Annotated in this window: 42 protein-coding genes and 1 pseudogene (2 of these 43 cut by a window edge); 10 read left to right on the forward strand and 33 right to left on the reverse strand. The window is 54.5% G+C overall.

The window, feature by feature from the left end; genetic code table 11:
• The 6 genes from BMI79_RS24030 to BMI79_RS10700 form a co-directional block, all read right to left on the reverse strand.
• Window positions 1–5, reverse strand: the beginning of a protein-coding gene (locus tag BMI79_RS24030) for a hypothetical protein (protein WP_167370520.1). It extends 166 nt beyond the left edge of the window; 5 of the gene's 171 nt are visible here — the first part of the coding sequence; the start codon lies at window positions 3–5; its stop codon lies beyond the left edge, outside the window.
• A 137-nt stretch (window positions 6–142) separates the two neighbouring features.
• On the reverse strand, window positions 143–1,276 hold the full coding sequence (locus tag BMI79_RS10680) for an alginate lyase family protein (protein ID WP_076942131.1): 1,134 nt from the start codon (window positions 1,274–1,276) through the stop codon (window positions 143–145).
• A gap of 13 nt (window positions 1,277–1,289) precedes the next feature.
• Window positions 1,290–2,384 carry an ABC transporter ATP-binding protein gene (locus tag BMI79_RS10685; protein ID WP_076942132.1) on the reverse strand — a complete coding sequence of 365 codons (1,095 nt, stop codon included), beginning with the start codon at window positions 2,382–2,384 and terminating at the stop codon, window positions 1,290–1,292.
• 10 nt (window positions 2,385–2,394) lie between these two features.
• Window positions 2,395–3,234 (reverse strand): carbohydrate ABC transporter permease, encoded by an 840-nt coding sequence (locus tag BMI79_RS10690; protein ID WP_076942133.1) that lies wholly within the window; start codon window positions 3,232–3,234, stop codon window positions 2,395–2,397.
• Window positions 3,235–3,244: 10 nt separating this feature from the next.
• The gene (locus BMI79_RS10695; protein ID WP_076942365.1) at window positions 3,245–4,129 is read right to left on the reverse strand and encodes a carbohydrate ABC transporter permease; all 885 of its coding nucleotides are present in this window, start codon (window positions 4,127–4,129) and stop codon (window positions 3,245–3,247) included.
• A 238-nt stretch (window positions 4,130–4,367) separates the two neighbouring features.
• Window positions 4,368–5,660 (reverse strand): ABC transporter substrate-binding protein, encoded by a 1,293-nt coding sequence (locus BMI79_RS10700; RefSeq protein WP_076942134.1) that lies wholly within the window; start codon window positions 5,658–5,660, stop codon window positions 4,368–4,370.
• A gap of 529 nt (window positions 5,661–6,189) precedes the next feature.
• On the opposite strand from BMI79_RS10700, the gene BMI79_RS10705 reads away from it, so the two are divergent.
• The 6 genes from BMI79_RS10705 (at window position 6,190) to xdhC (ending at window position 14,074) form a co-directional block, all read left to right on the forward strand.
• On the forward strand, window positions 6,190–7,425 hold the full coding sequence (locus BMI79_RS10705; protein WP_425272349.1) for an alginate lyase family protein: 1,236 nt from the start codon (window positions 6,190–6,192) through the stop codon (window positions 7,423–7,425).
• A gap of 25 nt (window positions 7,426–7,450) precedes the next feature.
• Complete coding sequence (locus tag BMI79_RS10710; protein ID WP_076942136.1) at window positions 7,451–9,457, forward strand: heparinase II/III domain-containing protein; 2,007 nt, start codon at window positions 7,451–7,453, stop codon at window positions 9,455–9,457.
• Window positions 9,458–9,528: 71 nt separating this feature from the next.
• Window positions 9,529–10,098 carry a nucleotidyltransferase family protein gene (locus BMI79_RS10715; protein WP_076942137.1) on the forward strand — a complete coding sequence of 190 codons (570 nt, stop codon included), beginning with the start codon at window positions 9,529–9,531 and terminating at the stop codon, window positions 10,096–10,098.
• Window positions 10,099–10,406: 308 nt separating this feature from the next.
• The gene (gene xdhA / locus BMI79_RS10720; protein ID WP_425272353.1) at window positions 10,407–12,710 is read left to right on the forward strand and encodes a xanthine dehydrogenase molybdenum-binding subunit XdhA; all 2,304 of its coding nucleotides are present in this window, start codon (window positions 10,407–10,409) and stop codon (window positions 12,708–12,710) included.
• 12 nt (window positions 12,711–12,722) lie between these two features.
• Window positions 12,723–13,601, forward strand: coding sequence for a xanthine dehydrogenase FAD-binding subunit XdhB (gene xdhB / locus BMI79_RS10725; RefSeq protein WP_076942139.1), 879 nt, complete (start codon window positions 12,723–12,725; stop codon window positions 13,599–13,601).
• Window positions 13,598–14,074: a xanthine dehydrogenase iron sulfur-binding subunit XdhC gene (gene xdhC / locus BMI79_RS10730; RefSeq protein WP_076942140.1), complete on the forward strand. Its 477-nt coding sequence runs from the start codon at window positions 13,598–13,600 to the stop codon at window positions 14,072–14,074. The genes xdhB and xdhC overlap by 4 nt, the downstream gene beginning before the upstream one ends.
• 63 nt (window positions 14,075–14,137) lie before the next feature.
• On the opposite strand, the pseudogene BMI79_RS10735 reads toward xdhC, so the two are convergent.
• The 8 genes and pseudogenes from BMI79_RS10735 to ygfK form a co-directional block, all read right to left on the reverse strand.
• Window positions 14,138–14,404: pseudogene (locus BMI79_RS10735) on the reverse strand (Rpn family recombination-promoting nuclease/putative transposase); the annotation flags it as partial.
• 354 nt (window positions 14,405–14,758) lie between these two features.
• Window positions 14,759–16,123, reverse strand: a complete 1,365-nt coding sequence (locus tag BMI79_RS10740; protein ID WP_076942142.1) for an NCS2 family permease — start codon at window positions 16,121–16,123, stop codon at window positions 14,759–14,761.
• A gap of 45 nt (window positions 16,124–16,168) precedes the next feature.
• Complete coding sequence (guaD, locus tag BMI79_RS10745; protein WP_076942143.1) at window positions 16,169–17,485, reverse strand: guanine deaminase; 1,317 nt, start codon at window positions 17,483–17,485, stop codon at window positions 16,169–16,171.
• A 33-nt stretch (window positions 17,486–17,518) separates the two neighbouring features.
• Window positions 17,519–18,934 (reverse strand): nucleobase:cation symporter-2 family protein, encoded by a 1,416-nt coding sequence (locus BMI79_RS10750; RefSeq protein WP_076942144.1) that lies wholly within the window; start codon window positions 18,932–18,934, stop codon window positions 17,519–17,521.
• 207 nt (window positions 18,935–19,141) lie between these two features.
• On the reverse strand, window positions 19,142–22,021 hold the full coding sequence (locus BMI79_RS10755) for a molybdopterin-dependent oxidoreductase Mo/Fe-S-binding subunit (protein WP_076942366.1): 2,880 nt from the start codon (window positions 22,019–22,021) through the stop codon (window positions 19,142–19,144).
• On the reverse strand, window positions 22,021–22,797 hold the full coding sequence (gene ygfM, locus BMI79_RS10760; protein ID WP_076942145.1) for a molybdopterin-dependent oxidoreductase FAD-binding subunit: 777 nt from the start codon (window positions 22,795–22,797) through the stop codon (window positions 22,021–22,023). The genes BMI79_RS10755 and ygfM overlap by 1 nt, the downstream gene beginning before the upstream one ends.
• A gap of 51 nt (window positions 22,798–22,848) precedes the next feature.
• Complete coding sequence (gene ssnA, locus BMI79_RS10765) at window positions 22,849–24,177, reverse strand: putative aminohydrolase SsnA (RefSeq protein ID WP_076942146.1); 1,329 nt, start codon at window positions 24,175–24,177, stop codon at window positions 22,849–22,851.
• A 2-nt stretch (window positions 24,178–24,179) separates the two neighbouring features.
• Complete coding sequence (gene ygfK / locus BMI79_RS10770; protein ID WP_076942147.1) at window positions 24,180–27,287, reverse strand: putative selenate reductase subunit YgfK; 3,108 nt, start codon at window positions 27,285–27,287, stop codon at window positions 24,180–24,182.
• Window positions 27,288–27,733: 446 nt separating this feature from the next.
• Here ygfK and yqeC point away from each other — a divergent pair, with 446 nt between their 5' ends.
• Both yqeC and yqeB read left to right on the forward strand, forming a co-directional pair.
• The gene (gene yqeC, locus BMI79_RS10775) at window positions 27,734–28,513 is read left to right on the forward strand and encodes a selenium cofactor biosynthesis protein YqeC (protein ID WP_076942148.1); all 780 of its coding nucleotides are present in this window, start codon (window positions 27,734–27,736) and stop codon (window positions 28,511–28,513) included.
• 9 nt (window positions 28,514–28,522) lie between these two features.
• Window positions 28,523–30,112 (forward strand): selenium-dependent molybdenum cofactor biosynthesis protein YqeB, encoded by a 1,590-nt coding sequence (gene yqeB / locus BMI79_RS10780; protein ID WP_076942149.1) that lies wholly within the window; start codon window positions 28,523–28,525, stop codon window positions 30,110–30,112.
• An 801-nt stretch (window positions 30,113–30,913) separates the two neighbouring features.
• Here yqeB and arcC read toward each other — a convergent pair.
• The 5 genes from arcC to ygeW form a co-directional block, all read right to left on the reverse strand.
• Entirely contained in the window at window positions 30,914–31,846 is a 933-nt protein-coding gene (gene arcC / locus BMI79_RS10785; RefSeq protein ID WP_076942150.1) for a carbamate kinase, read from the reverse strand.
• A gap of 67 nt (window positions 31,847–31,913) precedes the next feature.
• Complete coding sequence (gene hydA, locus BMI79_RS10790; RefSeq protein ID WP_076942151.1) at window positions 31,914–33,314, reverse strand: dihydropyrimidinase; 1,401 nt, start codon at window positions 33,312–33,314, stop codon at window positions 31,914–31,916.
• 363 nt (window positions 33,315–33,677) lie between these two features.
• On the reverse strand, window positions 33,678–34,895 hold the full coding sequence (locus BMI79_RS10795; protein ID WP_076942152.1) for a YgeY family selenium metabolism-linked hydrolase: 1,218 nt from the start codon (window positions 34,893–34,895) through the stop codon (window positions 33,678–33,680).
• Between the two features lie 199 nt (window positions 34,896–35,094).
• Entirely contained in the window at window positions 35,095–36,288 is a 1,194-nt protein-coding gene (gene dpaL, locus BMI79_RS10800) for a diaminopropionate ammonia-lyase (protein WP_076942153.1), read from the reverse strand.
• A 75-nt stretch (window positions 36,289–36,363) separates the two neighbouring features.
• Window positions 36,364–37,551, reverse strand: coding sequence for a knotted carbamoyltransferase YgeW (gene ygeW / locus BMI79_RS10805; protein ID WP_076942154.1), 1,188 nt, complete (start codon window positions 37,549–37,551; stop codon window positions 36,364–36,366).
• A gap of 530 nt (window positions 37,552–38,081) precedes the next feature.
• On the opposite strand from ygeW, the gene BMI79_RS10810 reads away from it, so the two are divergent.
• Window positions 38,082–39,860: a sigma 54-interacting transcriptional regulator gene (locus tag BMI79_RS10810; RefSeq protein ID WP_482822392.1), complete on the forward strand. Its 1,779-nt coding sequence runs from the start codon at window positions 38,082–38,084 to the stop codon at window positions 39,858–39,860.
• A gap of 98 nt (window positions 39,861–39,958) precedes the next feature.
• Here the strand turns inward: BMI79_RS10810 and BMI79_RS10815 are convergent, their stop codons facing one another.
• The 14 genes from BMI79_RS10815 to lpxA form a co-directional block, all read right to left on the reverse strand.
• A complete protein-coding gene (locus BMI79_RS10815; RefSeq protein WP_076942155.1) occupies window positions 39,959–40,441 on the reverse strand; it encodes a hypothetical protein in 483 nt (160 codons plus the stop codon).
• A gap of 5 nt (window positions 40,442–40,446) precedes the next feature.
• Window positions 40,447–41,172 (reverse strand): winged helix-turn-helix domain-containing protein, encoded by a 726-nt coding sequence (locus BMI79_RS10820; RefSeq protein WP_076942156.1) that lies wholly within the window; start codon window positions 41,170–41,172, stop codon window positions 40,447–40,449.
• Between the two features lie 447 nt (window positions 41,173–41,619).
• Window positions 41,620–42,270 carry a response regulator gene (locus BMI79_RS10825; RefSeq protein ID WP_076942157.1) on the reverse strand — a complete coding sequence of 217 codons (651 nt, stop codon included), beginning with the start codon at window positions 42,268–42,270 and terminating at the stop codon, window positions 41,620–41,622.
• 14 nt (window positions 42,271–42,284) lie between these two features.
• Entirely contained in the window at window positions 42,285–45,554 is a 3,270-nt protein-coding gene (locus tag BMI79_RS10830; protein ID WP_076942158.1) for a hybrid sensor histidine kinase/response regulator, read from the reverse strand.
• Window positions 45,555–45,700: 146 nt separating this feature from the next.
• The gene (locus tag BMI79_RS10835) at window positions 45,701–46,195 is read right to left on the reverse strand and encodes a winged helix-turn-helix domain-containing protein (RefSeq protein WP_076942159.1); all 495 of its coding nucleotides are present in this window, start codon (window positions 46,193–46,195) and stop codon (window positions 45,701–45,703) included.
• 111 nt (window positions 46,196–46,306) lie between these two features.
• On the reverse strand, window positions 46,307–46,864 hold the full coding sequence (locus BMI79_RS10840; RefSeq protein WP_076942160.1) for a LuxR C-terminal-related transcriptional regulator: 558 nt from the start codon (window positions 46,862–46,864) through the stop codon (window positions 46,307–46,309).
• A gap of 24 nt (window positions 46,865–46,888) precedes the next feature.
• Window positions 46,889–48,031: an adhesin gene (locus BMI79_RS10845; protein WP_244157331.1), complete on the reverse strand. Its 1,143-nt coding sequence runs from the start codon at window positions 48,029–48,031 to the stop codon at window positions 46,889–46,891.
• Window positions 48,032–48,074: 43 nt separating this feature from the next.
• Window positions 48,075–50,663, reverse strand: a complete 2,589-nt coding sequence (locus BMI79_RS10850) for a fimbria/pilus outer membrane usher protein (RefSeq protein ID WP_076942161.1) — start codon at window positions 50,661–50,663, stop codon at window positions 48,075–48,077.
• A 43-nt stretch (window positions 50,664–50,706) separates the two neighbouring features.
• Window positions 50,707–51,447 carry a fimbrial biogenesis chaperone gene (locus tag BMI79_RS10855; protein ID WP_083704424.1) on the reverse strand — a complete coding sequence of 247 codons (741 nt, stop codon included), beginning with the start codon at window positions 51,445–51,447 and terminating at the stop codon, window positions 50,707–50,709.
• A gap of 14 nt (window positions 51,448–51,461) precedes the next feature.
• On the reverse strand, window positions 51,462–52,157 hold the full coding sequence (locus BMI79_RS10860; protein WP_076942162.1) for a fimbrial biogenesis chaperone: 696 nt from the start codon (window positions 52,155–52,157) through the stop codon (window positions 51,462–51,464).
• 7 nt (window positions 52,158–52,164) lie between these two features.
• The gene (locus BMI79_RS10865; RefSeq protein WP_076942163.1) at window positions 52,165–52,716 is read right to left on the reverse strand and encodes a fimbrial protein; all 552 of its coding nucleotides are present in this window, start codon (window positions 52,714–52,716) and stop codon (window positions 52,165–52,167) included.
• Window positions 52,691–53,407 carry a fimbrial biogenesis chaperone gene (locus BMI79_RS10870; RefSeq protein ID WP_076942164.1) on the reverse strand — a complete coding sequence of 239 codons (717 nt, stop codon included), beginning with the start codon at window positions 53,405–53,407 and terminating at the stop codon, window positions 52,691–52,693. The genes BMI79_RS10865 and BMI79_RS10870 overlap by 26 nt, the downstream gene beginning before the upstream one ends.
• A 55-nt stretch (window positions 53,408–53,462) precedes the next feature.
• A complete protein-coding gene (locus BMI79_RS10875; protein WP_076942165.1) occupies window positions 53,463–54,014 on the reverse strand; it encodes a fimbrial protein in 552 nt (183 codons plus the stop codon).
• An 894-nt stretch (window positions 54,015–54,908) separates the two neighbouring features.
• The gene (gene lpxA / locus BMI79_RS10885; RefSeq protein WP_076942167.1) at window positions 54,909–55,700 is read right to left on the reverse strand and encodes an acyl-ACP--UDP-N-acetylglucosamine O-acyltransferase; all 792 of its coding nucleotides are present in this window, start codon (window positions 55,698–55,700) and stop codon (window positions 54,909–54,911) included.
• A 531-nt stretch (window positions 55,701–56,231) separates the two neighbouring features.
• Here lpxA and BMI79_RS10890 point away from each other — a divergent pair.
• A protein-coding gene (locus BMI79_RS10890; protein WP_076942168.1) for a GH36-type glycosyl hydrolase domain-containing protein crosses the window boundary here: on the forward strand, window positions 56,232–57,671 show its 5' portion. It continues 7,155 nt past the right edge of the window; 1,440 of the gene's 8,595 nt are visible here — the first part of the coding sequence; its start codon is at window positions 56,232–56,234; its stop codon lies off the right edge, out of view.

A 57,671-nucleotide genomic window follows, 5' to 3' on the forward strand; every position in this document is an offset into this window, starting at 1 on the left:
CTCATCACAACTCCCATCTGCATGCCATATCACTAGGGCACATCATAAGCTAGAAACGTTGCTGCTGTGCCAGCATTTTACTGGGGCAGCAGAGCTTCCCTAAATCGCCGCTCCTGATACCACAAAAAATCACACTCCCCCACTAACCACACCACATCAAATGCTCTCGCAGGCTGCGCGTCTCTTCCGGCAACCCTGCCAGCACGGTTTTATAGCGTGCCTCTTTGGGGTAGCCGCGCATGGCTTGCAGCAGCAGGCGCAGCGCGCTGTCCCAGACGATCCCCTGCAAATCGCTATACGGCCATAAATCCGGTTCGGCGATAAACGGCACCAGGTAGTCGATCCCTAACTTGACGCTTCTGCCATCGCGCACCTCGTTCCAGCGATCAAACTCGACGTGCTCCGCGTAACGGTTAAGCAGCAGATGCGCTTCCAGGTTAAACAAGGAGTAGTGGAACGGCACCGGGCGCTCCAGCTCCATGGTCTGTTTGCCATCCTGATCGATCTGCGCCGCCATACGCTGGGTGATCCCCTGCTGGATAATCCGCGCCACCAGCCCTTTATCGCCATAAAACAGCGCGTTTACCGCACGCTGTGCGTCGTACCAGGTACCGTGGTTGTTGTGCCACACATATTCAGAGTGACCAACCTCGCTGTGATACATCCAGTGGTTAAAATCACGGAACCACTGATGCAGGCCGATAATATCGTCGGTATCCAGCACCCCGGCACCGCTGATCAAACCAATGGTGTCGATCACCATCCACATCAGGCGGGTGTCGATAAGCCCGGTACCGCGCCCGGAAACAATGCCCGGGATCGCCTGGCCATAGTTCAGGTGCGGGTTCATCAAAGTATCGGCATGGAGAAACCAGCAGCGGATCTGTTCGGCCGCCGCCAGCGCATATTTGCGCTGATCGGTGAAATACCACGCCAGCCCGAGCGTCAGGCAGCGCTCACACATGCGGATCACCCGCGTAGTGTCGGTATCATTGTTCTGGCACTGCGGGTTGGTGTGCCCGTCGCGCCGGATATAGGGCAAGCCGTTGGGCCGCCGCGGGTTCGGCCACCAGTAGGTTCCCAGGCTGTAATAATCATGAGGATCTCCACTCACCGGCCGCAGCTTCTTATTGACGACCGTTTCCAGCGGCTGGCCGCGCAGGGTATCGGCTTCGCTGACCAAACGGGTCAGCGCAGCCTGTAACGGGGAAAAAGGCTGCTGCAACCGATGCCGGGCATTTTCCAGACAAGTGACATCCAGCGTATATAACTTCATTCTGGTCCTTATATTACTCAACACATTCAGGAACACGCTGCCCGCTCACAGCGTCAAAAATATGAATACCCGCCAGCTTGGGTTGCAGCCACACCGTTTCCCCTTCCTGCACGTCGAGGCGCTGCTTGAATACTGAAGTGAACGCGCCACCGCCGGTGTTGCAGAACAGTTGCATATCCGAACCGGTATTTTCGATCGCCGTAATGGTGGCTTTCAACGCACCGCTGTGTTCGCTTTCATGCACCACGTTGACCTGCTCCGGGCGAATGGCGTAAACCACTTGTTGCCCCGGCCGCACCTGCAGGCCAGCCGGCAGGCGCAACCGGGAATCATCCGCCAAGCGCAGCAGGGTTTCATCGCCCTGCATCACAATTTCCCCTTTCAACTGGTTGATTTCTGGCGAGCCGATAAACCCGGCCACGAACAGATTGGCTGGCCGATCGTACAGCTCCAGCGGGCTGCCGACCTGTTCAATCCGCCCGTCGCGCAGCACCACAATCATCTGCCCCATGGTCATGGCCTCGATCTGATCGTGAGTCACGTAGACCGAGGTGGTTTTCAGGCGGCGATGCAGCTCGCGAATTTCACCACGCACCTGGGTACGCAGTTTGGCATCCAGGTTGGAAAGCGGTTCGTCGAACAAAAACACCTGCGGGTTACGCACAATCGCCCGGCCCATCGCCACCCGCTGACGCTGACCACCGGAAAGATCTTTCGGCAGGCGATCGAGCAACACGCCGAGCCCGAGCAAGTCTGCCGCTGCTTCCACCTTGCGGTTGATTTCCGCTTTCGGCAGCTTGGCCATTTTCAGTGCAAAGCCCATATTCTCCCGCACCGACATTTGCGGGTAGAGCGCGTAGCTCTGGAACACCATCGCAATATCGCGCAGCTTGGGTTCCACGTCGGTGACGTCTTTTTCATTGATCGCCACCTGCCCGCCGGTGATCTCCTCCAGCCCGGCAATCATACGCAGCAGCGTCGACTTGCCGCAGCCGCTGGGCCCCACCAGCACGCAGAACTCACCGTCAGGAATGGTCAGCGAGACATCTTTGATGACATGCGCATCGCCATATGATTTACAGACATTGCTCAATACAACGGATCCCATGTGTCGCTCCTTATCCTTTCACTGCGCCGGACATAATCCCGCGGTTGAAATGTTTTTGCAGGCCAAGATAAACGATGATGCTGGGCAGCATCGCCAATAACGTGATGGCAATAAAGATGTTCGGGGTGATGCTTTCGTCGGTGCGCAGGGTGCTGAGGATCACCGGGATGGTGTTCAGGCTGTCCTGATTCACCACAATCAGCGGCAGCAGATACTGGTCCCAAATCATGATAAAGCCGAAGGTAACCACGGTGCCTAACGCCGGTTTTACCAGCGGCAGGATCACGTGGAAGAAAATCTGCCATTCGTTGGCGCCGTCGATGCGCGCTGCCTCTTCCAGCTCTTTGGGGATGGCGGCCATAAACTCGCTCAAGACGAAAATGGAGAACGCCCACCCCACCACCGGCATAATCATCCCGAGGTAGCTGTTATACAGCGAGGCATCGATCACCGGCAGCCGCCAGTTGATGATCATATACAGCGGAATGGCGATCACCTCTTCCGGTAACATCATGGTCGAGAGGATCACCAGGCTGACCAACGACACGCCGATAAACTTTTTACGGGCCAGCGCGTAGGCCGCTAGCGCACTAACCGAAACCTGCAGGATAGTGCCGAAAAACACCACTACCATCGAGTTCAGCAGATATTGCCAAACGCCGATCTCCTGCCAGGCAAAGATAAAGTTTTGTAGCGAGAAGGCGTTCGGCCACGGCAGCAGCTCACCCGGTTTGACCGGTGCGGCGCTGAATGCGGTGGCAACAATGCCCCAGAACGGGCCAACAAATACCACCAGCAACAGCGCATAGATCATCCAGCGGCCAATGGTATCCCAACGTTTACTCAGCATAATGGGCTCCTTAATAGCGGGTGATGCGCTTTTTCAGCGTGAGATGGCACAGGGTCAGCAGCACGGTGAAGGCAAACAGCAGGAACGACACCGCCGAGGCATAGCCGTAATCAAACTGTTCAAAACCGAGCTTGTAGATGTGCGTCATGATCATTTCGGTGGAGTTGGAAGGCCCGCCGCCGGTGGTGGCATACACTTCGGCAAACACGCGGAAACCGCGGATGAAAGACAGCATCAGCACCACCGAAAGCGCCGGGATCATGCCGGGCAGCGTCACGTAGCGCAGGCGGTTCCACCAACTGGCCCCGTCGACATTGGCGGCGTCATACAGATCGCGGCTGATCCCGGCCAACCCGGCGATAAAAATCACCATGTTGTAGGGCACCGCTTTCCAGATATGCAGCAGCATGATCACCCACAGCGCCTGATCGGAACTCGCCAGGAACCCCTGATCGGCAACGCCGAACCAGCTCAACACCTGGTTGATCACGCCGTTTGGTGTCGGGTTAAACAAAATGCGCCACATTTCGGCGACGATCGCCGCACTGGTCACCGCAGGCAGAAAAATGGCGGTGCGAATAAAGCGCAGATGGCGCGCCGGGCCTTCCAGCAGCATCGCCAGGAAAAAGGCCAGCACCGCCCCGACCACCATGGTCACGATCACATACAGGAAGGTATTGAACACCGCCGAATGCAGGCCGGCATCCGCGAAAGCGCGGGTAAAGTTGGCAAACCCAACCCACTCATCCGCTTGATTGAAGTTCACCTTGTAAAAACTCATCACCAAGCCTTGCAGCATCGGGATAAATTTAAACCAGGTGAAAATGACCAGGGCCGGGGCCAGGAAAATCCACGGCACCAGATTCCGTTTCTGGCGGGAAGTCAGCATGATTATCATCGCTCTCAAGGAGTTAACAAGGTGCCCTTGTGGGCGTAATACCACTCAGTTAAGACTAACCAGTCCCCTCTCCTTCGGGGAGAGGGTTAGGGTGAGGGGGTATCGCTGAGCTAAAGCCCCTCACCCCGGCCCTCTCCCACAGGGAGAGGGGGCGTCACTGTTAGCATGGTGCCGAATGATGATGCACTTTCTGCTTAACTGACCGGCATTACCCCTCCTGGCGCCGTTTAAGGTATTACTTCGCCAGCACGTTCTGCTTTTCCAGCTCGGCGTTGACTTTGCCGTTGGTGGCTTGCAGCTCAGCAGCAATATCACCGTTGCAGTCCGCCAGAATGCGGTTGAAGCCTTCGGCGGTGATCTGGCGGATTGGCGTCCAGTTAGGCACCTGCGGCACATAGCGCCCCTGTTCGGCATACAGCGTGGCAAAGGTGGCCCAGCGCGGATCGCTATAAACTGCCTGGGTATCCACCAGCTTGTTCACCGGCAAACGCACCACCGGGATATTGCTGCTGCCTTTACCCATGCCAATCTCTTGCCCTTCCTGGGAGATCATGAATTCGATGAACTTGCGGGCTGCCTCCTTCTTCTGGCTGCTCTTCATCAGGAATACCGTAGTACCCTCCGCCAAGGTGGCCCCGCTTTTCGGCCCCTGTAAAGGCACTACTTCAAAGGCGTCTTTCCCCGGATCTTTATCAAACAGCGCAATATGATAAGGCCCGCTGAAGAACATACCGCTCTGGCCGGAGCGGAAAGACGGGATCACGTCGGCGGTCGTGGCGTTAATCGCCCCCGGCTGCACCACTTTGTCGCACAGCATGCCGCGCATAAACTGCAACGCTTCCACCGCTGCCGGTTCATCCAGCGAGGCTTTAAACTTGCCCGGCGCAGATTCACGAATAAAATCGCCACCGGCCTGCCAGAGAAACGCGCTCATAAACCAACTGGCGTAACCGCGCGTGGTGGAAGCCGGCAGAATAAAGCCGTAGGTATCGTCTTTACCGTTGCCGTCCGGGTCTTGCGTAGTAAAGGCTTTTGCCAGTTTTGCCACATCTTCCCAGTTTTTGGGCTGCGGCATGCCCAGTTTCTCGCGCCAGTCTTTGCGCACAAACAGCGCAAAGGTTTGAGCAGAGGTCGGCACCCCGTAGTACTTGCCATCGGTATAACGGGTGCTTTGCCAAGCGAGCGGATAGATGTTGTCGTGCCCGGCAATGCTTTTCGGGTCGATCTCATCGGCGATACCGAGCTGAATAAACTGCCCAATCGCCACCGCATCGTTAAAAATCAGGTCCGGCAAGGCATTGCCTGCCGCAGCCCGCGCCAGACGTTGTTCAAAGTCGGTGGTGGCGTTGAAATACTCAATTTTGATACCGGTTTTTTTCTCAAAGGTTTCTGCTTCTTTCTTGTAGATGTTCTTTGAGTCGTTGCTGGCGCGGATCCAGACATTCAGGGTCTCTTCGGCATAAGCCTGAGTAGCCCCCAAACCGAGTACAGATAACAATAATAAGGATTTAATTTTTATCGCAGACATTTTTATTCACATCCTTTTTAAGATATTTAACGGTGATGAAAACGGAGTGAACCCAATAAACTTATATTTTAAATAAATGCCCAACCATTAAATCGAATGCCATTTTTAAACACAATGCCATAAAAATAGAAATATCGTTTCAAAATCAAAAAACCTGCTACAGATCACACCAAAAAGTGACAAAGAAAGTGACAAAATAAACTATTTATTTAAAATCAATAAATTAAAAAAACACAAATATTGGTTAAAAAATAAAATAATGTTGATGGTTATCGCTTTTCGTGATGAACAACCCAATTTTTAGGGTTATTTTTAATCTCAGAGTTAAATTTGAAGTGCGTCACAAAAAAAATCATGCGCTCTCTTACACTGCGCCACTACCAGCTTGAAACATTATTTCAATTTGACTTTTCCCGGAAGGAAATAGCATTGAAAATGCATCAAGGTATATTTCCTAACTTCGCAGTTAGCGGATATTTATTGCCCAAATAAAATAAATAATCACATCCTCTGATGAATGGAGAAAATTATGCGACCGATAACAATGGCTTTATTGTCCCGTGGTTCTTGGCTAGCATTGGCCGTTGCCGCTGTGTTGCACGTTAACGCCAGCCACGCCGCAGAGGCCCATCCGCTGATCCTTAAGCTGGACGATTTACAGTACAGCCAGCAGCAACTGGCCGCGCAAAATCCGGCGTTTATCGGTGCCTACAACGCACTCATCACCAAGGCAGACAAGGCGCTTGGCAAACCGCTGTATTCGGTCATGGACAAGAGCCTGACGGCGGCCAGCGGTGACAAGCATGACTACTTCAGCTTCCCCCCCTACTGGTGGCCCGATCCCGCTAAAAAAGATGGCCTGCCTTACGTGCGTAAAGACGGTGAAACCAACCCCGCCGCCAACAGCGACGCCACCGATAAGAAACGCCTCAACAGCATGAGTGACGACGTCTGGACGCTGGCGCTGGCCTGGCAGTTCAGCCAAAAACCGGCCTATGCCGAAAAGGCGCGCGATCAGCTCGTCAACTGGTTTATCAACCCGCAGACCCGCATGAACCCGAACCTGCAATATGCGCAGGCGATCCCTGGGATTAACGACGGGCGCGGTATCGGGCTGATCGACAGCCGGGCACTGGTGGAAGTGATCGACGCGGTTGAGCTGCTGCGCCCGGCCAAGGTGCTCAGCGAAGATGATTACCAGAAAATCAAACAGTGGTATGGCGATTTCTACCGCTGGATGACCACCAGCCAGAACGGTTTCGAAGAGGACAACTGGCATAACAACCATGGCACCTATTTCGACCTACAGGCCGCCTCCTTTGCCCTGTTCAGCGGCAACCTTCCTGAAGCGAAAAAACGCCTGCAAATCACCCAACTGCGGCGTATTGCTGCGCATTTTGATCGTGAAGGCCGCCAGATGGCGGAACTTGAGCGCACTCGCCCATGGCATTACAGCAACTTCCACCTTGAGGCTTACAACAAGCTGGGGCGTTTAGGCGAGGTGGCGGGCGTCGACGTGTGGAACTTCGCCCTCGATGACCATAGCCTGCGTAAAGGCTACAGCTACATCGCCGGGTTTGTTAACAGCGAGGCGCAGTGGCCCTGGAAAGACATCGACAAAATGGATGCACAAAAGGCCTTGGTCAATATGGTGAGCGCCGCCCGCGCCTGGCCGGATGACAAACAGTTCAGCGAAAAGGCCCAATGGCTGATGGCAAGTTATCCAGATGATATCACGACGCTTATCACCCCATTAAAACACTGATGCTCGGGAATAGGGATTAACAGCGATGAAGCAGTTCACCACGCAACAACTTATTCTCCTGAAAACACGGGCGGCGCAGCAGCCACAGGTGATTGAGCACGTGAAAGCGCAAAACGCCGTGGTGCTCAACACCCCGGTTCAAGTGCCAGAAACCGCTATAGCCACCTGGAATCTTTACTATTTTTGTCCGGATCACGGCGTGCGGCTGGTATGGGATCGCGATTGCCCCACCCACCATCGCTGCCCGGTGGATGGGCGGCTGTTTAGCGGTGAACCCTATGACGGTGCCTGGTGGCGCGAGATGAACGGCCTGAATGCCAAGGCCTGCCATCAGTTGGGGCTGCTGTGGCAACTGACCGGCGTGGCGGAATATCGGGATAAAGTCACGGCAATCCTGACCGCCTACGCGACGTTCTACCCCGATTACCAGGTGCACGGTAATATTCCTTACAACGGGCCGGGCAAAATGAATGCGCAAACCCTGTGCGAAGCCAACTGTCTGCTCGATTTTGCGTTAGGGTTTGATTACATCGCGGAAACGCTGTCGCCTGAACAGCATGACTACATCGCATCCCGCCTGCTGCGTTGCGGAGCGGAGTTTTTGGTGGCCCACCGCACACCGCAGTTGCACAACCATGAAGTGAAGATCGGCAGCGCTATCGGCGTGCTGGGGTTTATCCTGCAGGATGAGGCCTTGCTGGAGTTTGCCGTTAATCAGCCTTACGGCCTGCGTTACCAGCTTGAGCACGGGCTGTTTGACGAGGGGTTATGGTTTGAAGGCTCGATCCACTACCACTTCTATGCGCTCCAGGGCTTTCTGGCGTTTGAAAAGCTGGCCAAGGGCAGCCGCTGGAGCCTGCTGGATGCCCCCTTCTACCGCAAAATGCTCAGCTTCCCGCTGCAGTTGCTGATGCCGGACGGCAGTTTCCCACGCATTAACGACTGCATCTACGGTCAGGAAAAGCTCGATCACAGCGATGTCTATGAGTTTGCCTGGTACTGCTACCGGGATGAGGTTTACGCGGCGGCGCTACAGGCGATTTACCGTGATACGCCGCGTGCCAATATCGACGCGCTGCTGTACGGCAGCGAACTCCCCTTACAGCCGTTGGAAGTGATCCCGCAGCAGCATCTGCATGCGCCGAACTGCGGGATCACCATCTGGCGCAACCCGGCCAAACGCCGGGCGCTGCTGGTGAAGCACACGCCCTACGGCGGTGAACATGACCATTACGATCGGCTAAGCCTGCTTCTGTTCAATCAGGGCAAAGAGATCCTGCCCGATCTCGGCACCACCGGCTACGGCGCACGGATGCACTACGCCTACTATAAGAACAGCGCCACCCATAACACGCTGGCGGTGAATCAAACCAACCAGCCCCCGGCCGTGCCGCAGGTGCTGCATTATCACGAAGCCGAGGCGTTCTGCTGGCTGGATACTGAAGTTGACTGGCGCCAGGCACCACCGGTGCTGGACAGCCATACCCGGGTGGAGTGGGACAGCCAGGCCTACCGCGATATCCGTTTTCGCCGCCGCCTGCTGTGGCTCGAGGGCGCGCTGATCGACATCAGCAACATAGACAACCCGCATCGCCAGCAGTTGGACTGGACACTGCATCTGCCGGGTAAAGCGCTGGACGCCACGGGGGACTGCGCGCCATTCAGCCAGCATGGGCCGTTAACGGTGATGCACGATGCGCGGGTGACGCCGCTGCTCAACAGCCAGCCGCGCCACTTTGCGGTTTCGCGCGATGGGCAGGCGCTGTGGCTGTACGGTGACGCCATGCTGTGGCAAGGCTCCGCTCCCGCCAACCCGGCGGTGACCGATTTAAGCTATCTGACACTGCGCAGCCACCAGCCAAGGGCAGAGTTTATTTGCGTATGGGATTTTGACAATAAACAGCCGGTGACCGACATGCAGGTGAAGCGGGATAACGGCGGCCTGCGCATCCAGATGCGGCGCAGTGAGCTGACCCTGATCGTCGAAGTTAACGATGATGCCAGTCAACTACCCCAGATGCATGCGCGGTAAGATTGTTTTGGGTATACAGAATGCGGGTATCTTTGCCACAATCAGAACTTGCGTATCAGTGGATCAATAACATGGCAACGGGCATTGTGATCGCCGCCGCCGGGCGGGGTGAACGCTTCACTCAGGCCGGTGGCACGGGGAATAAACTCAACGCCGCACTGCAGGGCAGCACGGTGTTTGAACAGACGCTGCGCCAGGCACTGGCGTCCGGCCTGCCGGTGCAGGTGGTGACCCGGCCGGAAAACCTGCCGGTACAGCGCGCCTGTGCCGCGCATCAGGTGCCGGTCACGCTGCTGGCGAGCGGGGGGCTGGGGGAATCTATCGCCGCGGGCGTTGCGGCCACCTCCGGCTGGCACGGCTGGCTGATTCATCTGGCGGATATGCCCTTCGTTACGCCAGCGGTGTTTCTGCAGGTTGCAGGCGCATTACAGCAACACAGCATCGTTCGTCCGGTCTGCCAACGGCAGCCGGGCCACCCGGTAGGTTTTTCTGCCGTCTGGCGCAACGCCTTGTGTGCCCTATGTGGCGATCGTGGCGCCCGCGATCTCCTCAGCCGCGAGCCGGTGTATCTGCTGCCGCTTGATCAACCCAGCATCGTGCAGGATATCGATTTGCCCTCACAGCTCCCTTCGCCCCCCTGAGCTGAGCCGCTTATCAAGCTGATAATCTCCTTATCAGATTGATAAATTATCACCACCTGCCTCCACCCTAAACGTCGTATTCCTACCAAAAAGCGGTATCAGTTCACGAAATTCATCTTCCCCCGGTGAGTCACCCGATGATGGCCTGGTAGTTGCTGTTACCTCTACTATGCCCAAAATAATTCGAGTTGCTTGTAGGCGGCAACTGATCGAAGCCCCGGGAGCTTACTCAAGTAAGTGACTGGGGTGAGTGAGGGCAGCCAACACCCAAGCAACTTGAAGTATTACGGGTATAGCGGCTTTTTTCTATCACCAGGAGGGCCAATATGGCTTTAGGAGTGTCGCTTAAACGCGTTGATGCAGAGGCCAAAGTCACCGGCCGGGCACGCTACACCGACGATCTCAGCATGCCCGGCATGCGCTATGCCAAATATGTGCGCAGCCCGATCGCCCATGGCTTGGTTACGCGCATAAATACGCAAGCCGCCCTGCAATTGCCGGGAGTAGAAGCCATCTTCACCTACCTAGATGTGCCGCAGCAGTGCTTCCCAACGGCCGGCCACGCCTGGTCGCTGGATGCCAGCAAGCACGACGTTGCCGATAAACAATTGCTGACCGGACATGTGCGCCACCACGGTGATGGCGTGGCGATCGTGGTCGCCTGCGATCCGCTGACGGCAGAAAAAGCCGCTCAATTGGTCGAGGTTGAATATCAGGAACTGCCGGTGATGATCAACGCCACCTCCGCGCTGGCGGCCGATGCCCCGCGGCTGCACGGCGGCACCAGCAACGTGCTGAAACAGCACGCGCTAAAAGGTGGCGATCCGGATACAGCATTGGCTGCGGCAGAGGTATTGGTTGCCGGCCATTACCAAACGCAGGTGGTACAGCATTGCCATCTGGAAGGGGTGATCTCCTACGCCTATATGGACCAACTGCAGCGCATAGTGGTCGTCTCCAGCACCCAAATCCCCCATATTGTACGCCGCGTGGTTGGCCAGGCGCTGAACCTGCCATGGTCGGCGATCCGGGTGATTAAGCCCTATCTCGGCGGCGGCTTTGGCAATAAGCAGGATGTGCTGGAAGAACCGATGTGCGCGTTTCTGACCTGGAAACTCGGCGGCGTGCCGGTCAAGATCGAACTGAGCCGAGAAGAGTGTTTTTTGGCCTCCCGCACCCGGCATGCGTTTGCGGTCAGCGGCAAGCTGGGCGTGAGCAATGACGGCATTCTGCAGGCCTACAGCCTAGATGTGCTGTCTAACACCGGTGCCTACGCCTCTCACGGCCACTCCATCGCCGCCGCGGGAGCCAATAAAATTGCTTATTTATACCCGCGTATTGCCCTTGGTTATCAAGCCACCACCTATTACTCCAACCTGCCCAACGCCGGGGCGATGCGCGGCTATGGCGCACCACAGGTAACCTTTGCCCTGGAATGCATGATGGACGAGGCAGCCGCTCAGCTAGGCATGGATCCTCTTGAGCTGCGGATGAAAAATGTTGCCCGCCAAGGGGATACCAACCCGCTAAATCATAAAAAAATCCACAGCGCCGGTATTCTTGAATGTCTGCAAAAAGGCCGCGAACTGTTTGAATGGGACGCCCGCCGCGCCGCCTGCCTGAATCAAAGCGGGCCGATCCGCCGTGGCGTTGGCGTGGCGTGCCTGAGCTATGCTTCCAACACTTATCCGGTGGGCGTGGAGATCGCCAGCGCCCGCCTGCTGATGAATCAGGATGGCACCATCAACCTGCAGATTGGTGCCACGGAAATTGGCCAAGGCTCCGATACGGTGTTCGCCCAAATGGCGGCAGAAACCATCGGCGTGCCCTCCTCTGCCATTTATGTTATCTCCACGCAGGATACCGACATCACCGCCTACGATCCCGGCGCGTTTGCCTCGCGGCAAAGCTACGTTACCGCCCCGGCCATTCGTCAGGCCGCGACTGAACTGCGCACCAAAATCATCCAGCATGCGGCCTATATGTGCGGCCAGCCCTCATGGGCACTGGATGTCATCAATGGAGAAGTGGTGTTTAAAACCCGGCCGGAACAGGCGCTGTTCTCGGTGCAGCAGGTTTCCATGAGCGCTCATTACGATCAGGAGATCGGCGGGCAGCTGATGGCCGAGGTTTCCTGCAAAACCCGCAGCAACCCGCCAGCTTTTGGCTGCACCTTTGTCGATCTCACCGTTGATATCCCGCTGTGCAAAGTCACCATCAACAAGATTATCAATCTGCACGATTCTGGGCAGATCCTTAACCCGCAGTTGGCCGAAGGCCAGGTACATGGCGGGATGGGCATGGGGATTGGCTGGACGCTGTTCGAAGAAATGATCGTTGACGAGAAAAGCGGCATCGTGCGCAACCCCAATCTGCTGGATTACAAATTCCCAACCATTCTCGATCTGCCCGACCTGGATTGCGCCTTTGTTGAAACCTATGAACCGCAATCCGCCTACGGGCACAAGGCCTTGGGTGAACCGCCGCTGATTTCGCCCGCCCCGGCGATCCGTAACGCCATCTGGCTGGCCACCGGCGTGAAGATAGATGAGTTGCCGCTCACGCCGAAAACGCTATACCGACATTTTGCGCAAGCAGGCCTGATCGAGTAACAGGAGAACGGCATGTACGACATCGCACACTATTATCGAGCGGCCAGCATAGGCGATGCCGTGCAGCAATTGGCGGCCGATCCCCAGGCAAAACTGATTGCTGGCGGTACCGATGTGTTGATCCAACTGCACCATATGAACGACAAATATCGCCACCTGGTGGATATTCATGATTTGGCAGAATTGAACGGCATCAACCTGCTGCCGGATGGCACGCTGCGCGTCGGCAGCGGCACCACCTTCAGCCAGATTATCGACTCCCCATTGGTTCAGCGTTACGTCCCCGTGCTGGCCGAAGCCGCCGCTACCATCGCCGGGCCGCAGGTGCGTAACCGTGCCACGCTGGGCGGCAATATCTGCAACGGAGCCACCAGCGCCGATTCGGCGTCACCTTGCGTAGTGATGGAGGCCGAGTTGGAGATCGCTACCGTTACAGGGTTGCGCCGCACGCCGTTACTCGGGTTCCATACCGGCCCCGGCAAGGTGGCGCTGGAGCACAGTGAAGTGGTGGTCGCCTTGCTGTTTCGGCCACAGCATTACCAACACTATGGTGCCAGCTACTTCAAATACGCCATGCGCGACGCGATGGATATCGCCACCATCGGCTGCGCCGCCGCCTGCAAAGTTGAAAACGGTCACTTCAGCGCGGTGAAGATCGCCTTTGGCGTTGCGGCGCCAACGCCGATCCGCGCCCCCCACGCCGAAGCCGCCGCGCTTGGTCGCCCGGTTAATGCACAAACCCTCGCCGCCGTGCGTGAGGCCGTATTGCACGACGTATTGCCGCGCTCATCCTGGCGGGCCAGTAAAGAATTCCGCCTGCACATCATCCGCACATTGGCAGAACGCGTTCTGGCCCAGGCGGCTCAGCGCGCCGAAGGAGCGTTATCATGATGATCAATTGCACAATCAATGGCCGCCGGTATCAGTTCACGGTGGATCCCCGCTGGTCGCTGATGGAGTTACTGCGCCAGCAAGGGCTCAGCAGCGTCAAACAAGGGTGCAGCGTCGGTGAATGCGGTGCCTGTACGGTGCTGATCGATGGTATCGCCACCGACACCTGTATTTATCTGGCGGTTTGGGCCGATGGCAAATCGATTCGAACGGCTGAAGGCGAGGTGAAAAATGGCGAACTCTCCGCCGTGCAGCAGGCATATGTGAATACGGGGGCTGTGCAATGTGGGTTTTGTACGCCGGGGTTGGTGATGGCGAGCACTTCGATGGTGGAACGCTTTCGCGGCAAGCGCCTTACCGAGCAGGAGATCCGTCGCGGTCTAGCCGGGAATTTATGCCGCTGCACCGGCTACAGCGCGATCGTCAAGGCGGTTCAGCAAGCGCAGTTACTGGATGAGGAAACGCCGGGTTGATTTGCTGACTGAACTCATCGGCAGCGTCTGCCCGGTTTCATACCGCTGACGCTGCCACTACGGCTAATGGTGGATCTTCGCCAACTCTTCGGCAGAAAGGCCGGTCAGTTCCATCACCAGCGTGCGATCAAGACCGTTAGCCAGCATGGAGCGGGCGATTTTCAACGTGGCTTCACGCTCCCCTTCCTGACGACCTTCCACACGGCCCTTCTCAATGCCTTGTTGTTCAAGCTTCTGTGCAATAGTCATTAATACCTCCTCATGCTGTGGTGCACGACTTGCCAATTCACGGATAAAAGCTGCCGGTACGGCCGTGTCACCTACCTGTATATGCCTTAAACTTACCACAAGATGCTATGTGTTTATATTATGAACACCCTGGCAAATCTTCCTCACATAACACCATCTCTTGTTCCTATACTGGACGAGTATTTATTTCGGTCGCTAAAGATTTGGTGTTCATTCGGCAGCACGATGAACGCGCCCGAGCAGGGGGCTCAAGAGCCAGCCCCCTGCACCCCGGCCCTTGCCATATCAGCGGGTGCAGGGCCCCGCCTTGGGCCCTGCAATTGCCAATCACTGTCGTTTCATAGAATGACACTCTGTTTCTGGCCATTCCCATAACACCTTGCATACATAGACCAAACCGTTGTGAACAAGAACGACCACAGAGAAAAAACTCAATCAAATCGCCCAGCCCCCGGCATAGAACGCCACCAACGCGGCCGCGATAATCACCGTGCCAATATTCAGTTTGCGCCACTCGTTCGAGCATACCCGGCCAATCACCAGCGTGCTGAAGCCCAACATAATGCCGGTGACGATATTACAGGTCAGCACGATAAACACCGCACACACCAGGCCAGACATTGCATCTACAAAGTCGTTGAAATCCAGTTTAGTGACGTTGCTCAGCATCAGCAGGCCAACGTACATCAGCGCAGGGGCGGTAGCGTAGCCGGGTACCAGATAGGATAACGGTGACAGAAACAGCATCAGCAGGAACAACACCCCCACCACCGCCGCAGTGACGCCGGTCTTGCCCCCGGCCGCCGTTCCCGCTGCGGACTCAATATAGACCGCAGCCGGTGAAGCGCCGACCAGGGCAGAGAACATACTGCTCATCGAGTCGGCGGTTAACGCCCGGCCACCGTTGATAATCTGCCCGTCCTGATCCAGCAGATTGGCCTGCCCGGCCACCGCGCGGATGGTACCGGTGGCATCAAACACCGCCGTCATCACCAACGCCAGCACGCTCGGCAACACCAGCGGATTCAGTGCGCCTTTGATGTCCAGGCTGAAAATCAGCGATTGCCCATCCGGCCCGCTCAGGCTCGGCAATGCAAATAACCCCTGATACTTCACGTTCGGATCAAAGATCAGGCCAACGATGGAGATACCGACGATCACCAATAAAATTCCGCCCGGCACGCGCAGTTTCTCCAGCCCGAGGATTACCGCCAACCCCAGCAGCGACATCATCACCGGGAAAGAAACAAACGATCCCAGCGCCACCGGTAAACCATCCAGTGGGTTCTTGATCACCATGCCAACACCGTTGGCGGCAATCAGCAGCAGGAACAGGCCGATGCCAATCCCGGTGCCATGGGCAATGCCCATCGGCAGATTGCGTAAAATCCACGAGCGCACGCCGGTCACCGAAATAGCGGTAAACAGCAGCCCCATCAGGAAGATCGCCCCCAACGCCACCGGAATGCTGATGTGCTGGCCCAGCACCAGGCTGAAAGCGGTAAACGCCGTCAAGGAAATGGCACAGCCGATCGCCATTGGCAGGTTGGCCCACAGCCCCATCACCAACGAGCCGACACCGGCCACCAGGCAAGTGGCGACAAACACCGCGGCGGGGGGGAAACCGGCCTTGCCCAACATGCCGGGCACCACAATCACCGAGTAGACCATCGCCAAAAAGGTGGTCAACCCTGCCAGCACCTCCTGCCGTATACTGCTGCCCCGCGCGCTAATGTTAAAATAGGCGTCTATCGAACGGGTTGCTTTCTCTGACGTCACTTGCGAAAAATGATTAGACATTGCTATACCCTCTTAAGGTCTGCATTCGTTATCAACTACGCTTCTTTAAGTGCGTTCATAGACCAACCGGCCATCCACATAGGTGCGATAAATCGACCGGTCATCTCCAAGCGTCATCATGACAAATAGCTTATCGATCAAGGTGTTTGAGTTGTCATAGCGCAGCTGTTGCAGCGGCGTGGCCGTTGGTTCCAGCACCACGAAATCCGCCTCTTTCCCAAGGTTGAAATTGCCAATGGTTTCTGCCAGCCCGAGCGCATCGGCACCGCCCAACGTAGCCAGATAAAACGCCTCATAGGCCGACAGCCGATAGTTTTGCAGTTGCATCACCTTGTAGGCTTCGTTCAGCGTTTGCAGCATATTGAAGGTGGTTCCCGCGCCGATATCAGTGCCCATCCCCACCTTGACCCTTTTCCGCCAGGCGTTTTGCAGATTGAACAAACCGCTGCCGAGATACAGGTTGGAGGTTGGGCAAAACGCGATGGAGGAATGGGTATCACGCAGGCAATCCCATTCGGCATCCTCCAGGTGAATACAGTGGGCAAACACGCTGTTTTTGCCGGTCAAACCGTAATGATGGTAAACATCCAGATAGCTTTTACGCTCCGGGTACAAGGCTTTCACCCAGGCGATTTCTTCTTTGTTTTCCGATAAATGGGTATGCAGATAGGTATCCGGATACTCCTGGCGCAGCCGCTGGGCTACCGCCAGCTGTTCTGGCGTCGAGGTCGGCGCAAAGCGCGGCGTGATGGCGTACAGCAGGCGGCCATTGCGATGCCAGCGCTCAATCAGCGCTTTGCTCTGGGTATAGCTGCTTTCTGCGGTGTCCAGCAGATAATCCGGCGCGTGGCGATCCATCATCACCTTGCCAGCAATCAACCGCATATTGATGTGGTGCGCCGCCTCAAACAGCGCCTCAATCGATTCCGGGTGCACGGTGCCAAACACCAGCGCGGTGGTGGTGCCATTGCGCAGCAGTTGCTTGATGAAAAAGGCCGACATTTCCCGCGCATATTCCAGGTCGTTATAGCGTTTTTCTGCCGGGAAGGTGTGCTTGTTCAGCCAATCCAGCAACTGCTCGCCATAAGCCCCCACCATTTCGCATTGCGGGTAATGAATATGGGTATCAACAAACCCTGGTACGATCATTTTGCCACTGTAATCACGCACCCGAATGCTGGCGGGGATGCGCTGATGCCCATCGGCCCAGGTGCCAAACCAGTCCACACGGCCATTACGGATTAACAATAAGCCGTCTTTGATAAAACGCAGATGGCCTTCAATTTCTTCAGGGCACTGCACGGTACGGGTAATATCCAAAAAACTGCCCCGCACGGCCTTAATTGAGGATTCACACTCCATACATACATTCCTTTTAGCAATAAACGGGTAACGTTAATCCGTATTTTTTTCCGCTGAGGTGATTTCCAATTCGGCGGTATCGATGCAGCGGCCTTCGTTATTATTCAGCGGGATCAGCAAGTTCAGGAAAATAGCCGTCAGGCCACCGGCGCAGATCGGGTTTTCCACCAAAACGTAAATTGAGGCAGGTAATACGCGGAACACTTCTGGATCGTAAGAAACGCCAAGGCCCAGCCCCAGAGAGGTGGCAACAATAATGGTTTCCCGACGGTTTAATCCGTTGGAAATAATGATGCGGATCCCGGCGATGGCGATCATCGAAAACATCAGCGTCATTGAGCCCCCCAAAACTGGGGCTGGGATAGTAGTAAAAAAACGGCCAATCGCTGGGAATAGCCCCAGAAAAACCAGAATCACGGCAATATATTTGCCAATATGGCGCGACGCCACGCCGGTCATTTGAATCACGCCGTTATTCTGGGAAAAGGTGGTCAGCGGTAATGACCCCAGCATGGCGGCAATCACCGACACCAGGCCATCGGCTAATACACCGCCACTGAGGCGCGAAGTGTAATCTGGGCCATCAATTGGCTGATTAGAGACCATGGCGGTCGCGGTGATGCTCCCTACCGCCTCCAGTACGCTCAGCATGTAGATGATCCCTGCCACCATAAAAGCATGTAAATCAAATGAAAACCCATACTTAAAAGGGACCGGCACGGTCATCAACGGCAAGTTATGCAATACGGAAAAATCGACCATACCCAAACACAGCGCCACGACATAACCCGCGACGATGCCAATAGCGATCCCCCCCATGCGCAGCAGCGCGTTTTGGCAGCAGTTAAAGGCAATCACCACCAGCAGCACTAACAAGCCAACGCCAATATTTTCATAGTTACCATAGGTACCGCTGCTTTTAGCCGAAATACCGCCGCCAAAGTCGATAATGCCCACCTTGATCAGGCTCAGGCCAATCATCAGTACCACAATGCCGCTGACCGTTGGCGTAATCACCCGCTTCAGATAAGGCAAAATAAACGAGGAACCCACCACCAGAAAAGCGCCGACAAAAGAGACGCCAAGCAAAGTAGAAAGCATCGCATCCGCATGCAGACCATCTGCTTTCATGGTGCTGCCTAAGGCGATCATCACGGTGACAAAAGAGAAGTTAACCGATTGGATCGACAATAAACCGGAACCGATGCGGCCATAGCGATTCACCTGTAGCCAGGTGCCTATACCCGATGCAATCATTGCCATTGAAACCAGATAGGCGGTAATCTCCGTTGGAAGATTCAGTGCGGCACCAACAATTAATGCCGGAGCCACCATTGGCACAAAAATAGCCAATAAATGGGTGACAGCACCAATAATGCATTGATTAAACGGCGGCTTATCGTTGACGCGATAAATAATGTCACTATTTTCGGTCGGTATATCAGACATCCCTTTACTCCCTTCCAGTAAATTTGATCATCTGATTCAATAGACACGCGTTAACTGCTCCACGCCCTGCACTTTCGCCATATTGATTCCACGGGGCAGCCTGAGCTTTTTATTTCGCTCATTCTCTGTATGGCGGCAATAACAGTATTGAATCGCTTCTGCCCGCCGCCTTTTTAATTACCGATTAAAAACGACGGGCATCTGGGCTCACGCTGACAGCTTATTTAACCCCCTCAGGACTTTTTCCGGTGTGAAATGCCATTCCCGCAGCCAGACGCCGCAGGCGTCATGAATTGCCATGGCGATAGCCGGAGCCGCGCCGTTAACGCCGATTTCCGAGATCGACTTGGCACCGTATGGCCCCACGTGGTCGTCGCTCGGCACCAGGAACGCCTGAAAATCGCTCGGGATATCGCCAATTTTCGGCGCGCCGTAGCTTTGCAGGTCACGGGTGATCGGCACCCCTTGGCGATCGTAGATAATCTCTTCCGACATGCTGTGGCCGATGGCGCGTAGGGAAGCGCCGTAAATCTGCCCCAGCGCCAGTTCCGGGTTAACCGGCGTGCCGCAGTCCAACAGGGCGTAGAACTTATCCAGGCGGATCTCACCGGTGCGGGTATTCACCGCCACTTCGGCGAAGTTGGCACCGAACGGGAAGGCAAAATCAGAAGTGATATAGCTCGCGGTGGCCACCAGGGTGCCAAAACCGGTGCCGGTCTCCGCTTTGTGGGCGATCTGCGCGAATGACACTTCGCCTTGTTTACCGCGCACTACGCCGGGAGCCACCAATGCCACATCGGCCTCAGGCTCACCCAGCATCTGCGCACCGTGGAACAGGATTTTTGCCTTGAGGTTTTCTGCCGCGTTTTTCGCCGCATTGCCGGAGAAGCAGGTGCCGGAAGAAGCGTAGGCCCCTTTATCAAACAGGGCGTGATCGGTATCACCTGAGATCACGTGCACATCGGCAAACGGGCAACACAGCACTTCAGCCGCCAACTTGCCAACTACCGTATCCAGCCCGGTGCCGATATCCGCACCGCCAGAGTGAACGATAAAGGTGCCGTCCGACTCGAGCTTAATCATGCAGTTAGCCTGATCGATATCCGGGATGCCGGATTTCTGCATGATAATCGCAACGCCACGGCCAATCTGCCAGTCGCCGTTTTTCGCCTTCGCTGAGTTCCAGCGGATCAGTTCACGCCCTTTACGCAAAATCGGCTCCAGCGCACAGCTGGCGGCGCGGGGCACCGAGGTTGGCATTTTGCCTTCGCCGATCGCCCCGAGGATCTTCAGCTCCTGCCCTTCCACCACCCGGTTGAGCTCAATAATCTCCAGCGGATCGCGCCCCAGTTTTTCGGCCAATTCGGCCAAAATCATAGTCAGGGCGAAGTTGCCTTTCGGCGCACCGTAGCCCTGATAGGCACCGTTCGGGCAGATATTGCTGTAATAGGTGGTGACCTGGAAATTGACGTTTTCACACGGATACAGCGGCAGCGACAGCGCCGGGCCGTTGCTGGGCACCGTCAGCGCGTGGTTGCCATAAGGGCCGGTATTGGCGAGGAAGTTCATGTCGATCGCCGTCAGGCGGCCATCCTTTTTCGCCCCGATCTTCACCTTCACTTTCGCCACGTGGCGCGAGGTGTTGCTGATGAACTCCTCTTCGCGGGTATAGTGAAAATAGACCGCGCGGCCGGTGACGCAGGTCGCCCATGCGCAGACCTCTTCCAGCAGAATGTCCTGCTTGGAGCCAAAACCACCGCCCACGCGCTCTTTGATCACGTGCACTTTATGCTGCTTCAGCCCGACAATGCGCGCCACCTGGCGGCGCAGGTGCCATGGCACCTGGGTTGAGGCGTGGATCACCAGCCGATCGCCATCCATATAGGTGTAACAAACGTGTTTTTCTGCCGGGCATTGCTGTACCTGTTTGGATTCGTAAGTGCGTTCCAGCACCACATCCGCTTCGGCAAAACCCTTGTCCACATTGCCAATCTGCCCATGAACTGCGGCAGCAATATTGCGATGCGGTTTGGCGCCAATCGGGAAGTTGATCGTCAGATGTTCGCCTGCGCGCTGTGCAGAACCTCGATTCTGCTCGGCCAAATCGGCCGGAGCACCGTTGACGTAGATAATCGGCTCGTCATGCACCAGCGGTGCGCCTTCCGCCATCGCTTCATCAATCGACATCACCGGCTGTAACACCTGATATTCGACCTCAATCAACCCCAGCGCCGCCTGCGCGATCGCTTCGCTCTCGGCCACCACCGCCGCGACCCGATCGCCCACGTGGCGCAGCTTCTGGCCAAACATCCGGCGATCCAACGGCGAAGGTTCCGGCGCGCTCTGCCCACCAGGGGTGTAGTAAATATCCGGGCAGTTGAGGTGGGTGATCACATGCACCACCCCCGGCAACGCCTCAGCTTTGCTGACGTCCAGGCGGGTAATCAGCGCATGAGGATGCGGGCTGCGCAGCATCTTGATAATGCAGGCATTACGCGCCACGCGATCTTCAACGTAGCAAGGCTTGGCCTGCACCATTTTTGCCGCGTCCACTTTCGGGCATAGCTTGCCAACCACGTTGAGATCGCTGCGAAATTCGGGGGCTGCCGGTGCCTGAAACTCAGGATCGCTGCGACGCGCCACCGCCAGTGCCACCACCTGATAAAACTGCTGGTAACCGGCATCGCGGCTGAACAGCCCCGACAGCGCATCGTCGATCTGCGCGCGCGTTGGTGCTGCAATGCGCTCCAGCAAATCCGTCAGGATCAGCGCCGCCGCCGGATCGTTATAGCCGGACTGCACAACCCCGACGTCCACCATCGCCTGCTGCACCAGGCTCAGTTGGTTCCAGCTCCCTAGCGCTTCTGCGGTAGTGACCACCGCGCCGTCAAGCTGAGCGGCGATCAGCAAAGAGGCGTTAACCACCACGCCGTTGTACATAACGGCATCCGAACCGGCAAAGCCGAATCCATCATCGCTGTTACGTACCGAATGCATTCCCAGCTTAAACAGCAGTTGCTGCACGTTTTCGCCGGGTTGGCACTGCATCACCTGCTCGCTGTCATTAAGCGTAAAGCGAATATTGATCATTGTACCCCTCCTGATGCCTGGCAACTGGCGAGCAGATCGGCCACGACCACGCCGCTGATGTAGCGTTTATAGGCCACGCTGCCGCAGAGATCGGCTTCTGGAGCTACCGCTTCGGCCACCACTTTTTCCAGCGCCGGGCCGCTCAGGCCCATTTGCTCGGCATCACGCAGGCGGCTTGGCCGCGCGACGACACCGCTCAGAGCGATACGGACCTTTTGCTGCGCATCGCACGAAACGGCGGCGGTCAGCACCGCCAGCCCGGCCGCCGAGCGGGCAACCTTGTGCGTGGCGCAACGGCGATAAGGATCTGGCAACACCAACTCCAGCAATAATTCTTGCTGGGCGCCTGCCAGATAATCCCCCAGTTCCAGAGTATTACCGTCGCCAATCACCACCTTGGCGCTCAACGCCAGCAACACCGGAAGCAACACCGAGTCTTTGGGTGCCGCGGCGATCTCCCCTCCCAGCGTGGCCTGATTGCGGATATGGCGGGAATAAACAAAGCCCAGCGCCTCTCGCAGCGCAGGCGGGGTCAACGTTGAATCGATCAGTTTCTGTAAGGGAATGGTGACACCGATATGCAGCGCACCCTGTTGCCAGCTCAACTGGTCGAGCCCCAGCTGTGTCAACGCAATGGCGATCTTTTTCTCGGTTTTAGTGGGTGTGGCGTTCAACTTGCTGCCACCGCCGAAGTACACCGCTTCATCAAGAAATTGGCGTTTCAGCTCCAGGGCCTGCTGCACCGATTCCGGCCGATAGAATTGCTCAATCATTTTTCACCCTCATCAAGGTTAACCGCCCCGTTCTTCGGGGCGGCAACCTGCTTAGTTCAAGGCGTCCATACGTTTCCAGAGCTGGGCGGCAACCTTGCGCGCCTCGGCGTAGATTGGTTCAACATCGAATGGGAATTTGCCATCCTGATAGACCATGTTGCCTTCTACCATTACGCTGTTCACGCTGCTCGCCCCCATGCCGAAGGCCAGATGCCCAGCGACATTCTGCGCCGCCAGCGGCGTAGGTGAGGAATAGTCACAGATAGTGAGATCCGCTTTGTAACCTGCCGCCAGGCAGCCGAAGCGGGCACCAAAGTTGCGCGCCAGCAGTTGATTGCCGTTTGCCAGAAAGCGAGCAAAGCTGTCCGGCCACAGCGTACCGCCGGCATCACGGTGCTTGAAGTAGGCAAATTTCAGCTCTTCAAACATATCTGAACCAATGCCGTCGGTGCCGAGCGCCAGGTTGCGGTACTGCGCCAGTTGATGGTTGTAACCAACATGGTTATTCATGTTGGAACGAGCGTTGTGTACCAGGAAGGCATCGTGCTGGTTAATCAGCTCGATGTCGGCAGCGGAAAGGTACAGGCCGTGAGCCACCAGCGTTTTAGCACCGAGCAGATCGTACCGTGCCAGGCGTGCCATCAGGTCTTGGCCGTATTTGTCATGGCTGTGTGACACATCATAACGGTCTTCAGCGGCGTGAATATGCAGCCCGCGCCCGGTGCTCAGCACCGCTTCGCGCAGCATCTCCAACCCGGCCTCAGCCACGGTGAAAGGGGCATGGGCACCGATGTGTGCCTCTACCAGGTAGGGTTCCTTACCCGCGGCTTTAGCGCTGTCGATAAGGCGCGCAAAGGCGATATTCTCCTCAACGCCAGCCTGCAATTCACGGTTGCCGCCGTTGCGATCGGTGGTTTCAAAGCAGGTCATGCCACGCAGCCCGGCTTTGATAAAGCCTGCACGCAGGGTTTTCAGCGATCCGGCGATAAAATTCGGCGAGGCGTGGTGGTCGATCACCGCAGTACAGCCGCTCTTGATGGCTTCCAGCGAGCAGATCAGGCCGCTGTAATACAGCGACTCCTCGTCCAACGCGCGATCGAGACGCCACCACAGGTTTTTCAGCGTGGAGATAAAATCCGGGCATGGCGCAATGTTGGCCATAATGCCGCGCGACAAGCCGGAGTAGAAGTGGTTATGCGCACAAACGATCCCTGGCATCACCAGCTTGCCGTGCATATTGCGGGTTTCCGCCTGCGGATATTTTGCCGCCAGCCCCGGGCCCACCTCCTTGATCAACGCCCCTTCAATGGCGATGTCGATCCCGTACTGAACGCTGGCTGGCTCAAGCTGCACGGCAGTGGCATTAGTTAAAATCAGCATGATTACGCCTCCACCTGACCCAACAGATAATGATGATGGGCATACACATGGTTGATGATGTGGCACATCGCCTCCAACTCCTGCGGCACCTGCCTGATCTGGCCGTTATCGCCTATCTGCAGTTGATAAACATTTTCCCCCTGGCGCACGCTGACCTGCTGACCGTTCACCAGAAAACCGGCGTTGGTACTGTTGGCAAAATCCTGCGGCAGGTTGAAAACGGTGACTTTGTCTTTGTAGGGCTTGCCCTGCCATGGGCAGAACTGGGCGCAGTTGCCGCATTCGTTGCAGTAGGCATCCAAATGCAGGGTCTGGAAACGGTCACGGAAGCCCGGTATCGCGATCGACACGTTGGCGCGGTTCGGGCAGACGTCAACACATTTGCTGCACACGTAGTTGCATTCCAGACAACGCTGCGCTTCCTGTGCCACAAAGGCTTCGCGATCCGTTTTATCCACCACCGAAACCGCAATCACCCCTTTGCGGCGATAGACCTCCACCGGATCGACATTCGACCAGTATTTGTCTTGGTGATGGGTTTTGACATTTTCCCGTGCCAGCACCGTTTCTGCCGCGCTGCGGGCGCTGCCGATGGCGGCGACGATCGATGACGGGCCGCGCTGTACATCGCCAATCAGGAACACATTCGGCCGGGTGGTTTCACCGGTGACGGTATTAACCTGCGGGTAACCGGCGGCATCCAGCGGCACACCCAGCTTGCGCAGCACCTCTTCATCGGCCTGTTCGCCAATCGCGGTGATCAGTGCATCAAACTGTAGCGTAAGCGTTTGTTCGGTCGGCACCGGGCGACGGCGGCCCTGCTCGTCCGGCTCACCCAACGCCATCACTCTGGCGGTTAAGGTGCCATTGGCAGCGAAATGTTCCGGGTTGGTGAGGAACATAAACTTCACCTGGTCTTCCACCGCTTCCAGATACTCTTCACGATAGGCAGGCATTTCGTTCAGCGTGCGGCGGTACAGCACCGTGACCTCCTGCACGCCCGGCACTTTCAGCGCAGCACGGGCGCAGTCCATTGCCGTATTGCCTGCACCGACCACCGCCACGTGTTTACCCAGGTTCATCGGCTTACCCTGGTTGAAATTGCGCAGGAACGGCAAGGATTTGTAGACGTTGCGGTTATCACCCGCCAGCTTCACACCGCTGTTTTTATCAGTGCCGATGCCGATGAATACGTAATCGAAGCCCTGCTGTTGCAGCTTGTCCACCGTCAGTTCAGGGTCGCAGTCATAAACAAACTTCACGCCATGCGCGGCAACAAACTCAATATCATGCTCAATGGCCTCGGCCGGAATACGAAAATGTGGAATGATGTTTTTCACCACGCCACCGGCATTCGGCTCACGCTCAAACAGCGTGACCTGATAGCCCGCGCGCGCCAGGAAGTAACCAGCGGACAGCCCCGCAGGGCCAGCGCCTAAAATAGCCACCGGGTGTTTGCTGCCGGAGCCCGCTGGCTTGTGCCAGCGGCGCTGGTATTCGTCCCAGCCCTTCTCCAACGCCACCTTTTTCAGCTCACGGATGTTCAGCGCGCTGTCGTAATCGATGCGCGTACAGTTGTACTGGCACTGGTGATCGCAAATATGGCCGGTGATCGCCGGTAACGCGTTGCGCTGATAAATCAGCTCCAGCGCATCGGCATAGCGCTGCTCCCCCAGCAAGCGGATATATTCCGGAATATCCTGCTTAATGGCGCAGGCGGTAACACAGGGTGCCACGTAGCAGTCGATCATCGGCAGCGGGCCACCGGCGTCGATGCTATCCTGCGCTTTCCAGTGTTTCTGGGTGTATTCCATGCTGACGGCTTTCTCTGCTAGCGCTTCCAGCTTGGCGACGTCAATGCGCGTCATCTGCCAGCATGCCGACTGCTCCAGCTCGCGCAGGCATTCAGTCTGGCGTAAATAACCGCCGGGCTTCAGCAGATCGGTGGCCATGGTGATTGGCCGGATGCCGGTTTCAAAAATATCGCGGATGTTAAACTTGCTGGCACCGCCGGAATAGGAGATCGGCAGTTCACCGTTAAACTCGCGCGATAACACCGCCGCCACGTTAATAGAAAGCGGGAATAACGCACGGCCAGACATGTACATCTCTTCGCCGGGCAACGCACCTTTGTGGTTGATGGTCCCCAGCGTGTTAGTGAGCTTAACCCCAAAGCCCAACTGGTGCTGTTTACCCAGCGCAACCAGGCGGCGCAGCATCGCTACCGCCTGATCCAGCTTGAGATCGTGCTCGAAGGATTCTTCTTTCAGGCCGATATAATCGAAACCACAGGTATCCAGAATGGCCCGTACGCGCGGATAACCCAGCAGCGTCGGGTTTAATTTCACAAAGGTGTTGAGATGTTTCTCTTCCAGCATATAGCGGCAGATAGCTTCGATTTCATTTGGCGGGCAGCCATGCATAGTGGAAAGGGTAATTCCGCTGACCAATTGCGCCGGAATTGTGCTTGGCAGTTGGCTTAATAGGCTGCGCTGGGCAGAGAGATCGAACCGGGTAATAAAGTCATCATTGTTCACCCATTCACCGAGCACCTTGGCATATTCGGCATATTTCGGCTGCTGGGCCGAATTGATCATATTATGGATGAATTCCTGCATCGGCGGTTGTTTGATACCGTCGAGGTTATAGCCAACGCTCATATTAAAAATAAAAGATTTACTTTCCCCTTTCGCTCTCGGGTCAAACATTGCTTCCAGCAGATGTAAGGCAAACCAGGCTTTTAAATATTCATCATAGGCCTTGAGCAGAGTAAATTCTGTCGACCATTCGGTGTTGAAGCATTCATCTTCAGCATCGATACAGGGTTTTTCAATTTCTAAGCGATCGAGGATTTGTACGGTTTTCAATTCGATAAACCGCCCGCCGGTCAGCCAGGCAACAATGATATTCTGCGCCAATTGCGTATGCGGGCCAGCCGCCGGGCCGAGCGGAGTTTCACAGCTTTCATTGAAAACCTTAATCTGCCGATCGTCATGCTTGCGATAAAACTGCTGCTCCGGAATACCAAAAATGGAACGATTCTCATGATATTCCTCGAAAATCCGGGTTAACAGCGCCTTGAACGGAACCGGACGCATGATATCTCCCATAGCTTATCTCCTTGCGAAAAAATGCCTGAATGGTGATCGGCAAAAACCTGCTTGCGGTTTTTCACCTCGGTTAGGCATAACGCAGCAACAATCAGGCCAAAACTCTTTACGCTGTTGTATACGGATAAAATTCGTGAGGCAGTTCTAATTGTTATTGTTATTTGTGAAGGAGCTCACGGGCGCAAGTGAGAATAAAAATCACTGAATACCGATGGGCAACAACCGTTATTCACCCCATAGCGTTGATTATCAAAAATGAACCTCTCAATATCACTTTGATACAGCAAAATGAACGCTTGGATAAATTCGTGAGCGCAATCGATAAAGTATGAATAATTACTAAACCTCGATTACATCAAAGAATCTGCGTAATTAACCCCCAGAAGAAATAAAAAACGGCATATTACGCTTCAGCATTCTTTTTTAACTCATGAGATCGCTTATTTATGATTCCGGCCTTGCGGGAACTCTTCACGGAAGAATATCAGCGCTTGGATAATGGCAAACCGTTGTTGATTAGCCTGATTGGTGCCGGAGGCAAAACCAGCACCCTGTTGTGGTTGGCACAGGCATTCTATCAACAGGGCAAACGGGTGCTGTTTACCACCACCACCAAGATGTACCGCCCTGCTCCTGCCACCTATCATCAGTTGTGCATCGGCCAACGGCCCACCGCCCACCCGACAGCGGCGATTACCGCCAGCTTCAGCCATTACCAGCCGCAGAATAACAAGGTTGACGGGTTTAGCCCCCAGCGGCTCGACGAGATGAAGCAGCAGGGGGAATTTGACGTGATCCTGGTGGAAGCCGACGGTGCGCACGGTTTACCGCTGAAAGCCCCGGCAAGGCATGAACCTTGCATCCCCTCCAGCAGTGATTGTGTCATCGCGCTAACCGGGGGCCAGGTGATTAATCGCCCTGCCGATCCACAGCAGATTCACCGCTGGGCGTTTTTCTCGGCGCTGACCGGGATCGCTGCCGGTGAGGCGCTTGATAGCCGGGTATTCCGTACCTTGATTGCCCACCCGCAAGGGATGTTCAAAGGTGCGCCAGCCGGTGCGCGCCGGATTTGGCTGATCAATCAGTTTTCTCATTGTGATAATCAGCCCGATCCCGCCTGGCTTGAGCTATTGCAGCAAGATGCGGCGCTCAGCGCCATCTGGTTTGGCGCCGTGCAGCACAACCCGCCGATCCACCACTGGTTACCACGCAGATATCCTAAATAAGAGGTCAGCATGAATATCTTCGCCGAAGCGGCGCGACTGGAAGAGGAAAACCGGCCCTTTGCGATCGCCCAGATTATTGAAAGCCGTGGCTCCACGCCGCGCCACTCTGGGCAAATGTTGGTGATGGCCGATGGCGGCTGTATCGGCACCATCGGTGGCGGCATGATTGAACGCCTGGTGATCGAGCAGGCCATCGCCGCCATTGCCGAACGCAAGGCCCGGGTGTTTCATGGCCGCATGGCGCGTAACGGCCAGGATGCGGTGGGCTCAGACTGTGGCGGCGCGATGTCGGTTTATATTGATGTGCACGGCCTGCGTCCACGCCTGGTGTTGATCGGTGCCGGGCACGTCAACCGCGCTATCGCCCACGCCGCCAAGCCTTTGGGGTTCGATATTCACGTTACCGATATTTATCCTGCTAGCCTCGATGCCGCCCTGTTCCCACCGGGCACCACCCTGGTGCATGACGAGAGCTTCCCGGCCGCCATCAGCAAAATGAATATCGAGCCCAGCAACTTTGTGATCATCGCCACCAACAATCAGGATTGCGAAGCGTTAAACGCGCTGATCGGCCAGCCGCTGCGCTACTTGGGGTTGCTCGCCAGCCGCCGCAAAGTGCAGACCTTTACCCACCGACTCAGGCAATGCGGCATCAGCGAAACCGACATTGCCAGGCTCCACGCGCCCATCGGCTATAACATTGGTGCAGAAACGCCGGAAGAGATCGCCATCAGCGTGCTGGCGGAGCTGTTACAGATTAAAAACCAATCACCAGGCGGCCTGATGAAAGAGGATATCCGGCTGACGCGTGACAAACTGGTGGTGATCCGCGGGGCGGGTGATATCGCCACCGGCGTGGCGCTGCGGCTTTATCATGCCGGTTTTCAGGTAGTCATGTTGGATATTGCCCAACCCACCGCTATCCGCCGCACGGTGGCCTTTGCGCAGGCGATGTTTGACGGCCAAGCCTGCGTTGAAGGGGTGACCGGCCGCCTGGCAAAAGACGTTGATGAAGCTTTCGAGTTGATCAACCGCGGCGAAATCCCGCTGCTGATAGACGGCGCAGCCCAGTCACTGGAGCAGCTCAAGCCACGTTTTCTGGTGGATGCCATTCTGGCCAAGCAAAACCTGGGCACTCAGCGCTCGATGGCGCCGTTCACCGTCGCCCTCGGCCCCGGTTTCAACGCCGGGCAGGATTGCGACGCGGTAATTGAAACCCATCGCGGCCATGAGTTGGGGCGGGTGATTTACCAGGGTTATACCCACCCGAATACCGGCATCCCCGGCAATATCGGCGGCCATACCGCGCGCCGGGTGATCCGCGCGCCAGCGGACGGCGTGATGCGTTGCTGCGTGGCGCTAGGGGATTTGGTGCAGGAAGGGGATATTATCGCCCACTGCGGTGAAACACCGGTGATCGCACCGCTTTCCGGCATGGTGCGCGGGCTGCTGCAGGCCGGGCTGGAGGTAAAAACCGGCTGCAAGATCGGCGATATCGATCCGCGCGGTGCCGAGGCAGATTACACCACGGTGTCGGATAAAGCGCGGGCGATTGGTGGTGCGGTGCTTGAGGCGCTCATGAAGCTGGGGCGGGGGTAATGATGGTACCATTTGCGAGTTGATATCCGAATCAGTTAAGTACAATTTTGCACCATGCAGAAGATAGCTTGTTCACAAGTTAGACGAGTATTTATTTCGGTCGCTAAACATTTTACGTTCATTCAACAGCACGATGAACGCGACCGAGCAGGGGGCTCAAGAGCCAGCCCCCTGCACCCCGGCCCTTGCCATATCAGGCGGCCGCTGCGCGGCTACCCTCACTGCGCCACGGCGCATCACGGCCGGCTACGACAGGCGTCCCTGCCTGTCTCGCCTGAACGCGCCGTCCATGGCGCGTTCGCCTATGCGCCGCGTCTCCGTTCGGCACCTTCAATGGCGTTAACACCGGTGCCCACCTCACCGATTTCATCGCTTTAAGTTCTCTTATCAACACCCATGTTAATGTTGCCCGGTGCTTACCGATTCGGGTGTTGACGTTGAGCGCATCATGGCCGGCTGAGCAAGACACCGTTGCCAGGGGCAACCGGCCATGGATGGCCGGTTGAGGCGATATGAACAGGGACGTGAATTGAGCCGACCCGTCCGGCAACGGGGGCGCCGCGAAGGCACCCGCGCAGCGGGCAGGCCATGTTAAGCGTTGGCGCGGGTGCAGGACCCCGCCTTGGGCCCTGCAATTGCCGTATTCTGGTGTTTCATGAGAGTGCATTCTATTTACGGCAATTCTCATTACACCAATCTTACATAGGCAAAAGAGTTATGTATTAAGAAACAGTCCAGAAGAAGTTGGTTAGCATTACCACCCAGCTATCAGTTCCGCTCCAATAGCCAAAGTTATAACCATTACTGGCTAATCACCGTCCCCGTCTTCCCTTCAATACCAAGCTGCGCCTTATCCAACACCGTAATTAATGCCTGACGCCCCGGCTTGGATTCGGCAAACGCCACCGCCGCTTCCACCTTCGGCAGCATCGAGCCTTTAGCAAAGTGCCCTTCCTCAATAAAACGCTGGGCATCAGCCACGCTCAACTGCTCCAGCCACTGTTGATTGTGTTTACCAAAATTAATCGCCACCTTTTCCACCGCGGTAAGAATGATCAACATATCGGCATCGATCATCTCAGCCAGTTTGGCGCTGGCCCAGTCTTTATCAATCACCGCGCTGGCCCCTTTCAAATGATTGCCTTCACGTATTACCGGGATGCCGCCGCCACCGACGGTGATCACCACCTGCCCTGCCGCCATCATGGCGCGTACCGTCTCTTTCTCGACGATATCTACCGGCTGAGGCGATGCCACTACGCGACGATAGCCACGCCCGGCATCTTCTTTCATGTCGTAGCCATTTTGCATCAGCAGGCGAGCCTCGGCCGCGCTGAAGAAGGAGCCTATCGGTTTGGTCGGATTCTTGAAAGCCGGATCGCTGCCATCAACAATCACCTGAGTAATCAACGTGGCTACCGGTTTATCGATATGGCGATCGAGCAGCTCTTCACGCAGGGCGTTTTGCAGATCGTAGCCAATATAGCCTTGGCTCAGTGCCACACACACCGACATCGGCAGCATCGGAGTATGGGCCTCGGTTTTCGCCGCCGCTTCAAACGCCAGGTTGATCATCCCCACCTGCGGGCCGTTGCCGTGCGTGACCACCACCTGATGGCCGTGCTCAATGAGATCGACAATCGCTCGCGCGGTAGTTTTTACCGCCTGCATCTGCTCTGCCAGGCCTTCACCCAACGCGTTGCCCCCCAATGCCAGTACTATTTTCTTTTTCATGCTGATCCTCGTTGCGTAGCGCGATGTTTGATTCCTCTCCCCTAGAGAGAGGGAATTGAATGGTCGGTTATCCCATCTTGGCGGTGATTTGGCTGTCAAAAGGCCGGCGGCGTAAGAACTGCCCATATCCCTGCTGCCCGGTAAATTCGCCGTTGCGGGCGACAATCTCACCCCGGCACAGCGTCAGCACCAGCGCGCCTTGGCAGTGGAAGCCTTCATAAGGGGAATAATCGGCATTGTCATGCAGTTGACGGTGGTTAATTACCGTGGATTGGCGCGGATCAATCATCACCACATCGGCATCTGCACCAAGGTTAAGGTTGCCTTTGCGCGGCCACAGCCCAAACAGCCGCGCCGGATTACCGCTGGTGAGCGCCACAAAACGTGACGGTGAAATCCGCCCGCTCATCACACCGTGCGAAAACAGCAACAGCATGCGGTTTTCCACACCGGGTAAACCGTTCGGGCAGCGGGTGAAGTCCCCCGCCGCCAGCGCCAGGCGCTGGTGATACGGGAAGCTGCAGTGATCGGTGGCTACCGTGTCAATCGAGCCGTCGGCAATCCCTAACCATAGGCGATCCAGCTCCTGCTGGTTGCGCAGCGGCGGGCTAAGAATGTATTTCGCACCGTCTTCACGCAGGTAGCACTGCTCATTGAGCAGCAGGTACTGCGGGCAGGTTTCCACCCATACCGGCTGCTGGCGTTGACGTGCCAGGCGCAAATAGTCCAGCCCTAACCCATTGGATAAATGGACAATATACAGCGGTGCGTTGTCGGCCAGGCGCGCCAGGTTAATCATCCGGCCTATCGCTTCGGCCTCACACTCCAGCGGGCGGCTCTGCGCATGGTGGATCGGCGCGGTTTTCCCGGCGGCCACCAGCGCTGAGCGGCGAAAGGCAATCGCGGCGTCGTTTTCCGGGTGCACCGTGGTCAGTGCCCCTACCCGCCGCAGCTGCCATAAAGCGCGCAGCACCTCGGCGTCGCTCACTTTGTAGTGGTAGGTCAGGTACAGCTTGAAGCTGCTGATCCCTTCGTCATGCACCATGCCTGCCATTTCGTCGAGAATGCCGTCATTAATATGTTGAATTACGCCATGAAAACCATAATCAATCACCGCATTACCGGCAGCATATTGATGGTAAAGATGAAGCTGATGGTGAAGGTTACAGCCCGCCGGGCCGAACCCCATATGATCGATAATAGTGGTAGTGCCACCGCAGGCGGCGGCGCGGGTGCCCGTGAAAAAGTCATCGCAACTACGGGCGATGCCGACATCGATATTAAAATGGGTGTGAACATCAATGCCGCCGGGCATTACGTAGCAGCCGGAGGCATCAATAATCTCGCAGTCGGCCCCTGGCTCAATGTTGGCTGCGCGCTGGCAAATGATCCCATTCTCGATCAGCAGATCCTGAGCATATTGCCCGTCGCTATCTACCAGAATGCCGTTTTTAATTAGCCGCTTCATGTTGGCACCCTTGAAAAAATCACAACAATAGGTGAGAAAATATCCCCCTCTCCTAATAGGAAAAACCAGGAGAAAGGCTTTAGCTCGGTGTTCTGGGTTCCCCCTCACCCTAACCCTCTCCCCGAGGGAGAGGGAACTGGTTCGCCGCACAGGTTAGCTGGGCTTCAACATCCATAATCCTGAACCGTGCGCCACTCTCCCTGTGGGAGAGGGAACTGGTTCGCCGCGCGGGTTAGCTGGGCATCAACATCCCCATAATCCTGAACCGTGCGCCCCCTCTCCCGGTGGGAGAGGGCCGGGGTGAGGGGTTTTGACTCGGTGCTCTGAGTTCCTCCCCCCTCCCTTAGGGTTAGGATTAGCTTGTTACTTTTCCAACTCTTCCAAGTAGGCCAACGGCACGGCGGCGTACATGGCGGCGCAGGTCACCAGGTGCTCCTTCCAGGTTTTCTCATTCGGCGCATGGGCTTCCGGCTCTTTGCCAGGGCCAAAACCGACCACCGGAATACCGTGACGGCCCATAATCGACACGCCATTGGTTGAGAACGTCCACTTATCCACCACCGGTTTTTTATTGAACAATCCTTGATAGGCTTTGCTCAGGGTTTTCACCGTGATGTGATCCTCTTCCACTTTCCAGGTTGGGAAATAGCATTCTGTCGGATACACCAGGCCGGTGTAGGACGGGCGTTCATAGTCATACATCGATACCACCGCTTTCGCTGCCTGCACCGCCGGCAGCGCGCGGATCTCTTCCAGCGCCCCTTCCCAGGTTTCGCCCCAGGTCAGGCGGCGGTCGATCGATACCGCACAGCTATCGGCCACCGCGCAGCGGCTCGGGGAGGTGAAGAAAATCTCGGAAACGGTGAGCGTGCCTTTGCCGAGGAACTCATCGTTACCCAGGTTACCGGCTAACTGCTGCAGTTCGTTGAGGATCGGCCCCATTTTGAAGATGGCGTTATCGCCGCGCTCCGGTGCCGAACCGTGGCAACTGATGCCTTGCACGTCGATGCGGATCTCCATGCGCCCCCGCTGACCACGATAGATCTGGCAGTCGGTGGGTTCGGTGCTGATCACAAACTCCGGGCGAATCTTCGATTGTTCGATGATGTATTGCCAGCACAGGCCGTCGCAGTCTTCCTCCTGCACGGTGCCAGTCACCAGCAGTGTGTATTGATCCTCCAGGCCCAGATCTTTGATGATCTTGCCCGCATAGACCATCGAGGCCATGCCGCCTTCCTGATCCGATGCGCCGCGGCCACCGATAATCTCCTCATTTTCCATGCCCTGATAAGGATCAAAGTTCCAGTTCTTGATATTGCCAATGCCGACGGTATCAATGTGTGCATCCATCGCAATCAGGTGCGGGCCGTGGCCGATATAGCCGAGGATGTTGCCCATCGGGTCAATTTCCACCCTGTCAAACCCCACCTTTTCCATTTCCCGCTTGATACACTGCACCACCAATTTTTCATCACAGCTTTCACTCGGGATCGCAATCATGTCCCGCAGGAAACGCGTCATTTCATCTTTGTATTGGTAGGCTTTCTCTAACACCATTTCAAAAGGAATTTGCTTTGCCATTGTGTTCTGTTCTCCACGCCTGTATGACTTCTCGCCTGCACGAGAGATTGGATAATCTGAGGGTTCCGCTTACTACCCTATGGATTTCAAGTTGCAGCTAGGCACCCAGCTCGCTCAACCCCAGGAGCTTACTCAAGTAAGTGACTGGGGTGAGCGAGTGCAGGCAACAACGCTGCGGCTTGAAAAACAGCGGGTATTTTCAGACTGAATATTTCCCTTCCCATACCACTTCGCGATAATGCTTAACGTCGGTATCGCCTTCCGAACTGATCAGCAGCACCACCGACTGGCTATCCAAGCCAAGCCTCTTCATCAGTTGTGCGCGTTGCGGGTGATAATGCACGGCAGCCAGCACGCCGAGCCCGACCGCCCCAGACTCACCGGAGATAATGCGCGGATCGTTACCCAAAGGATTCCCCAGCACGCGCATGCCCAATGCCGCCACGCTGTCCTGACAGGAGATAAACTGTGTGGCACAGTTGCGCAGCAGCGGCCAGCCCAACGGATTCGGCTCCCCGCAGGCCAGGCCCGCCATGATGGTGGCCATATCACCGCCAACGTTGACGATTTCGCCTTTCTTACCGGAGCGATAAACGCAGTCCGCCAATTCCGGCTCCACGATCGCGGAATGCAGTTGTCTGGCACCAAACACCTCCGCCAGATAACCCAGCACTCCACCCGCCATCGCCCCTACCCCGGCTTGCAACAGCACATGAGTTGGCCGTTCAATCTGCATTTGCCGCATCTGTTCCACGGCCTCATCCGCCAGCGTGGCGTAGCCTTGCATAATCCAGGTCGGGATCTTGGTGTACCCCTCCCAGGCGGTGTCCTGCACCACTTCCCAGCCGCGCTCCTGCGCCGTTTTCATCGTCAGGCGCACGGTATCGTCGTAGTTCATGTCGGTGACAATACACTCGGCCCCCAGATTGAGGATGTGATCCACCCGCTCCTGCGCCGAGCCTTTAGGCATATACACCACCGCATGTTGCCCCAACTGCTGCGCCGCCCAGGCGACACCCCGGCCATGGTTGCCGTCGGTGGTGGTAGCAAAGGTCATTTTCCCGCTCAGCGTGGATTTGAATTTTTCGAAGGAAAACGCATTAATATCGATCTGATATTTTTCGCACAGTAACCGAGCGATGGCATAAGCGCCGCCAAGCATTTTGAAGGCGTTTAAGCCAAAGCGTTTGGACTCGTCTTTGACCAGGATTTTCTTTACGCCAAACAGATGTGCGAGTTCGTCCAGCGCACATAATGGCGTTGGCTGATACCCCGTGATTTTTTGATGAAACGCCCGCGCCTTACGCGCTTCTGCCTGAGAGAATAGCGGCGAGGTTTCGCCGTTAAAATAACGGTTATCCTCGATATCCACTTTCAATGAAAAAACCGACATTGTCGTGATCTCCTCTGATCGCATTAGCCTTGCACTGCGCGGGAACACCCCAGGGTGTTCCCGGCCACAGAGAGGTTATTTAATGCGTCTTTCCGCTTCTTGCAGTAATTGCTCCAACGTCAGACCCGGGTTGGAGAATTTGCGCGCCATAATCATGGCGGCGATGATATAAGGCTTCCAGCTGGCTTCCTTATAGGTGGCGATGCGGTATTTCTCGAACACGCTGGCGCTAACTTCCCCTTCGCTGCACGACACGTCGGTGATATCCGCAGGCAGGCAGTGCATATACAACGCTTCGCCACCCTTGGTCAGCTTCATCATCTCTTCGGTGCAGTGCCAGTTCTTGTAATGCGCGTTCTGCGCCAGGCACTGTTGCTCCAAGGTTTTCAGGCCGGCGTGATCGTTGGCACGCAGCAGATCGGTGCGTTGTTCCATCACCTTGTACGGAGCCCAGGATTTCGGATAAACGATGTCGGCACCCTGGAAGGCCTCGGCCATTGAGGTCACCTGCTGGAAGCTGCCGCCAGAGGCCGCCGCGTTGTTTTTCGCCACCTCAATCACATCCGGGATCAGGTCGTAGCCTTCCGGGTGCGCCAGGGTGACTTTCATCCCAAAACGCGTCATTAGGCCGATAATGCCCTGCGGCACCGACAGCGGTTTGCCATAGCTCGGGGAATAAGCCCAGGTCATAGCGATCTTTTTACCTTTAAGCTTGTCCAGGCTGCCGAAGTGCTCCTGCAGCCAGGCCAGATCGGCCATCGCCTGCGTTGGGTGATCGATATCGCATTGCAGGTTAACCAGCGCTGGCCGCTGCGGCAGCACCCCTTTCTGGAAGCCTTCATCCAGCGCCGCCCCGACTTCGCGCATGTAGGCGTTGCCGGCCCCCAGGAACATGTCGTCACGGATCCCGATGGCATCGGCGCAGAATGAGATCATGTTCGCCGTTTCACGCACCGTTTCCCCGTGGGCGATCTGCGATTTACCCTCGTCCAGATCCTGCTGGGCCAGGCCCAGCAGGTTTAAGGCCGACGCATAAGAAAAACGGGTGCGCGTAGAGTTGTCACGGAAAATAGAAATACCTAAGCCACTGTTGAATACCTTGGTCGCGATATTTTCTGAGCGCATGGTTTTCAGCGCTTCAGCCAATTTAAGCACCAGCTCCAGCTCTTCGCGGCTCTGTTCCCACGTCAGTAAAAAGTCCTTCTGATGTAAGTTGGACTTTAATGCCTTTATGTCCTTAATTAACTGATTGACTGTTCTCATCTTTGCCCCTAAATAACCGATGGTTGACCCCAGAATGTCCAATACGCTTTTTCAGCGTCTGTTATCAGGTAATCAATAAGCATGCCAAGAGATCCGGCAGAGCAGGAAACCACTGCATAACATGATCTCGGTCACATAATCCGCCAGTTTCATCAAGGGATCTCAAACAGCCATCGCGGGCAAAGCGCTAATGTCAACCAGCCATCGCAGGGGGATTTATAATTATCAGCCAATATCGCAACCCAAAATGATAGCAATTACCGCCGAGTATCATTTTGATAATAAAAAGTGATGCTAATGGCACAATCTATAAAATAATTAGAGTTGCAGGAAGGCGGCAAGCGTGAAAATCCCCTGGAGCATAGATAACTCGTTGACCGGGCTGGGCAAACCGGGCGAGTGCACATGCAACTTGAAGGATGACGAATATATTTTATCTGAAGGATTAGCTTGATGATAATCAAATAACCATAAGCATTAATGTATTATCGTTTCTTTTTTCAATGATGAAAAAAGAGAGACTCTTGATGATAGCACCGGTAAATACCCAATCTGCGCTGATGCAGATCCAACCGACAATCTTGCGCTTCACCAAAATGCTCTCCAGCGTGCTGCTGTTGGAGGTCGAGATTGTCGATGCCAACCTGGTGCGAGTGGCAGGGACCGGCCCCTATGGCAAAAACTTTGGCAGAAAGCTCGGCAGTAACTCTGGCTTGCTGAAGCATGTTATTGATACTCAGAAAGAAAAAATAGTCACCCACTCCCGTTTTGATCCGGTATGTGACGGATGCAGCAACAAAGACGAATGCCAGGAAAAGGCATTTCTCGGTATTCCGATTCTGTTCCAGCACACCTGCATTGGTGTGATCAGCCTGGTGGCCTTTAATTTGGAACAGCAACAGAGATTACGCGATAACCTGCAAGAGTTTTCTGACTACGTGCGCAATATATCCCATGTTTTCGTCTCCAATCTCTTAGAGACTCAGGGCAGCAGCAGTGGGTTGAATAAAGTACTGTTCAGCCTGATTGAAAATATGGATCAGGGGGTTTTAATTCTCAATGAGAAAAACCAGGTTAAATTCGCCAATGCAATGGCTTTGAAAGAGTTTAATTTAGCGCAAGAAGAGATTGTCGGTAAAACCTTTAATATCCACGCCCTGACCTTCCATCAGAATTACACCAGCGGACATTTACAGCATATTGTTTCTTTCGATGACCGCCAGGAGATCATGATTGGCCAGTTGCATCAAATCCAGGATCACCAGCTATTTCTGATGGCTTTTCACCAGTCGCATTCTTCGTTTAATGACCAAGTCGGCCATCAAGATCCGCGTATTGGGCATTTGGCCGGGGAAAGCAAGCCAATGCGCTTGCTGAAGAATCTGATTACCCGTATCGCCCCCAGCCCTTCCAGCGTTCTGGTGGTGGGGGAAAGCGGCACCGGCAAAGAAGTGGTAGCGCGTGCCATACATCGGCTGAGCAACCGCAGTGACAAGCCTTTTATCGCCATTAACTGTGCGGCGATCCCGGATCAACTGCTGGAAAGTGAACTCTTTGGCTACCTGAAAGGCGCATTTACCGGCGCTTCGGCCAATGGCAAGGTGGGGCTTATCCAGGCTGCCAATCAGGGCACGCTATTCTTGGATGAGATTGGCGATATGCCGCTGCTGCTGCAGGCAAAATTACTGCGCACGGTGGAGTCGCGCGAGGTGTTGCCGATTGGCTCCAGCAAGCCGATCCCGGTAGATATCCGCATCATTTCCGCGACCAACCAAAATCTGGAGCAATATATCGCCGAGGGGAAGTTCCGTGAGGATCTCTACTATCGCCTGAACGTGATCCCCCTTTCGCTGCCGCCGTTGCGCGAGCGTGAAGGGGACATTGAGCTGCTGGTTCACTATTTCCTCAGTTTGCACACCAAAAGAATCGGCATTATTTACCCCGGGATCTCAGCGGAAGTGCTCAAAATCTTGCGCCAGTATCGCTGGCCGGGCAACGTGCGTGAACTGAGTAATTTAATCGAATATCTGGTTAACGTGGTCCCCAGCGGTGAAATCATCGATACCTATCTGCTGCCACCCAACTTAACCCGTGGGCAGTATCTGCATCAGCCCCACACTTCTGCGGTGAGCAAAACCACCGAGATCTGTAGCAGCCAGGATACGTTAGGGCTGGAAAATATGGAAAAACGCATGATTGAGGAAGCACTCAGCCACCACGCCAACAAGAAGTTGGTGGCTGAGAAATTAGGTATCGGGATCGCGACGCTGTACCGCAAAATAAAGAAGTACGAACTGTCATCAAATTGATGACCCGAGAAACGAGGCTGAACTCCGCCCGCAGCACGCTGTTTGCCGGGCGAAGGTTCAGGAAGCCAATGGAGCAATGACGCGGCACCGCCTGGCTGCTAAATTCTCTTGGTATAGCAGACCACCACCGGGAAGATCATCTCGCTGAGTTCATAGCCGCCGTTGCCGACGGGAGTGATGGACATGTAAAAATCCTTTTTATTACCGAACATGATGTGATTAAACAGCTCACTTGGCGCACTGTTGGCGTTGGCGTAATCCTCTTCTTTGACTCGTTTAAAGTAATAAAACTCCCCCCGAGACTCGCGGCTATAGATAAAGTAAATCTTGCGATTGACATTGAAATCTACCCCATCTTTGGTGATCACACCGTTGACATCCAGAATCGCCATGCTGTTGCTTGTCAGAAGAAGGGAGGTATTGGCCTCTATCATGCTGTGATTTTTCGAGCTTTCAAAATGAATCTCAGTATTACATTTAAAAAACCTGTCTTGAGTCTTGAAAATTATCAAATAGGCCAAACCCAACACCAGCAATAACAGGACGATGGCAAGAGAATAAATCCATTTTTTATTCTTCATACTGATTAAACCATTTTGATGCTGTAACAATAAGAGTAATAGCCATCACCACCATTGCGGCACAGAGAGAACATTTTAAATTCATTTTTACTTTGCTCTTTACCACTAAGATAGAAAAACACATCGTAATTATCATTGTCACAATCTATATCGTTATTTTTTATGGTGTCAATCACCGTTGAAACAATCTTCCCTCGTTTATTCTCAGGAACCTCTTGCAGGGTTCTCAATGCACATTGTTTGTAAGTATAAATTTTTTCAGCATTCGCAGAGATAAATAAATGATATATTTCATTACCATAGAGCGAAGATACCAATAAGAGTGATGCAACCAACAGTGCCGCGATGTATTTTTTGTTAATCTTAAAATGTCGATTTTTATCAACCTGAGTGCTGCTGGCTTCCTCAGGGATTTTGCTGTCACTCTCATCCTGGATCTCAATCCGGTAATTTTTATTGAGAATAAACCCTTTTTTAGGCAGTGTTTTAATCAGATCTTCCAAACCTGCCAATTCCTCCAAATACTTTCTTAGCAAACTGATATGATTATTCAGGTTGTTATTTGATGCCTTTAATCCATGTTCTGACCATACCGTGCTCAATAAATGTTCTCGAGTGACGCCCGAACTGTGCGTCAACAATTCGGCAAACAGCCGGACAGAAATAGTGCTCATCTCTAATTTTTTGTCATTGTCTGCCGTTGATAACGTGCTCTCTTCCGTATCGAACATCAATGTTTCATTAATTATATACTTCATTTCTTCACCTATGATTTCATCAGGCGTAATAGCATTGGAGGGGCAGCTTAAAAAATATCTCTACACTGAGTCAGGTAATTGACGAAAAAGGCCATCGTGCAAGTTCTATTTGCAAACGCATAGTCTAACAGAAATTCTTTTTTATCAAGCACTCGCCCATCGGGGCCAGGTTAGAATGCAGATAAAAAAAGCAATTAAAATATTAAAAAATTCATATAAAAAATAATAAAACATCGCCATCTAAAATAGCCAAAGCGGAGAGCAAAACGAATAAATAAAAAAAACTATTAGCCTCGCCAATATCAGAACTTAAATCTATTTAATGCTACAGGAATGGATAGATCGGCTAAAATTCAGCGATAGACGAAAAAAACGCCGCAGGTGAATGCCGGCACGCTGGCGATCCACTTACCTAAGTCCTCAGTCAAAAATATGGTTGCCGACGCAGAAGCGGATCAGTTCCTGATTACTTTCCACGTTCAGCTTACGCATAGCCGAATTCTTCTGCAGGCTCACCGTTTTAGCACTGCGATTAAGCCGTTCGGCAATATGCGCGATCGACTCCCCTTCCACGAAATAACGCAGCACTTCAAACTCTCTGGGAGACAAACTATTAATACGCTGCTGCAGAAATACCTCACGCTCGTCACGGCGACCGGCGCTCTGAAATGAAGCCGGATAATAGCGCGTGTTAGCACGCAAGGCGCGCAAAGCGGAGTGCACCTCGCTGAGGGGATCCTGCTTGAATACCACCCCTGCCACTCCGGCGTCGTACAGTGCGGATACGATCATCGGGTTGGAGATCATCGTCAAAACCAGCAGTTTCACCTGTGGGAAAGTGCGAATCAGAAAGTCGACGAAGCGCAGGCCATCTTTATACACTTCATCATTAGGCATGTTGTAGTCGGTAATAATCACATCCGGCGGGCTGGCTTTAACATAGCTCACCAATTCTGAGGTGGCGGAAAAGGTGGCGACCACTTCAATATTGGGGCTATGTTCCAGAAAATCTTTCAGCCCGGCCAAGACTACCTGATGATCGTCCATCAGAACTACGCGTAGTTTTTCCATGGTGTTATCCCCTGTTATGCGGTTGATTCAATGCTGGCCAGAAACTGGCGCAGCTCAACCATAATAGCGGCCAAACCGGCTTTCCCCTGCTCGTCCAGACCGTGCGCTTGTATATGTACTTCTAACGCCTCCATGCTGGCCGCCAACTCGCGGCGCTGCGCCAGAACCAGCGCCCCACGCATGCGATGCAAGGCGTTCTCGGCTCTGTCGGCTTCACCTTGCGCCAACCCCTGCGCCAATTGGTTCAGGTCATCCGTCATACTTTTGAGGAAAATATCGCGATGTTTATCGAGTACGTTAGGCTCGAGCCGTTCGAAATGGTCGTTAACTTCTCCAGCAGGCGGCAATTGGCCTGCAGGCATAAACTTGCGCAGAATATCTGCCAGCGTGCGCAGCTCAATCGGCTTCACCAGCCAGGCATTCATACCGGCCTCAACGCAGCGTTGCTCCTCATCCCGCATTGCGTTGGCCGTCACGCCAATAATAGGCATCCTTATGCCTTCACTGCGCAACCTGCGAGCCAGCTCATAACCATTCAGATAAGGCATATTCACGTCGGTCAGCAGCAGATCCTGAGGCGCGCTGTCCCACAGCGCCAGCGCCTCCTCACCATCATCCGCTAACGTCACCTCACAGCCTAACAGCTCGAGTTGCCCCTGCAGCGTGATCTGATTGAGCGGATTATCTTCAGCAACCAGCACCCGAGCCTTAAATTGCGGTAACACCGCCTCGCACCGTTCGTTGATCAGTTGCCCATGCAGCAGGCTATCGATGCCAAAACCAATGCTGCTCAGGCTGTAAGCATCGATAGCAGAATAATTCGCCACCTCACCCGACAAAGAAATCGCCAAGGTGCGCCCGGGCCATTCGATGACAGCACGTTGCCGCTGCGCCTGCATATCCAACAGAATATCGTGCTCATAGCCCAGCGGCTCAGGCGTGGTGAACGCTGAGGCCTGCGCGCCCCAGCGCCGTAGCCAGGCACAGAGATTATCGGTCAGTTCTGGATGCGGAGTTCGCACCCAGACGGTAGCACCTTGCAGTTGCGGTTCGGCTATTGTGGGGTGAGCGGCCACGGGCAGAACCAGCGTCAGATAAAATTGGCTGCCGCGCTGCGGTTGGCTGTGGAGCTGAATTTCTGCCCCCATCAGGCCTGCCAGCCGCTTGCAGATAGATAATCCCAAGCCAGCGCCCCCCAGGGTGCTGCGGTTGGCATCGGCCAGATAGAACGGGGTAAACAGTTTCTCCTGCTGCGCTGAGCTGATGCCAACCCCGCTATCACACACCTCCAGCCGCAGGTGGGTTTCGGCCGAGGAGCCTGCAACCTGGTGGAGCCGCACGATCACCTGACCAGACTCGGTAAATTTGATCGCATTATTGATAAGGTTGTTCAGAATCTGCCGGATGCGCACCGGATCGCCCACCACCCATTCGGGAATTTCGGGGCCGACCACCGAGAACAACAGCAAGCCTTTGCGATAAGCCATGGCCGCAAAGGTGCCGGTCGCGCTCTGTAGCAATTCACGCGGGTTGAACTCAACCTTCTCCAGTTGCAGTTGCCCCGCCTCAATCTTACTGATATCCAGAATATCGCTGATTAATTGCAGCAACATTTGTGAGGCATCGTTGATCCGATCGACATACTGGCGCTGCTGACGATCCAGTTGCGTCATGGACAACAGTTCCAGCGTGCCGAGCGCGCCATACAGCGGCGTGCGTATTTCGTGGCTCATGGTCGCCAGGAAGGTCGATTTGGCCTCACTGGCCTCATCTGCGGCTGATTTGGCGCGCGCGAGTTGACGCTCGATTTCCGCATGGGCGCTGACGTCAGCAAACACACACAAAATCACATCACGCTGCATATAACGCGTTGGCGCGTAGGCGACATACAGGGTTTTTCCACCGGCCACCGCCAGTTGTTCAATGGCACCAGCGTGCTGTGCGGGCAGCACCTGGCTCAACAAGGTAGTGGTGGCAGGCGCAGGCGGCAAGCGTTGGCCGGCGCTAGCCCCTAACCAATCCAGCGCCAGTGCGTTACCGAATACCAGATGGCCGTCAGAACGGGCGATCAGGCATACTGCCACCGGCGCCGTCTGTATCAAGGTTCGGTTAAAAGCCTCGCTTTCGAGAAGCTCACGCTGGGCTTCTTGTGCCGGAGCGATCACGCGGCGGTTGTACCAGCGCGTATACGCCAAGCCGCCAAATACGCTGCCCAGCAGCAGCAACAGCACCCCGAGCGGTAGCCACAGATTATCCTGGAAGAAGCTGGCATAGCTGACATAGTAGTACCCTGTCCACTTACCGTTCAGCTCCACAATTTTGAACACCACGCCATGCAGGGTGTAGTGCAACCCCTGTTGTTCAACATCCGGGGCTGGCTCCTGCCCCATCAGCAAGCCATACTCTTGATGGCTCAGCCACACCTGATCGAAACGCTGCAACCAGAATGCGTTTTTCGGTGCCGGATTGACGCTGCGTTCCAACACCCCGAAACGCTCGCGGCTGAATAAGGTAGCGGCGTAAATACAGGTGGTCGGGCGTTTGCGTGTTCCTTTCCAGATACTGGGGGGGAACCCGGCAGGAATCAACCCAATCATTTGATTCGGTAACGCCGTTTCACGGAACCAGATCACATTCCCAACGGCAGGCTTATCCCCGCTCTGTTGCTGGCAATCGTTCATCGCCGCTCTGTTATGCAAGCGCTCGCGCACGGCATCCGTCACCGCCCGGTAAGTTTGCATATTGCTAGGTTCATAACCGGCGCCAACGTTTACCGCAGGCACGCTGACGCTGATCCCATTGCCTTCATTAACGAAGAATACGGCGGCGGCAGGAAAGTAGGACGCCGCCCAAAATGACGAGTAAAAATCGGCGAGATAGCTCCCCAACGAAAACAGCATGCCGGGAGCGTTGGGGCAGTCGGCCTGTTTTTCGCAAAAGAGCGAAAAAGGCATGTTAACGGGGGATTCTCGGCCAGCAAACAACCGGCCGCCCCACTCGGACGAGGTGGTGACTTCCCGAAAGCTATTTACCCGGGGAATTGGCAGATAAGAGAGTTGCTCATTTTGGCTGCGCAACCGGCGCAGGAATATCTCTTGTTCATGGATATACCCCACCAGCGTTGAGAAATCGAGAGTGAATCGGCCACGCTCCTGGTTGATGATGCGCTGAGTGCCCCAATACAGGCCTGCGGTCAGGATCACCGCCAGCGTAACAAGGGCAAACAGCACCTTGTTTTGCCTGCGCGACGTGTGCGTAATCTTACTGAAAGGTGTTTCCTTCATGGGGTTCGGCCACCTGCCAAAAGGGTTAACCAACTCAAAAGGTTGCCAGTTCCGCTCTCTGATACACCTTTACCAGGAGCGATATAGCACAACCTCAAGCGATTCACTGTCATCCACCGGTGCCATAACGTAGCGCTGTTTGGCGCTCAGCACAGCCCGAAAATAGAATAATGATCGTGGCACACCACATAGCCTAGCAGTGAAGTCAGAATGACCACCATGATTGAGAGCAACCACAAAGCCACTGGGTAACTCTCCACCTGACCGTCCTTTGCCAACCTCATACGAGACGTCTTCGTCGCCGGCTCATCTATGCTGTTAATCGTATACCTTTTGTTAACCATAAACCCTTTTTTGGGCAGCGTAATGATCAGATCGTCAAAATCTATGATACTGGAAATACTTTTTCTCAATAGGCTGATGTGATTATTGAGATTGTTATTTGATGGCCTTAAACCGTGATCCGACCATACGGTATCCAGCAGGTATTCACGAGCGACCCCGGCAATATTTTCAAGCATTGCCTCCAGTAGGCGAGCCGAGATAGCCCCAATCTCTACGCATTTCTCTGGTGATTCTTTTAAATACAGCGTTCTTTCATCGCTATCAAATACTAATTTCGCATCAATGATATACTTCATATTATTCTATAACTGCAATAAAACGGAATGATAAAACCCAAGCAATACATAGCCTATTTGCCATAGGGAAGAAGAAAGTCGCAGAGTTAAACTGGCAGTTCGAAGCTGAACTTATTCTTTATGACCTGAGTTGGCGATTAGCCAGCATCTAAAATCACCTTTGTGTTTAAAGTTGTATTTTGTCATGGCTTTTACCTTGTGTGCACTTACCGTTTTTTGATGAATACCCAATAAGCGTCCAATTTGAATATTGGTGTAACCATTGGAGTAATAGGCCAGCACTGTCTTTTCTCGCTGCGTCAGTTCCATCGTTGATTCGACACAAGGCCGAACCGCCGGTGGTACATACGCTGCATCGATCTGCGCGAGAACAGCGCTGGCAGAATGGCTCCGGGGGATACGTTCCAGGTTATCACCACCATCCGCACTCATTATCCCAGAGTCTGATTGAATCATAAATATCGTATCCGCATTGATCATGGTTTTAACATAGCGATAGTGCGCCAATTTCTCAGCATCGACAAAGGCCATAAAATAATGAGTGTGTGGATTTATGGTTTTATCAAACTCAACGTTAATGGCTTTTTCTTTAAAGTAATCAGCCAATAAATATTGTAGCCCTAGCGTGAAATATTTATCATCATCCGCTATAAGTATTTTTATTTTCATCAAACAAGCTCCGTCGTCAATAAGTCAATTAAATGTCACTAACATTTCGGTAGAGGCGCTCACATTGCCGGTTGGCAAATCACTGCCCCCTGAGCACAAACGCCAGGTGATCTGATTAGTGGTATTGTTGGTGGATTGCACACTGGTAATATTGCCCACTTTGAGTTGGGTATTATCAAATGGCACGCCGCTGGTGGCAGAGCAACTGCCGCTGCCGGTGACGCCACCGCTGATTTCGCCGGTAATATAGCCACCGCCCTGGCTCAGTGCTAGACGGCTCGGCGTGCCGCCATACAGGCCGGTTAATGCTCTGAATTGCACATTGATATTGGCATTAATTCCCCTTGTACTGTCTTGCGAACATTGGGTCGTCAACGTATTGGTCTTTGAGCCCAACTCAGCGCCGCTCTGGGTATTTTTAGCGACGGCACCAAAATCAATCTGCACCGGCGTATTCACAGTGCACTCCAAGGTCGAAATACGTAATGAAATATTACTGGGCAATATCAGTTGGTTTAGAAGAGCTGCAGGTGTTTTTGTCCAAAAAGATGAGTAAAAAGGTAATGTGATATTGTTTTGGCTGGTTTGTGTACCATCCGCCACCATCACCCAGGATCCTATTGCGGTTGCACTTATCGTGCTACCCATTTTGTAAAAATTAGTTACCTCAGTCATTCTGGGGGCTAAGCACCAGGCATAACCAGGAGGGCTAGTGATTGAACTCCCACTCGGTGATATGCTTCCCTTTGTGTTTGGCAACCCAATCGTACCGGTGAGTGTCTCTGACGAGCCATCAGCCAGCACATAGCTGGCATTGATATTCGCTCTAGGGAGTAACCCGACACCAGGTGCGATTTTAATCGCTTGATACCCAGCAATCGTCGTTAAATCGCTACTGGATAAGCATTCAAGCCAAGTATTCAACGCTGAAATATACGCCAAGGGAAGGCTAGCGCTATTATTCATTTGAGCATCAGACGTGCCCAGGATGGCATTATTAGTCACATTAAACGGCATCCCCTCCCACACAACGCCACTACCTTTACCTATTGTGATAGTAGTAACAGCGTATGCTGATTGCCCCTGCGCTAATAGTGACGCCAGCAGGCACAAGCCCGTAACGTTGTGCTGCACAATACGCCATAGCGTTTGAGCTGTCTTTTTCATTGAGTCTCTTCTCCTACCAAGTTGCTTTGCTGTCATCACTGCGCTACCGACTCGTTTCACAGCGCGCCGTTAACTGGCGTACCGGGTTGCCCGCTGCAGGGGCGGCGCTCTCGGCAAAGCTGAACGCAGCACGGCATTGCTGACTGGCTTCTTTGCCCCATTTCGCCGTCAACTGACCTTTTTCCGGCAATCCGCTCAGATACACCTGCCCTGCGTCGCCAACAATGCCGGTGTTGTGTTCACCTGCGGGCGTCCCCTCCACCGTGACCAACGTGCCAAACGGGATGCGGGTTTCACCCTGTTGTAACGTCACCAGTGCCTGATAACCGACGCGCGTATCAAACCTGGCCATCACCACCGCACCCTTGGTTGGGTAAACGTTGCGGCTGGACTGTGTCATCTCCACGTCATCCGGCAAGGTGGCCGGGTTCAGGCTGATACTGTTGTTCTGGTAGTTCGACAAATAGGGCACCAGAGCATAACCGCGGCTATCGGTGCGCACGTTGCCGTTCATTACGCTGGTATCCTTAGCACCCGGCGCGCTGACGACAGCCACCGAATTGCCCAACATTTGCCCCAGCGTCACGCCTTCTGGATGCACGACAACGCCACCGTTAGCGCTGAGGTTAAGTGAGCGAAATGCGCCGCCGTAGCTATACCCCATGTTTACCTGCCCCTTGCTGCCCTGATAACCCGCGTTCAAGGTGCCGTTATCACTGCTCTTGCCGTTCGACCATCCCTGCATGGCGCTGTAAGAAAGACGCTCATCCAGGGCATTACCACTGATGCCGACCTGCTGTTGCACCTCCCCCTGATTGGTATGGGTCATTTGGTAGTTGGCATAGTTGCGGCTCAGCGCCTGGCTTGAGCTGAACAAGCTAAAGGGAACCTGCATATTCAGCGATAGCTGGCGGTTCTCAGGCCAACTGCCGTCACCCTTAATGTGGTCAATGCTGTAGGCCAGCCCATAGCTCACGCCACGAAAGCTGCCGTTGTAACCGGCAGACAGGGTGTTGTTCACGCGATCGCTGCCCCAGTAGTCGTTACGTGACGCCGACAGATACAGCGCTCCCCATGAACCTAATTGCTGGCTGATGCGCATCTGAAAATCAGAGCGCTGGCGATCCAGCGCCCAAGGCATCTGCCCGTCATTCAGTTGAAAGCCCTGGTTGTTAAAATCCGCAAAACTGTAGTAATTACGGGTGGAGTAGCGGTAAGCGGTGAGATCCACCGAGGTTCCGGTACTCAACAGGCTTTTGGCATAGCGCACCCGATAGGAGGCCCCCTGCTGCCGATCCGCCTGCCCACCCAACTGGCTGCTGGAGAAGGTCACATCCGCCGATAAGGCACCCCAGTCACCCAGCGAAAAACCGCTCCCTGCCACCAGCGAGGCGTAGTCTTGCGCGATCAGCCCGCCGCCATACAGGGTAACGTCATGGGGCAAGCCGTACATCAAGGTGCCCAGCCCAAAGCTCGCCTCCCGTGATGCTTGTGTGATCCCGCCGTTGTAACGCCCGGTGGTAAGCTCATATTTGAATGCACCAGGGCGCTGCATCACCGGGAGCGAAGAGAACGCCAGCGTTTGGGTACGCACGCTGCCATCTGCTTCGCTAATGGTCACCGTCAGATCGCCACCCTGCCCACTCTGATACAGATCGTCGATGCGAAACGGCCCCGGCGCGACATAGGTTTGATACACCACGTTGCCGTTCTGGCTAATGGTGATCCGGGCGTTAGTCTGGGCAATCCCCGAAACAACCGGTGCAAAACCGCGCAGGCTGCTAGGCAGCATCTCTTCGCTGGAGTTCAGCTTGACGCCACGAAAGGGAATGCTGTCAAACACCTCATTGCCCGTGCTGCTTTCACCTGCCAGTATCTCTGAACGCCAGGCGCGGATATCGCGCTGTAAATAGGTATTCGTAAAACGGGTGCTCTGCGTCGTGGGGGCAGATGAATCACCACTGCTCTGGTTGCGTACATACGTCATATCGCTGCGCAAGCGCCATGCCTGCCAGTTCAGCCCCCCGCGCATGCTGGCAAACAGGTTGGTCTGTTCGCTGCTGCTCATCTCCGCCTGAGCACTTTGCCGGCTGCGGCTGCCGTTCAGGCTGTAATTCATCAGAATGGCTGGCACCCCATCGTCCCACTGCGCCGGATCAACCGAACCTCTGGCGTTCTGCTGCATCGCGATCTGCGGAATACTGAGATCCAACCGCAGTTGGGCTAAGTCAAAATGCACCTGAGCCTCAGGAATCAGCATCGTCAGATCGTTAACCGCGACTTCTTCCGGCAAGCCCTTAAACTGTGGCAAAGCCGTTGTATTGACGCCTAACTGGTGCAGAAGCGCGGGCGTCAGCTCAGGCTGCACCTCTCCATGCGCATTCTTTTTAAACACCAGGGTATGTGGCCCCTGATCGGCCTGATTCACCCACAGCGAAACCAGATAACTCCCCTCAGGTACGCGACCGGCAGTTTCGTAAGAGCTCAGATCGGCGGTCACGGCTTGATCCCCAGCCAAAGCCAGTAAGGCGGGATCAAAATAGTCACGCGCCGAAGCAGGTAATGTGCCCGTCAGCAATAAAGCCCCTGTCAGCACCGGGGAAATCGCTGAGTTATTAAGACGTCTCTTCATTATTGTTTTGTCCATTTGATGTCCGTCCTGAATAACCCCAAAATTACAGAATCTGTTGCTGAACAGGGGTATCCCAGCCGTCTTCATCAATTAATTGCCACGCCACCTTGCCGTTGGCCCCCGTAGGTAGCGCATAGCGCTGTTGCCCTTTAGGCGGCACCATCAGGCGCAGAGCAGGTTTGCCCAGTTCCACATTGCCGACCTTCAGTTGCGAAAAGGTGAGCCAATAGGGCGTTGGGTTATTGGCGATCAAGGTGTCGCCTTCGCGGTGAAACTGCAGTTGCGAAGCCACATCCGCCACCGCATGCTTAGCCAAGCCCGCAGGGCGGTAGAACAGTTTCATGTTGCTGACTACCGTAAGTGCCATCTGGCCGGAATCCCCCGGTTCAGTAGCCTCCTTTTTTGCCGGAACCGCCTTCATCGAGATAAAGAATACCGACTCCCGATCGGTGGGCAGTGGCTCACCATTGCGCCGTATGCGCAGCGTCAGTTCGCTATTGGCCTCCAACCGCGCCAAGGGCGGCGTAACAATAAAAGGCATCTTCTGTTGCCCGCTGTAGTTCAGATCGACATCACCGGTATTGGGATCGACCGGCCGGATCCAGGACTGCATCAGGTACGGTGCCGCACTCTTGTTATTGACGGTTAACGTCACGCCTTTCTGATCGCTTTCCGAGTAAATCACCCGCAGCACGTAAAAAGAGAGGCCGGTTGATTCCGGCGCGGCAGCCAGTGCCGACAGGCTGCACAGGAGCAGCATGACTGCTTGAATTACACGTTTCATGATGGTTGTTCCTGTTAAGCCGACAACGCGTACTGACAGGGAGCCGATAAGCCACCGAAATCGTTAATGGCTTGCCAATGCACCTGCCTGACCCACTTGCTTGCCGGGTAAATCTCACTGCTCAGCGGCGCAATCATTGCCGGCTGTGCGTCTAAATCCACGGCGCTTTGGTCAAACGTCAAAGCCCCGAATGAGAGAAAATAGGGCGTTGGGTTCTCAATACGTATACCCTGCGCCGTTGGGGTTACCTTCAGTTGGCAATAGGCCTTCTCGGCTGCGATCTTCAACCCTGCCGGGCGGTAGAACAGCTTGATGACAAACTGAAACCCCATTGATAAACGTGCTTCTTGTTCCACTGGTGCGGACTGTGCCGGGATAGCCGACACCGCAAGATAAAACAGCGACTCACGATCGGTTGGCAGCGCCTGATCCTGCTTAAGAATGCGCAGCAGTTGGCTGCTCTCTGCCCCCAGTGGAAACAGCGGCGGCGTCACCACAAAAGGAGCCGCGCTGGCACTGTTCGGCTCCCGCTGCACGCGGCTTTGAATCAGGTAATTTTTCGCCCCGGTATTTTTTACTTTGATGGTTTGGGCTTTATCCTCGGATGAAAAAATCACCCGCGTCTGACTTAAACTGACACCGTCGCTCGCGGCTCCCGCAGAAAAAACCATTAACAACAGCGTGGTCAGTAAACCTTGTACGAATGTCATAACCCCTTCACCGATAAGCAAAAATGAACATCACGTTGGCCGTTAACGCCCCCGGTTTCACCGTGGCACAACCGGTACTACCACCACAGCTGACGCCAGCAAAAAACGGCAGTTCCTGGCTGTTCGGGCTCTGCCCCACGCCTGCCAGCGGTAAAATGGCGTTGGACTTCATCTCTGTCGCCGCATAGGCCGGTGCAGTAGCACTCTGTACCAGCATCACTCCCGCCCCCCCCGCCGTAGAATCGCTGCTGCGAAATAGCCACTTACCGTCTTGCTCAGCCCCCGCCCCTACCAGCAAAATCACCGGTTGCTGCAAGCCGCTGGAAACTGGGCTGCAATCGGCTCTGAGGCTAAACGGCTGCAGGTTAACCAAGGCACCGCTGCGCAAACTGGTCTGTGGCACCTCTCCCAGGGACAGCACGCTTTTGTCCAGGCTCAGCGAACAGGTTTCTTGCACAATCGACGCAGAAAAATTCAATGTCACCGCCTGTGCCGCCAAGCTGCCCAGGCTCAGGATCAGTAAAAACAGCGCCTTAAGGGAGAACCTGTTTAAATGCATCGACGCCTCCCTGATCGTTAATCGTCTGCCATTCAATGGTTCCTTTTCTTACCTGGGTGGAATAGGTATGAGAACCAAATGGCGCAATCATCAACGCCGCAGCAGAATCCAGCTTCAGCGCCTGCCCACCAAATTTGATACCGGCCAGGCTGACAAAATAGGGGGACGGGTTGTTAACCTGCAGCCCATCGTTCACCCGTGAGAATTTCAGGCCTTTCTGCGCCTCGGCGGAGGTTGATGGCAAACCTTCCGGGCGATAAAACATTTTGATGATGTTGCCGACGCCAAACTGCACCGCCGCCTGTACGCCCGTGTTCGGCTGTTTGGCCATTGGTGCCTGGCTCGCCGGTATCGCCGTAGCGTGAAAATAAAATACGGACTCGCGATCCTGCGGCAAGGCGCTGCCATTACCGGCAATGCGGATCTGGTTTACGCTCTTGGGTTCCAAGCGAAAAATAGGCGGTGTCACCATAAAAGGCGTTGCTTCACGGCTGTCAGGGCTCTTGCTGAGAGCAGCCTGAACCAGATAAGGCATCACCGGTTGTGTATTACGTACCGAGACAGAAATACTGTCCGCCCCCTGCGGGTAAATCAGACGGGTAGCATTGATACCAAAGCCATCCGCCATGGCGGCTGATGAACAAGACAGCAGCGCCATCGTCGTGAGAAAAAACAGGTTTAGGCGCTTCATGAATAGGCTCCTGAGGGTTAAAAACTGCAGGCAGCGAGGCTGCCTGCATAGGGTCTTAGTTATAAGAAAAACTGAACAGGATTGGTGCGCTGACGGCACCAATGTTGATACCCGTGGTGGTGGCCGATGCCAGACCCGCCTGCAAGCTCAGTGTCTTGGTATTAAAGTCGCTGGCTGCTGGCGTTGCGCCCGCAGTAGCCACCAGGAGTTTCTGGCCGCTGGTGATATAGGTGGTTGGGGTCGCCACCTGGTTCAACATGATGCCGGTATTGGTACCGGTAGAGTTGAACATATTAGGGTTGCCCCCCAGCGTCTGACCGCTAACGACCAAATTGGCGGTATCTGCCGCTTGAGCAGGCACCTGGCAATTATTCAGGCCAACGGTAAAGGTTTTTTGGCTGGCTGGAATTGGCGTTGCTACCCCGGTAAATTGAGTAGGTGCATAGTTACCCAAATCCAGGTTGTTAGTTGACAGGGAAACGTCACAGGTGGCAGCAACAACGTTAGCCGTTACGGTTAATTGCGCATTCGAAGCCGCTTGGGCATTCCCGGTGGCAACCGCTAATAACAGGGCAGCAGGAGCCAATGTGAAAATAACTTTACGCATGATACTCTTCCTTTATGTATATATTTTCATGTTTAAATAAAACGTACATTTACGCTTAATACTTTCAGTTATCTCTTGATAGAGAGAACTGAAAATATCGGCATTTAGCCAAAAGGCGACCATAAAAACGATCACCACTTGGGCATTCATTAATTCGTAGAAGATTTAATGATATTGTGCTGAATACAGAGTTAACTGCTCAATCAATCTGTACCCTGCTCAATGAGAAGGTATTATCCAAATTTATCATCCCTGTTATATAAGGAAATCCTTAAAGTTCCCACGTTGGTTTTTAAGCTGGTGTATAGCAGATAAGATTGTGGAGGAATCATCGCCCCCTTGATGTTCTCGCCCTCGCGGAACCCCGCTAATATTCATTAATGCCGAGTCATTGTCAATAATGACCTTTGGCTGGAAAAATATAATTAATTTATTGATTTTTATAATAAAAACACCAAAACCACCAACCTGACATATCTCGCCCCCCTTTGAGTGGAGTTTTATGCTGATAATTTTGTGAAACATAGTTTTTTGATAAAACAGCAAGATTAAAATTAGATTAATTATTCAATAGTTAGGGATTTAATGGTCATAGGGAAAACCGTATTGAGTAATCTGATAAATATTAATAAAAAACATAGGAATAAATATGATTTTTATATCCGTGATATTTTCACATTAATGCGATTAGAGCAGGGCGGCATTTCTGATTGACCTAACGGACGCGATCTCATCACTGGCTCTCACAAGCCATAATGAGACATACCCCTCATACTTCAAGTTGCAGGTGCGTTGGCTTTCCTCGCTCACCCCAGTCACTGACTTGAGCAAGCTCCTGGGGATTCTTGCTCGCCTTCCTGCAACTCGAATTATTTTGGGTATATCACCTCAGTATCAGCGAATAATGCCGCGTGTGGAGCGTGAGAAAAATTGATCAAATAACCTGAGTAACGGATAGTGAATGGCCAAACGCGCAGCTTCTTTCTTTGCCTCGTCGAATGGCATTGCCAAGTGATAGATACGATCGTAGAAAGTACGGATCTCTTGCTGCTGCTGAATATCCGCCGCCAGAAAAGCAACGGCCGATTGGTTAAACCCGGTAGGTAAAGCGTGGTTCCCGCTGGCACAGACAAATGGCGGCACATCCTGTACCACGCCCGAGCGATCGGCGATCTGCGCATAGGCCCCCAGAATACAAAATTGGTGGATCGCACACATCACCCCGATCTGGACCGCATCATCAAGCTCGACATGCCCCGCGAGACCACTGTTATTACCAATCAGCGTGCCATTACCGATCACGCAATCATGCCCAATATGGACGCTGTTCAAAATACGATTGTCATGGCCGATCGCCGTGCGGCCCCGGCCTTGTACAGTGCCACGATGAATGGTGGCTTTTTCCCCAATGTGGTTGCGATCGCCGATCACCACATCGGTCGCTTCGCCAGCATATTTCAGATCCTGATTCACTTCACCGATCGACGAATACCGCCCAATGCTGTTGTTGCGCCCGATGCGGGTCTGGCCGTTAATCACCACGTGCGAGGCGATCACCGTGCCTTCGCCAATCTCGACACCGGCAGTAATCACACAAAAAGGGCCGATATACACCTGTGCACCGATCACCGCACCCGGTTCAATCACGCTGCCACGGGCAATGTGGGCGGAGGAAGAAATTAACATCGCGTTACCCTGACGATGGCTCATGACGCTTTAGTCACGCAGGCACATCATCGGTTAATAATTAAGCCAAGGTCTGGATTAATCAGGAATGGAGTGGCAAATGGACGCGGCAAACAGCCCCTTCGGGGTGCTCTAAGCGAGAGCATGAGGACAATAACTGCACAGAGCATAAAGAGTCTGTGGCAAAACCACGCTATCTTATATTTTTATTATTTTATGAACCTTTCGGAAAGACTGGGACATGCCACACGACAGCCCGTCTAGCTGGCTCTGTGGCACCCGTTGGATGGCGAGGTAAAGGTTTGATGCCCAGCGCTTATGGCGATATAAAATTCTATTTTTCAATATAACTGGCATTTCATTAGCTAATAAATCACTTTTTCGCCACAAATTTTGCTATAGTCAGTGCATATCTTGCCCACATCCCCACCCTTCTGTGAAGTTCTCCACGCTTCCCACTTCACTGTGTTCGCACCATTTTTCCGTTTCAGCGACTGCCTCTCGGTGTCTGTTACGCTACGGAGTGTATGAGTGAAAATAAATTTTAATCGTTGGTTTAGCCGTAAGCCCAAACTGCCCCTTGCAGCAAAAGAACGTCAGCCCGCAACAGACAAACGCCGGGACGAGGCCACAATCAATGCCGAGCTCTTTTCCATCGATCAAATGGAACGTTACGGCCAAAAGCTGGCGCGCTCGCACAAACTGGCCAGCAAAAAAACGCCCTACTTTTTATTAAAACGCCTGGATGACAACGAAGCAGTATTAACCCACAGTTGCCATCTTCTAAGCACCGGCGGCAAAGTCAGCATTGCTCCGGCTGGCGAATGGCTGCTGGATAACTTTTATCTGGTGGAAGAACAGATCCGGCTGGTGCGCCACCATTTACCGAAGAACTTTGGTAAAGGGCTACCACAGCTCTCTGCGCCGCATAACTGCCCACGAATTTATGACATTGCCACCGAAGCCATCGCTCACGGCGATGGGCGCTGGGATACAGCCAGCCTGACCCGTTACATCGCCGCCTATCAGAAAGTCTCGGTTCTGACGCTGGGGGAGCTGTGGGCGTTGCCGGGCATGCTGCGTCTGGCGCTGATTGAAAACCTGCGGCGCGTCAGCATTGAAGTGGCAGAAACCCAGCAGGAACGCAACCTGGCCACTCGCTGGGTCAATAAAATGCTCGACAGCGCCGAGAACGATCCGGCCAACCTGATCGTGGTGATCGCCGAGATGGCCAGCTCCAATCCGCCGCGCGCCAGCGCCTTCGTGGCCGAACTGGTGCGCTGCCTGAAAGGCCATGGCAAGATGCTGGCCCTGCCGCTGACCTGGGTGGAACAGCGGTTAGCGGAAGTCGGGTTAACCAGCGATCAGATCATCCTCCGCTTTAACCAACAGTTGGCCAACAGCCAGCTTTCGGTCAGCAATAGCATCTCCAGCCTGCGCCAATTGAGCGACATGAACTGGGCAGAATTTGCCGAAACCATGAGCCTGGTGGAACACACCCTGAACCAGGACCCGGCGCAGATTTACGGCAAAATGCACTTCGATACCCGCGACCATTACCGGCATATTATTGAGGCTCTGGCTCGCCAGTGCGCGCGCAGTGAAGGCGAGGTGGCCAAGCAGGTGCTCACGCTGGCACAAAGTGCGGCAGATCAAGGCTGTATGCGCCACGTGGGTTACTATCTGGTGGATAAAGGCCGGGATGATCTGGAGCAATGCCTTGCCATTCGTCGCCCTCCGTTGCTGCGGCTGCGCGACGCGCTGAAGCAAGCCTCTCTCTCATCCTGGCTCGGCGGCTTGGGGTTGGTAACGGCGGTGGGTAGCCTCTATATTCTTTCTGAAAGTTATCGCAGCGATGCCCCCCTATTGCTTTGGCTGTTAGCCATCCCGACGGCGATCGTCGTCAGCCAGTTTGCCATCAATCTGCTGAGTGAGGTCATCAACCGGCTTAAAACGCCCAAACCCTTGCCG

It is taken from the genome of Serratia oryzae (assembly GCF_001976145.1).
Classification (GTDB): Bacteria; Pseudomonadota; Gammaproteobacteria; order Enterobacterales; family Enterobacteriaceae; genus Chania; species Chania oryzae.

What these genes read in the sequence shown, in the direction of transcription:
- BMI79_RS10875 (WP_076942165.1), bottom strand. Translation starts at nt 54,014, where the DNA reads ATGCGTAAAGTTATTTTCACATTGGCTCCTGCTGCCCTGTTATTAGCG.
- dpaL (WP_076942153.1), bottom strand. Translation starts at nt 36,288, where the DNA reads ATGTCGGTTTTTTCATTGAAAGTGGATATCGAGGATAACCGTTATTTT.
- BMI79_RS10740 (WP_076942142.1), bottom strand. Translation starts at nt 16,123, where the DNA reads ATGTCTAATCATTTTTCGCAAGTGACGTCAGAGAAAGCAACCCGTTCG.
- BMI79_RS10700 (WP_076942134.1), bottom strand. Translation starts at nt 5,660, where the DNA reads ATGTCTGCGATAAAAATTAAATCCTTATTATTGTTATCTGTACTCGGT.
- BMI79_RS10705 (WP_425272349.1), top strand. Translation starts at nt 6,190, where the DNA reads ATGCGACCGATAACAATGGCTTTATTGTCCCGTGGTTCTTGGCTAGCA.
- BMI79_RS10840 (WP_076942160.1), bottom strand. Translation starts at nt 46,864, where the DNA reads ATGAAAATAAAAATACTTATAGCGGATGATGATAAATATTTCACGCTA.
- hydA (WP_076942151.1), bottom strand. Translation starts at nt 33,314, where the DNA reads ATGAAGCGGCTAATTAAAAACGGCATTCTGGTAGATAGCGACGGGCAA.
- ygeW (WP_076942154.1), bottom strand. Translation starts at nt 37,551, where the DNA reads ATGAGAACAGTCAATCAGTTAATTAAGGACATAAAGGCATTAAAGTCC.
- xdhC (WP_076942140.1), top strand. Translation starts at nt 13,598, where the DNA reads ATGATGATCAATTGCACAATCAATGGCCGCCGGTATCAGTTCACGGTG.
- yqeB (WP_076942149.1), top strand. Translation starts at nt 28,523, where the DNA reads ATGAATATCTTCGCCGAAGCGGCGCGACTGGAAGAGGAAAACCGGCCC.
- BMI79_RS10835 (WP_076942159.1), bottom strand. Translation starts at nt 46,195, where the DNA reads ATGAAGTATATCATTGATGCGAAATTAGTATTTGATAGCGATGAAAGA.
- lpxA (WP_076942167.1), bottom strand. Translation starts at nt 55,700, where the DNA reads ATGTTAATTTCTTCCTCCGCCCACATTGCCCGTGGCAGCGTGATTGAA.
- BMI79_RS10795 (WP_076942152.1), bottom strand. Translation starts at nt 34,895, where the DNA reads ATGGCAAAGCAAATTCCTTTTGAAATGGTGTTAGAGAAAGCCTACCAA.
- BMI79_RS10845 (WP_244157331.1), bottom strand. Translation starts at nt 48,031, where the DNA reads ATGAAAAAGACAGCTCAAACGCTATGGCGTATTGTGCAGCACAACGTT.
- BMI79_RS10815 (WP_076942155.1), bottom strand. Translation starts at nt 40,441, where the DNA reads ATGAAGAATAAAAAATGGATTTATTCTCTTGCCATCGTCCTGTTATTG.
- yqeC (WP_076942148.1), top strand. Translation starts at nt 27,734, where the DNA reads ATGATTCCGGCCTTGCGGGAACTCTTCACGGAAGAATATCAGCGCTTG.
- BMI79_RS10825 (WP_076942157.1), bottom strand. Translation starts at nt 42,270, where the DNA reads ATGGAAAAACTACGCGTAGTTCTGATGGACGATCATCAGGTAGTCTTG.
- BMI79_RS10710 (WP_076942136.1), top strand. Translation starts at nt 7,451, where the DNA reads ATGAAGCAGTTCACCACGCAACAACTTATTCTCCTGAAAACACGGGCG.
- arcC (WP_076942150.1), bottom strand. Translation starts at nt 31,846, where the DNA reads ATGAAAAAGAAAATAGTACTGGCATTGGGGGGCAACGCGTTGGGTGAA.
- guaD (WP_076942143.1), bottom strand. Translation starts at nt 17,485, where the DNA reads ATGGAGTGTGAATCCTCAATTAAGGCCGTGCGGGGCAGTTTTTTGGAT.
- xdhB (WP_076942139.1), top strand. Translation starts at nt 12,723, where the DNA reads ATGTACGACATCGCACACTATTATCGAGCGGCCAGCATAGGCGATGCC.
- BMI79_RS10750 (WP_076942144.1), bottom strand. Translation starts at nt 18,934, where the DNA reads ATGTCTGATATACCGACCGAAAATAGTGACATTATTTATCGCGTCAAC.
- BMI79_RS10685 (WP_076942132.1), bottom strand. Translation starts at nt 2,384, where the DNA reads ATGGGATCCGTTGTATTGAGCAATGTCTGTAAATCATATGGCGATGCG.
- BMI79_RS10855 (WP_083704424.1), bottom strand. Translation starts at nt 51,447, where the DNA reads ATGAAACGTGTAATTCAAGCAGTCATGCTGCTCCTGTGCAGCCTGTCG.
- ygfK (WP_076942147.1), bottom strand. Translation starts at nt 27,287, where the DNA reads ATGGGAGATATCATGCGTCCGGTTCCGTTCAAGGCGCTGTTAACCCGG.
- BMI79_RS10830 (WP_076942158.1), bottom strand. Translation starts at nt 45,554, where the DNA reads ATGAAGGAAACACCTTTCAGTAAGATTACGCACACGTCGCGCAGGCAA.
- ygfM (WP_076942145.1), bottom strand. Translation starts at nt 22,797, where the DNA reads ATGATTGAGCAATTCTATCGGCCGGAATCGGTGCAGCAGGCCCTGGAG.
- BMI79_RS10865 (WP_076942163.1), bottom strand. Translation starts at nt 52,716, where the DNA reads ATGCATTTAAACAGGTTCTCCCTTAAGGCGCTGTTTTTACTGATCCTG.
- BMI79_RS10870 (WP_076942164.1), bottom strand. Translation starts at nt 53,407, where the DNA reads ATGAAGCGCCTAAACCTGTTTTTTCTCACGACGATGGCGCTGCTGTCT.
- ssnA (WP_076942146.1), bottom strand. Translation starts at nt 24,177, where the DNA reads ATGCTGATTTTAACTAATGCCACTGCCGTGCAGCTTGAGCCAGCCAGC.
- BMI79_RS10690 (WP_076942133.1), bottom strand. Translation starts at nt 3,234, where the DNA reads ATGCTGAGTAAACGTTGGGATACCATTGGCCGCTGGATGATCTATGCG.
- BMI79_RS10715 (WP_076942137.1), top strand. Translation starts at nt 9,529, where the DNA reads ATGGCAACGGGCATTGTGATCGCCGCCGCCGGGCGGGGTGAACGCTTC.
- BMI79_RS10850 (WP_076942161.1), bottom strand. Translation starts at nt 50,663, where the DNA reads ATGAAGAGACGTCTTAATAACTCAGCGATTTCCCCGGTGCTGACAGGG.
- BMI79_RS10680 (WP_076942131.1), bottom strand. Translation starts at nt 1,276, where the DNA reads ATGAAGTTATATACGCTGGATGTCACTTGTCTGGAAAATGCCCGGCAT.
- BMI79_RS10820 (WP_076942156.1), bottom strand. Translation starts at nt 41,172, where the DNA reads ATGTTCGATACGGAAGAGAGCACGTTATCAACGGCAGACAATGACAAA.
- BMI79_RS10860 (WP_076942162.1), bottom strand. Translation starts at nt 52,157, where the DNA reads ATGACATTCGTACAAGGTTTACTGACCACGCTGTTGTTAATGGTTTTT.